Origin of the sequence: Streptosporangium canum, from assembly GCF_900113865.1 — a bacterium.
GTDB classification, from domain to species: Bacteria; Actinomycetota; Actinomycetes; order Streptosporangiales; family Streptosporangiaceae; genus Streptosporangium; species Streptosporangium canum.
Genome location: NZ_FOQY01000010.1, coordinates 194,685 through 251,387, shown reverse-complemented (window position 1 = coordinate 251,387; position 56,703 = coordinate 194,685). Strand labels below are relative to the sequence as shown.

The window sequence follows — 56,703 nt, the reverse complement described above, 5'->3', positions numbered from 1 at the left end:
TTGACATCCGCAAGCACAACCAGAGGAGTTGTGTCCCCGTTCTCCGTCATGGGGGACAACGTAATTCTGTAAAGGGCACCCGGGGCTAACCCTGCGGTACCGATCAGATCACGACCTGCCCGTTTCGGGTAAAATTTTGTCCAGCTTCTGTCAGATCGCCGCGAGAGTGGCCGGATCGAGTGTCAGTTTGCATGGTTCGGTGAGGTCTGTCGCCGCCCCGGCGGCAATCCGATGGGTGAGCTGGTAGGCGCCCTCTTCGTTGAGGCTGTACGTGAACACGACCGGAAGCCGGTCGTTGCCTTGCCCCTGGAAGGGCAGCATCTCGATCCGCCAGAAGTGCGGAATCCCCGCCTCGGCATATTTGACGGGTTTGATCCTGCGATCCGTCGCCGTGGTGGACTTGGAGACGATCTCGACCACCAGTCGCACCCACTCGGGTCTGGCGACCTTGGCGCCCTCGCGGAGAGGCTGCCGTTCCACCACGATGACGTCGGGGATGGCGCCGGGCTTGCCGTCCAGGAGCATGCCCGAGGCGGTGATGGCCGCGAGCTCTTCGGGGAGGGAGTCGTGAAGCAGCATTCGGAGGTTGTCGCCGATCCACTGATGCCGGGCCGGCGGAGGAGGAGACACGATGAGGCTCCCGTCGATGAGCTCGTAACGGCTGCCGTCGTCGCGCGAGTTGAGCTCGAACCACTCATCGACGCTGAGCTCGCCCGGGGTGGCCCAGAAGCTCGCCGGCTCCGGCGCCGCCTTCTTGTGCGGCTTCTTGGCCTTCACGGGCGCCTCCGAGGTCTGCACGAGCATCGCCATCGCGGCTCACCACTCTCAGCTGTCGGTCGGATCTCATTCTCGCACGCGGCTTTGGAGCCCCAGATTAGCGACGCCGTTAGCTAAGCGTGACGGTTTCATCACCTAGGGTAGGTCGGGCGCGGGCCGTGTCCGAAGGCCGCGCGGAGCGCCTACCCTTGTCTGTTGAGATGACTGTCACCGTGGAGAGCGCCCGCACGTACGAGGTACGTACCTACGGGTGCCAGATGAACGTGCACGACTCCGAGCGCCTGTCGGGCCTTCTCGAAGACGCGGGCTACGTCCCCGCGCCCGAGGGGGAGACGGCCGACGTGGTCGTGTTCAACACCTGCGCCGTGCGGGAGAACGCCGACAACAAGCTCTACGGCAATCTCGGGCACCTGCGCCCCTCGAAGGTGGGCAACCCCGGCATGCAGATCGCCGTGGGGGGCTGCCTGGCGCAGAAGGACCAGGGGGAGATCGTCCGCAGGGCGCCCTGGGTGGACGTGGTGTTCGGCACCCACAACATCGGCTCGCTGCCGGTGCTGCTGGAGCGGGCACGCGTCCAGCAGGAGGCCCAGGTCGAGATCAAGGAATCCCTGGAGACCTTCCCGAGCACGCTGCCGACCAAGCGCGAGTCCGCCTACGCCGCGTGGGTGTCGGTCTCCGTCGGGTGCAACAACACCTGCACGTTCTGCATCGTGCCGGCGCTGCGCGGCAAGGAGAAGGACCGCCGCCCCGGCGACATCCTGAACGAGGTGCGGACCCTGGTCGACCAGGGCGTGCTGGAGATCACCCTGCTCGGGCAGAACGTCAACACCTACGGGGTGGAGTTCGGCGACCGGCTCGCCTTCGGCAAGCTGCTGCGGGCCTGCGGCGACATCGACGGGCTGGAGCGGGTCCGCTTCACCAGCCCGCACCCGGCCGCGTTCACCGACGACGTCATCGCGGCCATGGCCGAGACGCCCAACGTGATGCACCAGCTCCACATGCCGCTGCAGTCCGGCTCCGACCGGATCCTCAAGGCGATGCGCCGCTCCTACCGGGCCGAGCGCTATCTGGGCATCATCGAGCGGGTCCGCGCGGCCATGCCCGACGCCGCCATCTCCACCGACATCATCGTGGGCTTCCCCGGCGAGACCGAGGAGGACTTCCAGGGCACGCTGGACGTGGTGCGCGAGTCGCGGTTCGCCAACGCCTTCACGTTCCAGTACTCCATCCGTCCCGGCACCCCCGCCGCCACCATGGACGACCAGATCCCCAAGGAGGTCGTGCAGGAGCGCTACGAGCGGCTCGTCGCCCTGCAGACCGAGATCTCCTGGGCGGAGAACAAGAGGCAGGTCGGGCGGACGCTCGAGGTGCTGGTGGCCGAGGGCGAGGGGCGCAAGGACGAGGCGACCCGCCGCCTGTCGGGCCGCGCCGCCGACAACCGCCTGGTCCACTTCGCTCCCGGCGAGGAGACCCCGCGCCCCGGTGACCTGGTCGCCGTCGAGGTGACCTACGCGGCCCCGCACCACCTGGTGGCCGACGGCCCGGCGCTGAAGCTCCGCCGCACCCGCGCGGGCGACGCCTGGCAGGCCCGTCAGGCCGCCCCGCCGGCCGCCGGCCCCGGAGTCATGCTCGGCATGCCCTCGATCGGCCGCCCCGCCCCGCTCCCCGAGGCCTCCGGCTGCTCCGTCCCCTCCTGAGGTCCGGCGGCGCGGGCTGAGATTGCGGGCTGCTCCGTGCTGTGAGCGGTTCGGCGGGCCATGCCGGGAGTGATTCCGGGGGTCTCCTACGAGATGGGTCCGGCCCTGTCCGCCGTTCCCCGGAACCAAGGGGCAGGGGGGCGTCGGCACGCCGAAAACCTCTGTGGGAGCGGCGATCTGGGCGCTGAGGCCGTTCCCGCCAGGGCATATGCGTACGGCGGCTGAGCAGGGTCTCTCAAGCAATGACATTTCGTGATCCGTCTGTTGTCGCTGTGCAAGCACTTCCCCGCTGTGACTACTGTGGTTTCGCACCCTCGGAAGCCGTGGAGGTTTCCCCCCGAGAACCGCAGGGAGTTTTTCTCATGCACGTCCCTCAATCTCCGGCCGGTCGCGAAGAGCCGGAAATCCTCGCGGGCCCCGCCGACGGGCCGAACCCCCGCAGGAAAAGCAGGAGAAACGGCCCGGCCATAGCCGCTTTCTCCGTCCTCGCCGCCGCCCTGCTGGGCGGAGGCGCTCTCCTCGCCGTCACGAACGGCGGTGCGGACGGCCCCGGCGCCGCGCAGGTGCCGCAGTCATCACAGGACGCCGAGAACGCCTCACAGGACCCCGGATCGGGCGAGAGTGTCAAGCAGGGCGACAAGCAGGAGTCCGGCCAGAAGCCGGACGTCGCGTCCGGTCAGCAGGACACCTCCGGCGGAGACCCCGGCACGGGCACCCGCGCCGATTCCGGCGCGGGCAAGGCGGCCGAGCGCGACGCGGGCGGCTCCGGCACCGATGAACCGACGGCCGACAAGCCGGCCAGGGAGCAGCAGAGCAGTCCGCGGCAGCCGGATGAAGGTCAGATCGACCCCCGTAGTGACGGTGCCACCGGATACGTGGCTCCCCGGGGGCCTGGAAAGTAACGATCCCCCATCGGCCGTATCTTCCGGTCCGTGCGGCGCCGGTGTCCGCCACACGGGCCACGGTGACTCCCCTCAACGGTCTATGAGGCCGGTCGGCCGAGGCCCGGACAGAGGCGCGGGGCGCGGGGTGGACTCTTACCGTGTCCCGCGTCGCCGTCCGGGCGGGCTCCTCGCCGCAGAACGGTGAGGGACCGGCGGAGTACGGCCCCGTCGGCCTGGATTAGTCTGGCGAGGTGCTTGTCGCCGCGGCCGTGTGCCCGCACCCGCCCCTGCTGGTCCCCGAGCTGGCCGGTGCCGCGGCTGCGGAGCTCGACGAGCTCCGCGCGGCATGCGCGGCGGCGGTCGGGGTGTTGCGCGATGCCGCCGCCGAGGCGATCGTCGTGGTGGGCGGCGCCGACCGGGCCGTCGCCTACGGCGCGGACGCCTCCGGAAGTCTGGCGCCCTGGGGCCCCGATGTCAGGACGGGGCCCGGAGAGCCGGTTCTGCCGCTGTCCCTGTCGATCGGCCGGTGGCTTCTCGAAAGGGAGCACCTGACCGCCTCGGGATTCCACTCGATCTCCTTCGACGCGGCTCCGGCGGAGTGCGCGGCCCTCGGCGGGCGGCTGGCGGCCACGGCCGGACGCGTGGCGATGCTCGTCATGGCCGACGGATCCGCCTGCCTCACCGAGAAGTCCCCGGGATACCTCGACCTCCGTGCGCGGCCGTACAACACCGCGATCGTCGGGGCGCTCGGCCGGGCAGAGGCTCCGGCGCTCGCGGAGCTCGACCCCGGCGAGGCCGCCGAGCTGTGGTTCGCCGGACGTGCCGCCCTGCAGGTCCTCGGCGGTGCGGCGGATTCCTTGAACGGGGAGATCCTCTACGACGAGGCCCCCTACGGCGTCGGCTACTTCGTCGCCCGCTGGACGGCGTGATTCCGTTCGGTCGCCGGCTACGCGTCCTCCCGCGGGGAGGACCGCCTCGCCGTGCCGGCCGAGCTCGACCGGTTCGGCGTGTCCGGCGTACGGCGGGCCGTGCCGGTGGTGGCCAGGGTCCCGCGGGTGTCCCGCTCGACCGTCTGCACCCTGCTGTCCGACCTCAGGAGCACGCCATGACCTTCCTGCCCGACTTCAGGCTCGAGACCTACTTCTCCCGCTGGGAGTTCACCGCCCGTCACCACCTGACCGCCTCCGACGCGGAGACCATGTCGATGGCGGAGCTGCTCGCGCTCGCCGACGACGAGGACCGCCGGGCCTGGGCGGATCTGCGGCTCGGCTACACCGAGACCTTCGGCGACCCGGGGCTGCGGGAGGCGATCGCGGCCACCTACACCGACGTGCTCCCCTCGGACGTGCTGTGCTTCGCCGGCGCGGAGGAGGGCATCTACCTGGCGATGCGCGTCCTGCTCGGCCCCGGCGACCACGCCGTCGTGGTCACGCCGAACTACCAGTCGGCCGAGACGGTCCCGCTGTCGCTGTGCGAGGTCACCGGGGTGGCGCTCGACGCCGGACGGGACTTCGCCCTGGACCTCGGGGCGATCGAGGCGGCGCTGCGGCCCGACACCCGGGTGGTCTCGGTGAACTTCCCCAACAACCCGACGGGCAAGTTGATCCCGGCGGCCGACCTGCGGCGCCTGGCCGAGCTGTGCGACGAGCGGGGGATCCACCTGTTCGGCGACGAGGTCTACCGGGGGCTGGAGCTCGACCCCGCGCGCGTCCTGCCGCAGGCCGCCGACCGCCTGGTGGCGGAGGCCGGCGTGCTGCTGCTGCCCGGGAGCCTCTACCGCTCCGAGCTCACCGGCGTCCCCGCCGACCGGTTCCGCCTGGGGGTGGGGCGGCGCGGGGCTCAGGAGGCGCTCGACGCCTTCGCCACGTGGCTGCGCGCCCGCCGGTCCGGGTGATCCCGGCGGGGGACGGGGACGCGCATCAGGTCGTGGGCGAGGACGACGTCGCCGTCGAAGGACCGGCGGGCCTCTTCGAGGAAACGGGGTCCGTCCTCGGCGTCGTAGCGTTCGGACAGGTGGGTCAGGACCAGGCCGCGGACGCCGGACTCGGCGGCGACCCGGCCCGCCTGGGCGGCGGTCAGATGGCCGTACCGCGAGGCGAGCGCCTCCTCCCCGGACAGGAACGTGGACTCGATCACCAGCAGGTCCACGCCCTCGGCGAGGGCGAACACCCCTTCGCACAGCCGGGTGTCCATGATGAACGCCGCGCTCTGGCCGGGGCGGGGCCCGCTGCAGTCCGCCAGTCGCACGACGGACCCGTCCGGGGCGGTCACCGTGCCGGTGCGCTGCAGCTCGCCGATCGACGGCCCGCCGATCCCCCGTTCGGCGAGGAGGGAGGGGATCATCCGCCGGCCGTCCGGCTCGTCGAGGCGGTAGCCGTAGGATTCGACGGGATGGGAGAGCGGGCGCGCGGTGAGGGTCACCGGACCCGCCTCGAAGGTCGTGACCGGGCCGGAGACGGGACGTTCGGTGATCACCGAGGTGTCGGCGAAGGCGCTGGCGTGGCGCAGGCGGCGCCAGTAGGTCTCACCGGTCGCGGGATAGGCCGCCTGGACCTCGTGCGCGACACCGTCCCTGGCGATGCGCTGGACGATCCCGGGGACCCCCAGGCAGTGGTCGCCGTGGAAGTGGGTCACGCAGATCCAGGTGATGTCGTGGGCGCCGACGCCCGCGTGGAGCATCTGGCGCTGGGTGCCCTCGCCGGGGTCGAAGAGGAAGCCCTGACCGTCCCATCGCAGGAGATATCCGTTGTGGTTACGGTGACGGGTGGGCACCGCGCTGGAGGTGCCGAGGACGACGAGTTCGCGAAGGGACACAGTCCACATGGTAGGAACCGTGGCGTTCGGGAGTGTCCCGACACCGCTGGGGGACATGCTCGCCGCGGTCACCGAGACCGGCGTGGCGGGGGTCGGCTGGAGCGGCAGGGAGGGGCTCAGGGCCCGCTTCCTGGAGGGGCTCGGCCTGGCGGAGGTGGACGATCCCGGCCGGACGGCCCCGGTGCTCGGCGAGCTCGCCGACTACTACGCGGGCAGGCTGCGGGTCTTCGGCGTCCCGGTGGACTGGAGACTGACCTCCCCCGTGCAGCGCAAGGTGCTCGGCACGCTGTACGAGACGGTGGCCTACGGCAAGGCCGTGACCTACGGCGAGCTGGCCGCGCGGAGCGGGACGGGCGTCCCCGCGCGGGCGATCGGTTCGATCATGGGGGCCAATCCCATCCCCATCATCGTCCCCTGCCACCGGGTGGTGGCCGGGAACGGGCTGGGCGGGTTCAGCGGGGGAGAGGGCGTGGAGTCCAAGCGGTGGCTGCTGACCATGGAGGGCTACCTGCAGCCGACGCTCGACTGGGACTGAGCGGGACGCGCGGGAACCGCCCGGGGACTTTGCCGGGCGGTCCGCGATGAAGACGACGCCGCTCTAGCCGGCGTACGGAGGCTTGTCGGTCTCGTCGGAGATCCGAGGCGCCTGTGGTTGCTGTGGCGTCGGTGTCGCACCGGAGGCCTGGGACGAGGGGCCCGTCGCGGGCCCGGTCTCGCCCGGTGTCTGGGATGTGCCGGTCTCGCCGGGGCTCTGGGGCGTGGCGGTCTCGCCAGGGACCGGGGACGTGCCGGTCTGGCCATCGATCATGTCCGCCCGCTGCCTGGCCTGTTCGGCCGCGGCGTCGATGTACTGGTCGTACTGGCCGCCTGTCTTTTCCTTGGCCATCTGTGCGGCCTTGTCGATGCCCTGGTTGGCGAGCTCCTCAGCCTTGGTGCTGTGCTCGCCGAGCATGCTCCTGATCTTGTCGATGATCGACATGGGTGAATCCCCCGATGCACGTCATGCCACCTTGTACGGGCCGTAGAAATCATTTCTATCCTTGTTTGGGAGGAATATCCGATTTTCGTGCTAGGGAAACGAAAATCTGTGTCAAAAGGATGTCTCGCCCTGCCGTCCGCCTCGGGCGTCACCTGCTTCCGGGCCCGTCTCCGGGAGACCGGGCCCCGGTGCGGGCGGGGCACCGTCACCCGGCATCCCCGCTCAGTTGACACACTTGTCCCGTGCGCCAACTACCAGTCATCGCCGTCATCGGGCCCACGGCGGCCGGAAAGTCCGATCTCGCCGTGGATCTCGCCCTCGAACTGGGGGGCGAGGTCGTCAACACCGACTCCATGCAGCTCTACCGGGGGATGGACATCGGAACGGCCAAGCTGTCCCCGGCCGAACGGCGTGGGGTCCCGCACCATCTGCTCGACATCTGGGACGTGACCAAGACCGCGAGCGCGGCCGAGTACCAGGCGCTGGTCCGGCCGCTGATCGACGACATGCGGGCGAGGGGCGTCGTGCCGATCCTGGTGGGCGGGTCCGGGCTCTACGTGCGGGCCGCCCTCGACGACCTGGAATTCCCCGGCACCGACCCGGAGATCCGCGCGCGGCTGGAGGCGGAGTTGGAGCGCACGGGCCCGGCGCCGCTGTACGAACGCCTCCGTGAGCGCGACCCCAGGGCCGCCGAGGCCATCCTGCCCGGCAATGGCCGCAGGATCGTCCGCGCGCTGGAGGTCGTCGAGTTCTCCGGACGGCCGTTCTCGGCCACGATGCCGTCCTACGACGCCGTCTACGACAGCGTGCACCTGGGCGTGGAGGTGCCGAGGGAGATCCTGGACGGGCGGGTCGCGGCCCGGGTGGCGCGGATGTGGGAGGCCGGGCTGGTGGAGGAGGTCCGGCGGCTCGCCGCGCGGGGCCTCGCCGACGGCCGTACGGCCAGCCGCGCGCTCGGCTACGCCCAGGTGCTGCGCTTCCTCGACGGCGAGTGGACCGAGGAGCAGGCGAGGGAGGAGACGATCCGCGCGACGCGCAGGTTCGTCCGCCGCCAGGAGTCGTGGTTCCGCCGCGACCCCCGGGTGGTCTGGCTCCCCCAGCAGGCTCCGGACCTTCTCGGCCGGGCGCTCGCGCGGGTGCGCGGCTGACCGCCGGACCGCCGGGAGGGGGCTCCCGACCGGCGCGGCTAGAGTCGGAACATGCGATTCGTAAAGGGACACGGCACCGAGAACGACTTCGTCATCCTTCCCGATCCCGACGGTGAGCTGGAGCTGTCCGCCGCGCTCGTCGCGGCGGTGTGCGACCGGCGTGCCGGGATCGGCGCCGACGGCGTGCTGCGCGTGATGCGGACCAAGCTCAGCCCCGAGGTCGCCGACCAGGCGGGCGAGGCCGAGTGGTTCATGGACTACCGCAACGCCGACGGCGGAGCCGCCGAGATGTGCGGCAACGGGGTGCGGGTCTTCGCCCGCTACCTGGTCGACGCGGGATTGGCGGACGCGGGCGAGTTCGGCGTGGCCACCCGGGGGGGAGTCAGGCGCGTACGGCTCGCCGAGACCGGCGACGTGACCGTGGACATGGGGGCGCCCCGGCTGCTGGGCCGCAGCCACACGACCGTGGCCGGCCAGGAATACGAAGGACTCCGCGTCGACATGGGCAACCCCCACCTGGCCTGCGTCATCGGCGACCCGGTGGCCCAGCTCGACCTGGGCTACCAGCCCGGGTTCGACGTCGAGGTGTTCCCGAGCGGGGTGAACATCGAACTGCTCAACCCGGTGGGGCCGCGCCGGATCGTGATGCGGGTCTTCGAGCGGGGTTCGGGCGAGACGCGCTCCTGCGGCACCGGCGCGGTCGCCTCGGCCGTGGCGGCCGCCCACCTGGCGGGGGAGACCACCGGCACCTGGGCGGTCGAGGTCCTGGGCGGCACCGTCACCGTCACCCTCGACGAGCGCACCAGCTACCTGGCGGGCCCCGCGGTCCTGGTCGCCTCGGGAGATCTCACCCTGTGAGGGCACTCGCGTGAGCCGAGTCGTTTGGGGCATGCTCGCCGACCTGGCAGACTGACGTCTCATGGACGTGGACATCTGGGCCTGGGTCGGCGACACCCAGCGGCAACTGCACGAAGACGGGCACACCGGTCTGGCCATGGCGATCGGAGATGTGCCCGCGCAGGCGCTGGAAGGCCGATACTCGCAGCTCGACGTGCTCGCGCCGGCCATCGCGCAGCAGGCGGAGAACCTGGAGCTGCCCTGGCTTGAGTTCTACGCCCGTTACTGGCACCTGATCGGCCGCGTCGGCGACCGCGCCCAGGGCGCGGTCGCGATGGCCGACGCGGAGACGCTCGTCGAGTTCGCCGGCCGCGAGGACGTCCGTGAGTGCCCGGCCGCCCCCGGCGCCGTGGCCGCGCTGGCCATCGCGCGGGCCAACACCGACGGCCCCGGCTACGCGGCCGAGCGGCTGGCGGCTCTGGACGCCGTCGAGGTCGAGCCCGACTCGCTGGCCTTCTCCGCCATCGCCGAGCAGTATGTCGCGGCCCTGGTGGACGCCGGCCGCGTCGAGGAGGCGATCATCCATGCCGAGTCCGCCGTGGCGAGGCTGGGCGACGCCGGCCGTGCGGCGAGCTGGGAGCTGGGGGCCGCCTCGGTCCGCGCCCTCCTCGCCGCCGGCCGCGCGCAGGACGCGCTGACCGCGCTGGACGCCGCGACCGGGTTCAAGCCCGACGACCCGGTGGCCAAGGCCCACCGCGAGGGCGTGCTGCGCGCGCTCGTGCTCGCCACCCTGGACCGGGTGCCGGAGTCCGTCGACGCCCTGCCCGACCTCGACGTGGTCGGCGAGCACCCGCGTGACTGGGTCGAGTGGGCGCACGCCATCCGCAAGCTCGCCGGATCCGCGCAGATCACCAACAGCTGGCAGCTCGGCCGGGTGCTCAAGCAGTGGATCGACTACTTCGCCATGATGGGCGGCTACCGCCCCCGGGTCGAGCTCGCGCTCATCGCCGGTGACCTGGCGGTTGCCCGCCAGGGCGGGTGGCAGGCCCGCCTGCTGGCCGACATCGCCGAATCCGCCGCGGGGGAGCTCAAGAGCCCCGGCGACGTCGCCGAGCGGATCGCCGCGCTGCGCGCCGCCGCCGACGGGATCACCCCGCAGGAGGCCCCCGGCCCCCAGGACGAGCTGGTCGGCTACTTCGACGCCGCCGACGGCTTCAACGCCGACCCGGAGCGCTGGGTGGGCTGGCTGACCCCGCTGTCCGGGCAGGACCTGGAGGCCACCCGGCGCCACACCACCACGCTGGGCTTCCTCGGCTACCCTGCCAGGGGCGCCGACATCTACTGGACCATGCTGGTCGAGTCCGGCGACATCGAGACCGCCGACCCGCAGGACGTCTCCTACCTCACCGGCCTGCTGATCGAGGCCCGCCAGGACGAGCGCCTGGAGCAGATGGCCGAGCGGCTCCCCGCCGCCCAGCGCCACCTGGCCCTGGGCCGGCTGCACCGCGCGCGGGAGCGCTGGGAGCAGGCCGCGGCCGAGGGTGAGGCGGCGGTCGCCGCCGGTGCGGGCATCGAGGCGAGCCGCCTGTGGTCGGCCGCCGTGCAGCAGACCGACGACAACGCCAAGGGCGCCGGGATCCTGCGGGACCTCCTCGACTCCGAGGAGATCGAGCCCGAGGACGTCTGGCGGATGATCACCATGGCGACGGCCGCCGAGGACTGGGACACCGTCCGCGCGGGCGCCGCCAAGATCGGCATGCCGCTGCAGTCGACCGAGGGGCCGGTCGAGGAGGAGATGGGCCTGGTGCGCATCATCCTGCCCGCCCCCGACGGCAGCCAGCGCGCGGTCATCAGCCTGCGCACCGGCCCCGCGACGGCCCGCCTGGCCATCCCGCAGCCTCCCGGCATGGACTACAACGCCGGAGACCTGGTCGTCTTCGACCCGCAGCTGCTGGAGCCGATCCCGGAGAAGGCGGAGGACCAGGAGGGTTTCATCCCGCCGTTCGCCGCGGTCAGCATGCTCCGGCCGGGTGGCTACACGAGCTGGTTCTTCGACGGCGCGGCCCCCAGCGAGGCCGACTGGACCGAGTTCAACGAGGTCATGGCCGAGCGCGGCTGGCCGATGTGGGTCTACAGCGACGAGAACTACACCGTGACCCACCCGACCTCGGGCGAGCGGCTGCCCGGCGTGTTCGGCTGGGTCGCGGTCCCGCCGGACGTCACGCCGGTCGAGGTGGACGCCCTGCTCGACGACGCCACCGAGCGCTGGGTGCACCCGCTGGCCTGGCTCGACCTGGCCAAGACCGTCGACGTCGAGGTGGAGCGGCACGAGCGCATCACCAAGGAGTACGGCCTGTAGGCACGGTCCCCGTCAGGCCCCGCGCGCCGGTAGGACCGTGGCGGGCGTCCTGACCCCCGTCCTCGGACTCGCCGCACCGCCCGTGGGGAAACCCCCTCACGGGCGGTGCGCTTTCCACCTCTAGAATCTCGTTCTGCGTCTTCGGCGGCAAAGGTTCCGCCCGGAGGGTTCCGTGCACAACAGGAGGATCCGGATGCTGGACCGATTCCGGCTGGACGGCAAGGTCGCGATCGTCACCGGAGCGTCCTCGGGGCTCGGTGTCGCCTTCGCCCGGGGTCTGGCCGAGGCGGGTGCCGACATCGTCATCGGCGCGCGCCGCAAGGACCGCCTTGAGCGGACCCGTGCCCTGGTCGAGGAGACCGGCCGGCGGTGTGTGGCCGTGGCGACCGACGTGACCAGCCCGGAGGACTGCCAGGCGCTGGTCGGGGCGGCGGTCGCCGAGCTGGGCGCGGTGGACATCCTGATCAACAACGCCGGCGTCGGTACGGCCGTGCCCGCGCTCAAGGAGACACCCGAGCAGTTCCGGCAGGTCGTGGAGATCAACCTGCACGGCACCTACTGGATGGCGCAGGCCTGCGCCCGGGTCATGAGGCCCGGCTCCTCGATCGTCAACATCGGCAGCATCCTGGGGGAGACCACCGCGGGACTGCCGCAGGCCGCCTACAGCGCCTCCAAGGCGGCCGTCGTCGGGCTCACCCGCGACCTGGCCCAGCAGTGGACCGGCCGGCGCGGCATCCGGGTCAACTGCGTCGAGCCCGGCTTCTTCGCCTCGGAGATGACCGAGCAGTACGCCGAGGGATACATGGCGTGGCAGCTCGAACACCGCGTTCTGATGAAGCGTCCGGGCGATCCGGCCGAGCTGGTCGCGGCGGCGATCTTCCTTGCCTCCGACGCCGGTTCCTACGTGACCGGGGCCGTGATCCCGGTGGACGGTGGAATCCTCATCACGTGAGGTCGCCGGTATATCGCGGGTAATCGTATTACCCCAGTTAAACGTCCGGTTTCGTGGAACACGTGTATCCGTTACGCGTGAGTGCGAGAGTTCCTGTCACTTAATGGAAGCGGGTGGAGGCATCTTGCTGGAGATCGACAGACTCGGCGCGGTTGTCCGCGACGAGCGCCCCTGGGGTGGGTTCGAGCGTTACACGCTCAACGAGCCGTCCACCGTGAAGATCATCGAGGTGGCGCCCGGCCAGCGGCTCAGCCTGCAGAGGCACGAGCATCGGGACGAGCTGTGGGTCGCCCTCGACCCCGGCGCGGTGTTCGAGATCGACGGTGAGCGGATCGAGCCCTCGGTCGGCGACCGCGTGCTCATCCGGGCGGGCCAGACCCACCGCCTCAGCTCCGCGGGGCGGGCGACCCGGATCCTGGAGATCGCCTTCGGCCACTTCGACGAGGACGACATCGAGCGTCTCGAAGACTCCTACGGGCGCGTCTGAGATCGCGGATCCCCCACCGCGCTCCGAGGTTCCCGGCGGCGCCCCGCGGGCCGGGCCGGTCGGCCGCCGCCACGGTCCGCGGGCCGGCCGTACCGCGGCAGGCCCGGCCTCGGCGTCCGGCCACCGGTTCCGCGATCTCATCGCTATATGAGGTAATTTGCCACTTCATGGGTAGTGGATGCGCGTGAGAGGTGGCATGGTGCGATCGGCACTGGGACGAGGTGCGGTCGTCGCGACGATCGCGTTCACATTGGCGGGCTGCGGCCTCGCGGGGCAGGGGACCGGAGAGCAGTCCGCCGGCGGCGGGAAGTCCTCTGCCGCGGCACTCAAGGACCTGAACAAGCTGCAGGTCAAGGGCCGTGCTCCGATGACCGGCTACGACCGGGACAAGTTCGGTCCCGCGTGGTCGGACGTCGACCACAACGGCTGCGACACCCGCAACGACATCCTCAAGCGCGACCTCAAGGACGAGACGTTCAAACAGGGCACCCATGACTGCATCGTGCTGACCGGGATCCTCGACGACCCCTACAGCGGCAAGACCATCAAGTTCGAGCGCGGCCAGAAGACCAGCATGGACGTGCAGATCGACCATGTGGTCGCCCTCGCCGACGCGTGGCAGAAGGGCGCCCAGCAGTGGCCGGTGAACAAGCGCAAGGAACTGGCCAACGACCCGCTGAACCTGCTGGCCGCCGACGGCCCGCTCAACAGCCAGAAGGGCGCCGGTGACGCGGCGACCTGGCTGCCGCCGCGCCGCGCCTACCGGTGCACCTATGTCTCCCGCCAGATCGAGGTAAAGATCAAATATGACCTGTGGGTGACGTCCGCGGAGAAGGACGCCATGAAGACCGTGCTCAACTCCTGCTGATCATCCGTCGTAGTCCCGCTTGAACTTGATGATCCTGCCGCTCTTGGCCGACACGTAGACGTCGTACTCCCAGCCGCCCTTGCGCAGCTCGACCTTCCAGACGGAGTGACCGTGCTCCCACTCGCGCTCGATCTCGGTCACGCGCCCGCCGGGGACGCGTTTCCTGGCGATCTGGACGGCCTTGCGGGAGGAGATGTCCGCCGCCGCGGCCGGTGCGGCGGCGGTCGTGGCGGCTGCTGTGGCCGAGGCGGCGGAGGCGGCCGTCTGGCCCGCGGCGAGGGCGATGCCGCCCCCGCCGGCCAGGAGGGCGGCGGTTCCGATGGTCGCGATGGTGATTGCGGTGATCTGCTTCATGGATCCAGGTTCGCCGCGATCAAGATAGGGCCGCGCTAAGCCTCCGCTAAGAACAGCGTCACGCTCGCGCCGCCCGTCCCGGAGGTCCCGAGGGACAGGGAGCCGCCCGACGACTCCGCCGTACGGCGGGCGATGTCGAGACCGAGCCCGGTCGATCCGGCGCCGCTCGCACCGCGTTCCAGGAGGGCGGGTGTGGCGAAGCCGGGCCCGGCGTCGGCGACGCTCAGCAGCGCGCCGCCCGGGGCGGGCTCCAGCCGTACGGCGAAGGGGACCCCCTCGGGGGTGTGCGCGAAGACGTTGCCGAGCAGCGCGTCCACACAGGCGGCGAGATCGTCGGCGGCGACCGCGACGTGGAGCGGGCCGGGGGCCAGGTGGAGTGTGAAATGACGCGACTGGTCCTCGGCGAGCACCGACCAGAACGCGACCCGGGCCTCGGTCACCGTCGCCGCGTCACATCGGGCCTGGTCCTGCGCCCGCCGCCGGGCCTCGACGATCACCGATGTGACGGCCCGTTCCAGGGCGTCCACCCGGGCCTCGATCCTGGCGGCCTCCCCGGGGTCGCCCAGGGACTCCGCCTCCAGTCGCAGCCCGGTCAGCGGGGTGCGCAGCCGGTGGGACAGGTCGGCCACGTTCTCCCGCTCCTCGGAGAGCAGGCCGGTGATGCGTTCGGCGAGGTGGTTCAGCGCGAGCCCGACCGCGTGGACCTCCGGTGGGCCGCCGGGCACGGTCCTCGCGGACAGGTCTCCGCCGGCGAGCCGGTGCGACACCCCGGCCAGCGAGGAGATCGGTCTGATCACCGCGCGGGCGAGCCGGTCGGCGACCAGGATGCCCACCCCGATCAGGGTCAGGCCGAGGGCCGCCAGCCCGGCCCACACCTGTGCCACGCCCTCGGACAGCTCGGCGTCGCTCAGGTATACCCGGACCACGGCCGTGCCACCGAGAACTCCCTGGACCGCGACGAGGATCTCCCGGCCGCCCGGGACCGCGGCGGTGATGCTGCGGCCCCGGGCGGAGAGTTCGACGGCGGCGGACCGGGGGGCGGGGGCGCCGATCACCTGCCTGTCCGGGAGGAAGACCGTCACCGGGTGTGCGGCCCGCTCGGTGGTGAGCCGCAAGGTGTCGGCGTCCACCGAGCCCACCGCCATCGCCACCGAATCGGCCTCGCTCCCGGCCCGGCTCACCGCTCCGCTCTCGGCCACCGTGCGGACCAGCAGCGCGAGCGGGACCAGCAGGGCGATCAGGACCAGCGAGGTGGTCGCCGCGACCAGCAGGGCCAGCCAGCGCCTCATGCCGGGGCGGCCAGTCTCACGCCCACACCGCGTACGGTCTGCAGGTAGCGGGGTTCGGAGGAGGTCTCGCCCAGCTTGCGGCGGAGCCAGGACAGATGGACGTCCACGGTCTTGTCGGCTCCGCCGTACGGGATCTGCCAGACGTGGGTCAGCAGCTCGCGCTTGGTGATCACCTCCCCCGGCCGGGCGGCCAGGTAGTGGAGCAGGTCGAACTCCTTGGGGCTGAGGTCCAGCGGCGCGCCGTCCAGGCTCGCCTCCCGGGTGCGCGGGTCCACCCGCAGGCCGCCGACGGTCACCGAGCTGTCGGTACGGCTCTCGCCGGTCCGCCGGAGCACCGCCCGGATCCGGGCGTCGAGCTGGGCGGCGCTGAACGGTTTGACCACGTAGTCGTCGGCTCCGGCGTCCAGCAACCTGACCATCTCCGCGTCGCCGTCCCTCGCGGTCGCCACGATCACCGGGATCCGGCTGACCGCGCGGAGCATGCGCAGCAGATCGAGGCCGTCGAGGTCGGGCAGGCCCAGGTCGAGCACGATGAGGTCGGGACGTTCCTCGACGGCCAGGCGGAGACCGTCGAGGGCGGCGGAGGCGGACGACACGGCGTGGCCGCGGTCGCGCAGGCCCCGGGTCAGCGAGGTGCGGATCGTGGCGTCGTCTTCGATGAGCAGCACATTGGGCATTTGCCGCTACGTTAGCCCGGTCATGACCTGCGGCATAAGTTCGTTATCGCGGCTTTAACCGCGTCTTAGTGTTCGCGGTGCGAAAGTGGACGCGTGCGCAGCCCCCTTCCTCTCGCCGTGGCCGGATGGCTGATCGCCGGATCCCTCGCGACCGCGACGGGCGTCGCGGTGATCGGCCTCCTGGGTGCGTCACTCACGTCCTCCGCGCACCGCCCGCTCTCCGCCGCCGAGATCGACGAGGCGCTCGCCGCCGCCACCCCGGCGGCCGCGATCCCCCCGACGGCGGTCACGGCCCATCCGACCCCCGACGCGACCCACCCGACGGCGGCGACCCATCCGGAGTCTGCCGCGCCGGCCGGGCCCACGGAGCGGAGCGGGCTGATCAGCACCGAGGGCGGGACCGCGATCGCCCGGTGCGGGAAGGGGCTGGTGACCCTGCGGGCCTGGAGTCCCGCGCAGGGCTTCCAGACGAAGGACGTGGACCGGGGACCGGACCGGCGGGTCCGCGTGGAGTTCGAGTCGGAGGAGACCGAGGTCAAGATCGAGGTGTGGTGCTCGCCCTCCGGCTTCCCGGTCCACACGGTCGACGACTGACCGGGGCTCCCGGCCGGAGCCGTCCCGGCCCGGGAGGACCGGTTCCGCCGGAATGGAGGACGAGCCGGGGCCGTGCTTCCCAGCCCGCCGCCGGCCGTACAGTCGGGGGGTGAGCAACCTGGAGACAGCCCCGCAGGAGATCCGGTGCGCCGCGGACACCGCGGCCGGGCCGGTCGTCGAGCGGCTGACCGGTCACGCGGTGGCGCTGGGCGGGCCGCGCGCGATGACGGTCACCCGCACGTTGCCCAGCCGGGGGCGGCGGATGGTCGGCGCGTGGTGCTTCGTCGACGACTACGGCCCCGAGGTGGCCGCCATGCGCGTGCCGCCGCATCCGCACGCCGGGCTGCAGACGGTCACCTGGCTGGTCTCGGGTGAGGTGCTGCACCGCGACAGCCTCGGCAGCCTGCAGGAGGTACGGCCGGGCCGGCTCAACCTGATGACGGCCGGGCGCGGCATCTCCCATTCGGAGGAGTCGGCCGAGGCGCCGCTGCACGGCGTGCAGCTCTGGGTGGCCCTGCCCGACGAGGCCAGACACGTGGCCCCGCACTTCGAGCACCACGCCGACCTGCCGGTCCTGACCGAGGGCGGCGCGCGGGTCACCGTGATCATGGGTTCGCTGGGCGGAGCCACCTCCCCGGCCCGCGCCTACACGCCGCTGCTCGGCGCGGAGGTCGTGATCTCCGGAAGTGGCGCCCTGCCGGTGGAGCCGGGGTTCGAGCACGCGGCCCTCCTGCTGTCCGGTGACGTCGAGGTGGCCGGCGCGCGGCTGGAGCGCGGGACGCTGCTCTACCTCGGCTGCGGCCGGCCCGATCTCCGGATGAGCGGGCAGGGCCGCTTCCTGCTGCTCGGCGGCGAACCGTTCGAGGAGGAGATCGTGATGTGGTGGAACTTCATCGGCCGCAGCCACGACGAGATCGCCGCCTTCCGGCAGGGATGGGCGGAAGGCGAGGACTTCGGCACCGTCCGGGGTTTCGACGGCGCCCCTCTTCCCGCCCCCGCCCTCCCGACGACCCGCCTGAAGCCCCGGGGCCGCGTCCGCTAGCCGTATCGACCCGCCTGAAGCCCCGGGGCCGCGTCCATAGCGCCATATGCACCCGGCTCGAAACCCGGTGAACCCGCCCGGTCATGACATCAGGGGCAGCCGGTGGTGTCGTCCTTCACCTCGGGCGGGGAGTCGGCCACGGTGACGGAGAGCTGGGCGGTCGAGGCCACCAGGCTGCCCGCCGGTGATCTGGCCGCCTTCTCGTCCACCACGACGCCCCGCTCGCCCAGGAGTTCGTAGGTCTCCGAGTCGAAGATCAGATCCGCCCGCACACCCGTCTGATCGACCCGGCCCACGCCGACTCCCCTGCGGCCCGCCGCGTCCTCGGCGTCCCGCACGACGTCGACCCCCGGGATCGTCCCCAGGGCCTCGAACAGCGCCGCCCGCTGAGCCGCAGGCATGTAGTTCTCCCGCAGCATGTCGCCGGCGGCGGTCCACGCGGCCTCGTCCTTGGACTTTCCACCGCGGTCACCGGTGTAGAGGTGAGCGCGCATCCCGTCGGCTTCGGCGGGCAGCTTCCTCAGGCTCGCGTAGTCGGTGCGCATGTAGTCGGGGGTATTCCCGCAGGCCGGCAGCCGGTGCCACGCGGTGCCACGATCCTTGTGGGCCTCCTGGGGGATGGGCCAGCCGGGATAGGCGTACGGCTCCAGATATTCGATCTTCAGCACGCCGTCCTTCTCCCCGTCGGCGGACTGCCAGATCACCCGCTTGGTCCGGTAGAGATACCGCGACTCGGACTCCGTGTCGCCCTCGGCGTCGGTGCCCATGCCGCTGAACGAGCCGTACATCGTCTGCGACTCGACCTTGACGAACTGGTCGTCGCGCGGGGCGAGGTCGCTGCGCGCGGCGGCCCGCGCGGCCCTGCCGAGCACCTCGGTCGCCGACATGGGAGCGATCTTGGGCATCGCGACCACCACCTCGGTGCCGCCCACCCCCCGCTCCGGCGCCGTCACCATGACCGTCACGGTCACCCCGGCCACCACCGCGAGCGCTCCGGCCAGCATCACCGTGTACGGCCTGCGCCACAGCGGCCTGCGGCCCGTGGCGGCCGCGGCCAGCCCCCGCCGGGCCGCGCCCTTCGCCTCGGGGGCGTACGGCGGCACGTCCGGGCGGATGCCGGCCACCATCTCGATCTCGTCGTTGTTCATGTGTGCGACTCCAGTGAGCGGCGGATCTTGGTGCGGGTGCGGGAGAGCCGGGACCGCACGGTCCCGATGGGGATGCCGAGCGCCTGCGCGGCCTCCTCGTAGGTCAGTTCGGCCCAGGCCACCAGCAGGAGCAGGTCCCGCTCGGCGGATCCGAGCCTGGCGAGCGCGGCGGCCAGCGCGGGCCGGAGCTGGTCGGCGGTGACCCGCTCCGCGCTGCGCTCCTCGAACTCGGCGGCCGGTTCCGGAGCCTGCCGGGCGAGTGCCTTGAGCCTGCGGGTCTCCGCCCTGCGGTGGCCGGAGATCAGGTTCGAGGCGATGCCGTACAGCCAGGGTCTGGCGTCGGGCCTGCCCAGGTCGTATCGGGCCCGTTTGCGGAACGCGACGAGGAAGGTCTCGGCTGTCACGTCGTCGGCTGTGGTGACGTCGTCCAGCCGCCGTGCCGCGTACCGGTGGATCTCGTCGGCGTGCCGGTCGAAGAGCCCGGCGAACCGGTCGGGGTCCGCCAGCGACTCCTCGATCAGCGCCGAGTCGTCGGAGGGCGAGGACAGCATGGACGTTCCGGCCCCTTGGGGGAGCGCCAGCGTCACCACCCGTTTCTTCCAGTCATCAGGGGAGTTCCTTCCGGGGCGCATCCGCGCCCTCATCCCCTACTCCGCCGCCCGGCGCCTCCCGGTTCCCCCTTTTTCATGATCGGTCTCCAGCCGGGGCGGGGCGGGACGTAAACCCGCTCACGCCGGTGCCGGCGGCTCGTCAGCGGCCGAACATATCTCTCCCGCGTCGATCCGTGCGGGCGGGGGTGTCCGCGCCCTTGCTCCGGCATGACGGTACTAGGATCCGCCTTCGACAAAACGGGAGCAAGGCGGAGGCAAAGGGAGATGCGATGAGTGCGCAGAAGGCGCGGCAGGCCGGCGGCAGACGGCTGCTGCTGAAGGGGTTCCTGCTGGCGGTCGCGGTGGTGGTGGTGTCCGGCTTCGTCCTCAGCGGGTGCTCCCGGGTGAGCACCCAGCCCGACGAGGTGGTCCTGCACTACGCGGGCGGCACCTTCGAGGCCATCAAGTTCGAAAGGTGCATCAACCCCTCCAGCGGCGCCACGCTGCTCGGCCCCGGCGACACGGCCTACTCCTACCCGTTCGGCCAGCGGACCTTCGACTTCTCCGGAGGAGATCGCGCCGAGTCCAAGCCGTTGTCCGTCGTCTCCAAGGACAACGTCGAGATGACCGTGTCCGGGGTGGCGACGTTCACGCTGAACACCGACTGCAAGACGCTGCAGCGCTTCCACGAGAAGATCGGGCTGAAGTTCCGCGCCTACTACGAGGACGGCGAGTCCGAGGGATGGGGGCGGATGCTCAACATCTACATGCGGGTGCCGCTGGACCGGGCGCTGGACGCCGCGTCGCAGGAGTTCGAGTGGCGGGGGCTGTTCAACGACCCGAAGGTGAAGCAGGACTGGGAGGCGCGGGTCGGGGTGCTGGCCCGGCAGTTCATCCAGGAGACGGCCGGAGCCGACTACTTCTGCCACCAGAACTACGCCGGCAGCGGTGAGTGCGCCGACATCTCCCTGACCATCCAGAAGCCCGAACCGCCGGAGGCCCTGGTGAGCGCCCTCGCCTCCGAGCAGGCGGCCAAGGCGGAGAACGTCGCCCAGGCCCAGCGCAACGCCAAGGTCCGCACCGAGATCGAATCCATCAAGGACCTCGTCAAGGTCCTCGGCCCGCAGGGCGCCGTGCTCTGGCAGGCGATCCAGAAGGGCCAGGTCTCGGTGGTCCCGGTCCCGCAGGGCAGCAACCTCAACATCACCCCGCCGAACCGTTAGCGCCGTCCCGCGCCGGCCCGCCAGTGCTCCCCGGGATCCTGGCGGGCCGCCGTCGCGGGTCCGGCGGAAGGGCGTGAACCGTTCCGGCGGGGAGCGGCTCAGGGAAAGGGGAGCGGCTCGTCCGGTGGGGAGCGGTTCAGGAAAAGAGGAGCGGCTCAGGGGAAGGGGAGCGGTTCAGGAATAGCGATGTGCCCAGGCCACGGCCCCGGAGATCACCTCCTCCAGAGGGGCGACGTGCGGGTACCATGTCCGCTCCCATTCCAGCGACACCCATCCGTCGTATCCCCGCTCGCGCAGGAGCGTCCCCGCCTCCTCCAGCGGGACCGTGCCTTCTCCCATCGGGACCGGGGTCAGGTCAGGACCGGCGTCCTTGACCTGGACGTAGGCGAGCCGGTCGCCGAGGGCCGCGAGCGTGTCCGCCGGGCTCTCACCGTGTCGCCAGGGGTGGAGCAGGTCCCACAGGGCGCCGACGGCCTCCGGCTCGCCCGCCTCGTCGAGGAGTCTCCCCACGGCCGCACCGGTGGGCATCGCGTCGTGCGTCTCCACCAGCACCCGCACCCCCAATCGCCTGGCCTCCGGCGCGATCGCCCTCAGCCGCCGCGCCCCGACCGCCGGGTCCTCCCCCCGGGGGAACACCCGCACCCCGGGCGCCCCGAGGTCGGCGGCGAGGACCAGTTCGGCCGTCAGCGCCTCGATCACCGGCCCGTCCTCTCCGGGAGCGCAGATCCCGGTGTATCCGGCCAGGGCTGAGATCTCCAGCCCGGCGGCGGCCACCGCCGCCCGGACCCCGGCCCGGTCGGCGGACGGCGCCGTACGGCGGGCGCCCACCCCCGGCAGGCCGACGTGGACGCCGGTGTCGGGGTGGAGACGCAGCTCCAGCCCGTCGCACCCGTACGCCGTCGCGATCCCGATCGCCTCGGACAACCCCGCGCCGGGCAGGCCCAGCGTGCTGAAGGACGGTCTCATTCCGGCTCCCCATGCTCTCTCAAAAGACGGCAGAAGGGCGGTTCGCCCCGTGCGGACTCGATCTCTACCTCCCCGGCCAGGTCAGGGACCGGCTCCGGCACGCGTGCGCCGTCTCCGCCGGCCGTACGGCGGGCGGGACGGGACACCGTGCCGGGTCCGGCGGTCATCCGTACCGGGGGACCGTCGGGAAGGGCGCGGCCTCGAAGGCGCCGAGTCCGGAGCCCGGCCGTAGCGGAGCGGTCTGGCCGGACCCGCTGACGGGCAACCCCCTGCCGTCCGCCGCCGGGTCGACGTACCGGGCGAACCAGGCGTCCAGCTCTGCGGCCAGGCCGGCACGCGCGGACGCCGCCTCGGGGGCGTCGGCCAGGTTGCGCCTCTCACCCGGATCGGCCACCAGGTCGTAGAGTTCGTGCGGGCCGTACGGATGCCGGTGCACGTATTTCCAGGCTTCGGTCCGGATCATGCGGACCGGCCCGTACTCGTCGAACACCACCACCCTCGCACGGTCCTCGCCCGGCGAGCCGCCGAGGACGTCGGCGAACGACCGGCCGGGCCGCGCTCCGGCGGTGGCGGCGGGAAGCCCGAGATGTTCCAGCAGTGTGGGCCGTAGATCATAGGCCGACAGCAGGGCCTCGCACACCCGGCCCCCGGGGACGCGCCCCGGCTGGCTCACGATCGCCGGGACCATGACCGAGCTGTCGTAGACGTTCTGCGGGAAGGTGCCGTTGCCCTTGCCCCAGATCCCGTGGTGGCCGCAGTTGAAGCCGTTGTCGCTGGTGAAGACCACCAGCGTCGACTCCGTGAGCCCCAGCTCCGCCAGCCGGGACAGCACCCGGCCGATCCCGGCGTCCATCGCCGACACCGCCGCGAAGTAACCGGTCAGCGCGGCGCGCACGTCGGGCTCGCCGCCGACCGGGGCCCCGTCCGGGCCCACCGGCTGCCAGGGGTGCGGCGGCTCCTGCGGGCAGGAGTCGAACGCGCAGCCGTCGTAGAGCGCCTCGAACGCCTCCGGGTGCTGCCCCTTCCACGGCGTGTGCGGCGCGGTGTAGTGCAGCGACAGGTAGAACGGCTCCTCGCGCTCCGCCTCGCCCGACAGGAACGCGCACGCCTCGTCGGTCAGCACGTCGGTGAGGTATCCGGGAGCCTCGACCCGCTCGCCCCCGTCGTAGAGGACCGTGTCCAGATACGGCCCGCCGCCGCTCTCGTGCGCCAGCCAGCGCACGAACCCCGGCCGGGGCCGGTCGTTGGCGCCCAGATGCCACTTGCCGACCAGGCCGAGCCGGTACCCCGCGTCGTGCAGGTCGTCGGTGAAGAGCCTGCGCCCGGCCAGGAAGTCCGTCCCGTCGTCGCCCACGTGCCCCCGGCTGATCCAGTCGTGCACGCCGTGCTGGGACGGGATCTCCCCGGTGAACAGCGACGCGCGGGCCGGGGAGCACACCGGGGAGGCGCAGAAGAACCGTGACAGCCGCACGCCCGAAGCCGCCAGGGCGTCGAGGGCGGGGGTGCGGATGTCGTCGTTGCCCGCGCAGCCCAGGGCCCACGGGCCCTGGTCGTCGCTCAGGATGAGCAGGACGTTGGGCCGGCCGGGATCATGACTGGCCAACGAGGTGCTCCGTCCGCACCGGGGTCCCGCTCGCCGCCGAGGCGTAGGCGGCCAGCACGACCTCCAGCACGTGCCGCCCGTGCGCGCCGCCCACCGCCGGCGCCCGGCCGTCCCGTACGGCATCCGCGAAGTCGGCGAGCTGGGCGGCGAAGGCCGCCGGGATGTCGTCGGGGTCCGGCCGGTGCAGCCAGGTCGTCACGCCGTCCTTGTGCAGCGCCGTACCGAGGTGGGGGGAGACCGACAGCGTGCCGCTCTCCCCGACGACGGTGATCTCGTCGTGCGGGGCGGGCGGGCCGGTGCTGGTCACCGCGACCTGCGCGGCCAGGCCGCCGGACAGAGCCAGCCTGACCAGGGCGTCGGTCTCGATCGGCGAGCCGTTCACCGCGGCGTCCACCTGTTCGACCCGGCGGCCGGACAGCCACAGCAGCCGGTCCACGCAGTGCGCGCCGATGTTGATGAACACGCCGCCGCCGGAGAGCTCCGGGTCCAGGAACCAGCCGGGCCGCGAACCCGGCCGGTAGTCGGAGCCGCGCCGGTCGGACATCAGCAGCGGCTCGCCGATCTCCCCGGCCGCCAGCGCGGCCATCGCCGCGACCTTGTCGGGCAGGAAGCGCTGGATGTGCCCGACGGCCAGCCGCACCCCGGCGGCGGCGCAGGCGTCGATCATCAGGTCGCAGTCGGCCAGCGAGGTGGCCATGGGCTTCTCGACCAGGACGTGCAGCCCGGCCGCCGCCGCGTCGCACACGATCGCGGTGTGCAGCGCGTGCGGGGTGTTGACCACGACCGCGTCCACCTCGCCCGAGGCGATCAGGGCGCGGTGGTCGGCGTGCGCCGGCGCGCCGTGGGGCGCGGCGACCCGGCGCGCGGTCTCCAGGTTCAGGTCGCAGACCGCGCCCACCCGGAGGCCGCGCACCCGCAGCGACGCCTCGGCGTGCAGCACGCCGACGGCGCCCGCGCCGATCAGGCCCAGACGGAGTTCAGTCACTTGTCATCTCTTCCGAGGAGGCGCCGCATGATCGGCGCACGACGATGCCGGGGCGCAGCCGTACCCGGTGCATGGGCAGGTCCGGCTCGCGCAGGCGGCGGAGCAGGAGCTCGGCCGCGTGGCGGCCGAGGTGGCGCTTGGGCGGGGACACGGCGGTGAGCGGCACCTCCGCCAGGTCGGCGATCTCGTCGTCGTAGGCGACGATCGCCAGATCGCCCGGTACGGCCAGGCCGGCCCGCCGGGCGGCGGAGACCATCAAGGTGGCCTCGCGGTCGCCGAAGCAGACGACGGCCGTGGAGCCCCCGGCGATGACGCGGCGCACCTGCTCGTCGGCGACCCTGGGGTTCCACTCGCGCTGCGGCGCGGAGAACGGCTCCGGGGCCCGCAGTCCCAGGTCGGTCACGGCAGCGGTGAAGCCCTGGCCGACCGGCGCGCTGGTGGGGTTGCCGGAGCGGGTGAGCAGGGCCAGCCGGGTGTGGCCGAGGGCGGCCAGGTGGCGCACGGCCGCGTAGCCTCCGGCCTCGTGGTCGGTGCGGACGTGCTCGCTGGGGTCGTCGGCGCCGTCCAGGCCACGCTCGATCAGCACGACGGGCACCGGCAGGCCGGTGAGGCGGTCGACGACGGCCGCCGGATCCACCCGGCCGATGAGCGTGGGGACGACGAGCAGGCCGTCCACGCCGGAGTCGAGCATGCGCTTCAGCGCGGCCTCCTCCTCCGCCGGCTGGTAGTGGGAGCAGGCCAGCATCAGCCGTGCCCCGGCGGCGGCCAGCGCCTCCTCTATGCCCTCCAGGACCTTCGGGTAGTAGAGCGTGGTGTCCGGCACGACCACGCCGACCAGCGCGGCCCCGCCCCGGACGGCCGGGGCGTGCTCGGCCACGAAGGTGCCCGCCCCCTGACGCCGGATCACGAGCCCCTCCTCGACCAGCTCGTCCACCGCGCGGCGGACCGTGGTGAGGCTGACCTCACGGGTGTGGGAAAGCTCCTGCTCGGTGGGGAGCTTCGCGCCGGACGCCCAGACGCCCGAGCGGATCTCCGCGCGGAGCTGGGTGGCGAGCCTGCGGAACTTCAACTCCCGTGAATCCGGCATGGCGTCAGCCCTCATTTCACTGAACCGAGGGTCATGCCCTCGATGATCCGTCGGCCGAGCCAGATATAGCAGGCGAGGACGGGCAGCACGACCGTGCAGACCCCGGCGAACAGGCCGCCCCAGTCGGCGCCGTTGTACTGCATCCGCTGCAGGAAGCCCAGCAGCGCGAGGGAGAGCGTGGCCTTCTCCTCGCTCTGCAGGAAGACCAGGCCGAACAGCGTCTCGCCCCAGTGCTGGATGATGTTGAGGATCATCGCGGTGATGATGCCGCTGCGCGCGAGCGGTAGCATGATCTGCCAGAAGGTGCGGTTGGCGGAGGCCCCGTCGAGCGCCGCGGCCTCCTCCAGCTCCTTGGGCAGCGAGCCGAAGAAGCCGGTCAGGAAGAAGACCGTGAACGGCATCGAGGTCGCGACGTAGAGGATCCACAGGCCGGTCAGGCTGTCGACGAGGTAGAGCTCGTTCATCATCACGTACAGCGGCAGGATGATGACCTGCGAGGGGATGCCGAGGCCGAGCGCGAAGAACGCGGTGATGCCGCTGTTCCAGCGGGTCAGGATGCGGCTCAGCGCGTAGGCCGCGGGAGCGGACAGCGCGATCGTGGCGACGGCCGTGCCGAAGACCAGGATCACCGTGTTGAGGGTGGCCCCGGCGAAGTCGCTGGCGGTCCACGCGCGGGCGTAGTTGTCCCACTGCGGGGTGGTCGGCAGCGACCAGGGCTCGGCGAAGATCGCGCGGGTGGACTTGAGCGAGGTCAGCAGCATCCACACCGCGACGGCCACGCTGAACAGGGCGAACAGCCACGCGAACGGCGAACCGAGCAGTTTGGACGGGCCGGGGAACTTACGGGTCATTGCCATGGGAGCCCCCTTTCAGAACTGGACCGTGTCACGGCGGAACAGCCGGCGCAGCAGCACGACCAGCACGCCGACCAGGGCGAGCATGACCATGCCGGTCGCGGCGGCGGAGCCGTACTTGGGCACGCCGCTGGCGAAGGCCTCGGCGTAGGCGTACAGGGCGGTGTTCCACACCTTGGTCGGCGGAAGCTGGCCCGCCGCGCCCGCGAAGGCGTAGATGAACTCGAAGATCTTGATCGCGCTGATGCTCCAGAGCACCGCGCAGACCCCGACGACGTCCCACATCAGGGGGAGCGTCACGTGCCGGAACCGCTGCCAGGCGTTGGCGCCCTCCAGGTCGCACACCTCGTAGAGGTCCTTCGGGATGCGGTCCACGGCGGCCATCAGGATCGTGGTGAAGAAGCCGGTCTGCACCCAGACCAGGCCGATCATGATGACGGAGAAGAGGTTCTCGGTGCCCAGCCAGTTCGGCGGGTCGTCCATGCCGAAGGCCCGCAGCGCCTGGTTGACGACGCCTTCGGCCTGGAAGAGGAACCCCCACAGGATCGACAGCACGATGCCGGAGATGATGTTGGGGAAGAAGATGATCGCCCGGACCGCCTTACGCCCGGCCATGTCGCGCAGGATCATCGTCAGCAGGAAGCTGAGGGCGAAGGTCGCGCCGCCGACGGCGAAGAGGATCGTCAGCGTGTTGGCGAAGGAGCCCTGGAAGACCGGGTCGAGCAGCAGCCGCCGGTAGTTGTCGAGCCCGGCGAACTCCATCGGCCCGGCCCCGGCCCACTTGTTGAGGCTGATCCAGGCGGTGGCGAGCGTCGGCAGGATGTAGAAGACGACGTAGAGGACGAGCGCGGGGGCGATGAACGGCCAGAACAGCCGCTTCCTCCCCCGGGCGAGCGGGCTGCTCTGCGCCGCGGGGGCGGCCGGCTGCCGCTGGGCGGGCTCCGTCTCGCGGACGGCGGTCGCGGTCATCAGCCGTTGAGCTTCCAGAAGTCGACCGAGGTGCTCTTGAGCTTGGCCACGAAGTCGGCAGCGGAGACCTTACCGGTGATCAGCTCGGTGTTCACCGGCTGGAAGACCTTGGTGTACCAGTCGGTGTGGTCCATCTTCACGCCGTCGAGGGCCGGATGGGTCCGCGCGGTGTCCAGCGTCTTCTTCACGTCGGCCAGTACGGCGGGCACCTCGATGTCCGCGCGCGGCGTGATGTTGTCCGTCTCGGAGGCGATCTTCGACAGCCGCTCCTTGTTCATGAAGTACGCGACGAACCGCTTGGCCGCCTCGGCGTTGCGGGCCTTGGCCGGGATCGCGAACCCGATCAGCGAGATCTCCTGGGTCTGCTCGCCCTTGGCGCCCTCGGGGAAGGGGAAGGAACGGTAGGCGAAGCCCTCCTTGGCAGACGGCTTGGTCTCGCTCGGCGCGAAGGTGCCCAGCAGCAGGAAGTCGGCCCCGCCGCCGGCCCACTTCTGCTGGACGGCCGGGAACTTGCTGCCGTCGTATCCCTTGACGAAGTAGCCGCCCTTGACGAGCTGCTCGATCTTCTGGACCGCGGTCACGAAGGCCGGGTCGTCGAATTTGGCGCCGGTCGCGTCCGTCGCGGCGGCGCCGAACGCGCCGGGCCCGAGGTCGCGCAGGATCGCGTGGTAGGTCCAGAAGGCCGAGTAGTCGGCGATGTCGGCGTCCAGCGCCAGCGGCCCGTCGCCCCGCGCGCTCTTGCGCCTGTCCAGCAGGGAGACGAAGTCGTCCCAGGTCTTCGGGGGCGCGGCGGCCACGTCCTTGAGCGCGTTGCCGTCGTACCAGATCTGCTCGGCCAGCACCTCGTACGGCACCAGCCAGGCCTTGCCCTCCGAGGTCGCGTACTCGCGGTACTTGGGATCGATCACGTCGCCGACCTTCTTGCCGGTCTCGCCCGGGATCTCCATGTCGTAGACCGGGGAGAGGTCCAGGCCCTGTCCGGTGGCGACGAAGGTCGACTTCACGAAGCGGTCGGCGGAGTCGACCAGGTCGGCGGGGACGTTCCTGGTGTTGAGCGTGGGCGCGAGCTGCTTGGAGACGTCGCGCCCCTTCCACTCGACCTTGACCTTGACGCCGGTCTCCTTGGTGAAGGAGGCGATGGCGGACTCCAGCACCTTGGCCTGGGGCTCGCCCGCCTTCCACATCGACCAGTAGACGAGCTCATTGGAGGTCTCGCCGGCCGAGCCGCCGCCGCAGGCGGCGGCGCCGAGGCCGAGCGCGCCCGCCACGGTCACGGCGGCGACGGTCCTGAGCACCTGGCGGCGGGGGAGGAATCCGTTCATCGAACACTCCTGGGGGAGGGGGTGGTTGTCGGAATCCTGGACGTGAAGTCATCTCTAAGTCAACATAATGAATTAGGGATGAATTTTGCGGTCCGTGCTGCTTTCCCGTGTCCGCAGGGGGTTGGCCGCGACAGTCGGTCCTAAAAATCTTGAAATACTTCTTTATTCATCACTTTTCTCTCCCGTTGGATACGGCTCATCCGATCCGAAGGAGGGGCCGTGCTGGAGATCACTCGTAGGACCGCGCTCAAGGCCGGAGCGGCGGGTGTGGCGGGAGCCGTCTTCCTGCGGCCCGGCACGGCGTCCGCCGCCGTGAGCGGCGACCTGGAACAGCGGGCCCTGGCCATGAACCCGCCGGTCTTCCTGCTGGAGACCGCCGTCCCGCCGCAGATGACCGCCGGGCAGGGCTCGACGCTGAGCATCACCGACCGGGCCGCGATCTGCGGGAGCCACTCGCTCCGCTGGGAGCACGGCCGCCGATCCACGATCACGGTCAGCGCCCCCATCGGCTTCGCCCCCGACCCCTACCGGCCGATGGACGACCAGGCCTGGCAGGGGACTGTGGACACCTTCTCGGTCTGGATCTTCAACGAGACGCCGGTGGACGACGCGGTCCGCTTCGAGTTCGGCCGGGGGGACCGGACCGACGCCTGGTTCGAGTTCCGGCTCGACTTCACCGGCTGGCGGACGGCCTGGGTCCGCTACGACTACGACATGCACGGCCGGCCGCATCCCGGCATGGACACCCTGCGGATCATCGCGCCCCGCCGCAGCGGGACGCTCCACCTCGACCAGCTCATGCTCAACGTGGCGCTGCGGCCGGACGCCCCCACCCGCGACGCCCAGGTGCCGGACGTCGCCAGGGAGGGCGAGGACTACGACAACCAGCACTGGCAGGCGCTCTACCTCTACGACACCCTGCTGACCAAGGCCCGGCCGGACACGGCCGCGCCGTCGGCGGAGGAGACGGCCTCGCTGCGCGCGCTGGTCACCCGCTACCGGGACGAATACCTCGTCTCACCGGTGAAGGTGGACGACGCGTCGGTGGCCGCGCTCGCCGGCCAGGTCGCCGCGCTCGGCGTCCCCGAGGCGTCCTCCAGCGGGGTGGGCCGCCCGGTCTTCTCCTACCAGTCGCAGATCTACCCGCCGGAGATCGCCGCCGAGCTCAAGACGTTCGTCAACGCGGTCACGCTGCGCGCCTACACCGACCTGATGAGGACCGTGGCGCTGGCCTTCACCTCGGCCGGCGCGGCGCACCGACCGGCACTCGCCGGCCTCTACACCCGGCTGGTCGTCCACCTGCGCGACCAGGGCTGGACCCGGGGAAGCTGCCAGGGCACCATCCACCACCTGGGCTACGACGCGCGCGGCTACTACGACTCGGTCTACCTGATGAAGGACGCGCTGCGCGAGGCCGGACTGTTCGAGCAGGTCCGCGCCGACCTGGCCTGGCTGACCGGGCTCGGCCGGATCTTCCGGAGCTGGGAGCACCGCAGGTCCTACGGCAGCGTCATCGACATCCTCAACACCACCTTCCGCGGGATGCTCGCGGCCGTGCTGCTCCGCGACACCGAGGCCGAGCAGGTCGCCTACCTGCGGTCGCTGCGGGACTGGCTGAACCGGGCGCTGCTGCCCAGCGCGGGCATCCAGGACGGGCTCAAGGTGGACGGGGCCACCTTCCACCACGTCGGGTTCTTCCCCGACTACGCCCGCGACGGCTTCGTCGGACTGGCCCCGCTGGTCTACGTGCTCAGCGGCGGAGCCTTCCGTCTCGCCGCCGAGTCGCACGCCTCGCTCAAACGGGCCGTGCTCGCCATGCGCGTCTACGCCAACAAGAACCACTGGCCCATCTCGATCAGCGGCCGCAACCCCAACGGGCTGACCGCCCTGTCACCGGTGCCCTACCAGTGGCTGGCGATCTCCGGCACCCCCGACGGCTCGAGCGACGTGGACCCCGAGCTCGCCGCCGCGTTCCTGCGCCTGCTGCCCGCCGCGCCGAACACCCAGCAGAAGCAGCTCGCCGTACGGCTGGCGGCACGCGGCATCGTCGCCGAACCTGACCCCAACGGCAACTGGACGATCAACTACGCCGCCCTGGCCGTGCACCGGCGGGAGAACTGGCAGGTCACGGTACGCGGGCACAACCGCTACCTGTGGAGCACCGAGGTCTACCACGGCGCGAACTGGTACGGCCGCTACAACACCTACGGTCAGATCCAGGTGCTGCACCGGGGCAACCCGGTCAACAACGCCGACAGCGGCTACGCCCAGGCGGGCTGGGACTGGAACCGCAGGCCGGGCACCACCGTCGTCCACCGGCCGCTGGACGAGCTGCGGGCCGACCTGACCGGGGCGATCGAGGAGATGCTGCTCACCGACTCGCGGTTCGGCGGGGCGAACACCATCGACGGCCGCAACGGCATGTTCGCCATGGAGCTGCGCGAGCACCCGAAGTACGAGGGCTCACACCGCGCGCTGAAGTCGGTCTTCCTGTTCGACGACCGCATCGTGGCCGTCGGCACCGGGATCGAGAACGACTCCCGGCAGGAGACCGAGACCACGCTCTTCCAGACCCGCCTGCCCGGCCGGGCGGCTCCCACCTACGTCGACGGGACCGAGCCGGTCGTGGCCTTCCCGCACGCCGCGCCGGACCTCACGCCGCGCTGGCTGCTGGACGACAAGGGCATCGGCTACCACCTGGCGGCCGGGCAGAGAGTCGGCCTGACGCGCTCCACCCAGACCTCGCGCGACAACGCGACCGAGGCCCCGACCAGCGGCGACTTCGCGACCGCCTGGATCAGGCACGGCACCGCCCCACGGGACGGGAGCTACCGGTACGCCATGGTCGTCAACACCACCCCCGAGCGGATGGCCGCGTTCGCCGACGCGATGGACGACCCGGCGAGCGCGCCGTACGCCGTGCTGCGCGCCGACACCTCCGCACACGTGGTGAGCGACCGGGCGACCGGGATCACCGGTTACGCGGTCTTCAAGCCCCTGGAACTGGCCGAGGGGCCGGTGCGCAAGGTGGACACGCCGTCCACGGTGCTGGTCAGGGGTGACGGGGACGACGGCCTGGTGCTGGCGGTGTGCGACCCCGACCTGCGGCTCTACAACGGCGTCGACCACGACCAGTACGAGCGCGGCCGGTACGTCGGCCACTACAGCCCCTGGTCGCGGCCGTGGCTGACCAGCCCGAGCCACCCCCACCGGATGCGGGTGACCCTCGACGGACGCTGGCGCGCGGACGGCGACCAGCCGTGCGAGGTGCGGGCACAGCGCGACCGGACCGTGGTCGAGTTCGAGACGGTGGACGGGCGGCCGATCCAGGTACGCCTGATCAGGGGATGACGGGCGCCCGGCACGGTCACACCCGGCCCAGGGGGTGACCGGCCGCCGGTGCGGTCCGCTCAGGGGACGACGGGAAGCCGGCACGGCCCCTGAGCAGGGGGCGGCCGGTGCGGGCGGGACCCGCTCAGGGGGCGACCTGCGGCGTCCGCGCCGGTCCGGCCGGGCTGGGCCCCAGCTCGGCGCCGAAGTCGTTCGCGATCCTCCGCATGCCCTCGGCGAGGTCGTCCCTGTCGAGCGCGTCGATCCGCTCGGCCGGGCCCGACACCGACATCGCGGCGACCATCCGCGAGCCGTCGTGCACCCCCACGGCCAGGCAGTGCACGCCGAGCTCCTCCTCGCCCAGGTCCATCGCGTATCCCCGGTCGCGCACCCGCTCCAGCTCGGCGAGCATGCCGGGCAGGTCGGTGATCGTGTTGGCGGTCCGCCTGGGCATGCCGGTCCGCTCGACGAGCGAGGCCACCTCGGCGTCCGGCCGTCCGGCCATCAGGACCTTCCCCACCGCGGTGCTGTGCGGCAGCACCCGCCTGCCGACCTCGGCGAACATCCGCAGCCGCCGGGGAGAGGGCACCTGGGCGACGTAGACGATGAAGTCGCCCTCCAGCACCGCCAGGTTGGCCGTCTCACCGGACAGCTCGACCATCTTCGCCAGGTACGGCTGCGCCCAGGTGCCGACCATGCGCTCGGCTACCCCGCCGAGCCGTACCAGGGCGCCGCCCAGCGCGTAACGGCGGTCGGACTCCTGGCGCACGTAGCCCCGGACGAGCAGCGTGCGCAGCAGCCGATGGATCGTCCCGTACGGCAGGCCGGTCCTGGCCGCGATCTCCGAGAGCCCCGCCTCCCCGCCCCGCTCGGCGAGCGCCTCCAGCACCTCCAGCGCCCGGTCGACCGACTGCACCCCACTCATACGATCTCCTCGCCTGGCGGCTCGGAGTCCGCATTCGCGGACACCCTGTGCTTGTTGACTCGCTCGCTGCGCTCGCTCATGCGATCTCCTCGCCTGGCGGCTCCGCATTCGCGGACATCCTGTGCTCGCTCATGGGACCCCCGGCAGGCCGCGCAGGGACGCGTCCAGGACCTGGGCGATGTGCGCGACGGGGAGCGCTCCGGCTCCCCGGCGGCGGATGGCCGAGGTGATCTGCATGGTGCAGCCGGGGTTGGCCGAGACCAGCAGGTCGGCTCCGGTGGCCAGCACCCGCTCCGCCTTGCGGTCCCCGAGCTCGCGGGCGGCCTCGGGCTGGAACAGGTTGTAGGTCCCGGCGGAACCGCAGCAGATGGATGACTCCGAGATCTCCCTCAACTCCAGATCGGGGATGGCGGTGAGCAGTTGACGCGGTTGGGATCGTATCCCCTGCGCGTGAGCCAGGTGACAGGCGTCGTGGTAGGCCACCGTGAGGGGCAGCGGATGCCGCTCGGCGGCCGGGCCGAGTTCGGCGAGATACTCCGTCAGGTCGACGGTCCGGATGGCCCGCGCCCGGTCCGCCCACTCGCCTTCGAGGATCTCGGCGTACTCCTTCATCGTCGATCCGCACCCCGCCGCGTTGACCACGACCGTGTCCACGCCCGCCCGTTCGAAGGCGGCGATCGTCCGCCTGGCGAACCGCTCCGCCTGCCCCTGAAGCCCGGAGTGCAGCGACAGCGCCCCGCAGCAGCCCTGCGAGGGCGGGATCACCACCTCGCATCCCTCCAGTGCGAGCACCCGGGCCGTGGCCGCGTTGACCTGCGGGAAGAACTCGCCCTGCACGCACCCGGTGAGCATCCCGACCGTGGCCCGGCGCCTGCCCCGCGCCTCGACCCTGCGCGGCAGCCGTACCCTCGCCGGGACCGCGGGAGCGAGCTCGGCCATCGCGGCCATCGACGGGTTGATCCGCTCCAGCCTCGGCGCGATCCTCCGGCGCAGCCCCGCGCTGAGCCGGAGCGGCAGCCGCATCGCCCGCAGACGCCGGGGGTAGGGGAAGAGCTGGAAGACCACGGCCCGCAACGCCCGGTCGTCCGGCCGCCGGACGTGCGTCCGCTCCACCTCGGCCCGCGTCTGCTCGATCAGCCGGTCGTAGCGGACCCCGGAGGGGCAGGCCGTCACGCACGCCATGCACCCCAGGCAGGCGTCGAAGTGCCCGGCCATCTCCGGCGTCAGCGGCGTGCCCTCGACGTGCTGTCTCATCAGATGGATCCGGCCGCGCGGCGAGTCCATCTCCTCGCCCCACAGGACGTACGTCGGGCACGTGGGCAGGCAGAACCCGCAGTGCACGCAGTCGTTGATCAGCTCGGGGTCCATTCAGATCCCTCCCACGGAGCGGCCGGGAGACATCCTCCGGCCGGGGTCGAACCGCTCCTTGACCCGCCGCAGCAGCGGCAGCGCGCCGACCGGGCCCCAGCGGTCGACCCGGTCGGCGAGCTCCTGCGGCGCGGTGAGCACGGTCAGCCCGCCGCCGAGGCGGCCGAGATCGTCACGCACGCGTGACACGAACTCCGCGAACGCCGATCCGCCGACGTCCGGGGGCAGGGTGACCTGCAGGGCCGCCGTCGCCAGCGATCCGCGCACGTGCGCGGGCAGTCCCCGGGCCATGATCGCCCGCAGCGCGCCGCCCGCGCGGGAGGGCGGGACCCGCACTTCCAGCAGCACGTCCTCGCCGGGCAGCGTCCCCCACCAGCCGGGCGGCCCGGCGGTGATCCGCGCCGTCCCGTGCCCGGCCATCAGGTCCCGTACGGCCCGCGCCCGCGCGTCGGCCGCCGTCCCCTCGACCAGCACGGCCACGACGGGCCCGCCCCGGGCGTCCGGCCAGTCCACCTCGATCGCGCTCGGCTCGGCCTGGGACGCCGCGAGCTCGGCGGCGAGCACGTCCAGGCCGGGCGGCGAACCGGGCCGCTCGGGCGCGTCCGGCCGGCCGTCGCCCCGCACGGCCCCGGTGCCCGGGGTTCCGGGCGCGGGCAGTTCGGCGATGATCCAGCGGCGGTCGTCCGGGATGGGATGGAGGCGGAAGGCGGCCTCGGTGATGACGCCGAGCGTGCCGTAGGAGCCGGTGAACAGCTTGCCCAGGTCGTAGCCCGCGACGTTCTTGACCACCTTGCCGCCGGACTTGGCGGTCGTGCCGTCCGCCAGCACGACCGTGACACCGATCAGCAGGTCGCGGGCCGTGCCGTGCCGGAACCTGCGGGGGCCCGCGACGGCGGTGGCGAGCACGCCGCCGACCGTGGCGCCGTCGAGGGGGACGTCGAGGGAGAGCTCCTGGCCCTCGGCGGCGAGGGTCTCGGCCAGCGAGTCCATGGTCAGGCCCGCCTGGACGCGGACGACGAGGTCGCCGGAGGCGTGTTCGAGCACCTGGTTCAGGCAGCAGGTGTCGATCAGCAGGTCGCAGCGCTCGGGCGGGGGACCCCAGTGCAGCCGGGTGCCGCCGCCGACCGGGGTCACGGCGAGGTCGTGCTCGGCCGAGACGCGCATCAGCGCCGCGACCTCCCCGGTGTTCTCGGGCAGCGCCACCCAGCGCGGCGAGACCCCGGCCACGGCGTCGTCGGGGCCGGCCTCCCGGATCGTCACGCCTGTCCTGTGCAGCGCGCCCGCCAGGGGCGCCCCGCCCGTCTCGTGCGGCGCGTCCATCAGAACTGTTCCGCCTGTCCTGACTCGACCAGCGGGTGCACGCCCTTGCGGACCCCGGGGACCTCGCCGCACAGGCGCGGGGTGGGGAAGACCTTGCCCGGGTTCGAGAGGCCGCGGGGGTCGAAGGCGCAGCGCACCAGTTGCATGGTGTCGAGGTCGTTGTCGGAGAACATTTTCGGCATATATCGGGACTTGTCTACACCCACCCCGTGCTCGCCGGTGATGGACCCGCCGTGCTCGACACAGAGATCGAGGATCTTGCCCGAGACCAGCTCGGCCCGCTCGCCCGCGCCGGCCTCCGCGTCGTCGAACAGCACCAGCGGATGCAGGTTGCCGTCCCCGGCGTGGAAGACGTTGGCCACCCGGATGCCGTACTCCCGCGACAACCGGTCGATGCTCGCCAGCACCTCGGGCAGCGCGGTCCTGGGGACGACCCCGTCCTGCACGATGTAGGCGGGGCTGATCCGGCCCACCGCGGCGAAGGCCGACTTGCGGCCCTTCCAGATCGCCGCGCGCTCGGCCGGGTCGGCGGCGACCCGCAGCTCGAACGCGCCGTTCTCCCGGCAGATCCGTGTCACCTCGTCGAACTGGTGCGTGACCTCCGGGACCGGACCGTCCAGCTCCACGATGAGCACCGCCCCGGCGCCCTCGGGATAGGCGCAGGCCACGGCCGCCTCGGCCGCCTCGATCGCCAGGGCGTCCATCATCTCGATCGCGGCGGGCACGATACCGCCGCCGATGATCGCCGATACCGCCTGCCCGCCCTGCTCGATGCCGTCGAAGGCCGCGAGCAGGGTCGTCACGGTCTCCGGCGCCCGCGTCAGCCGTACGGTGATCTTGGTGGCGATGCCGAGCGTGCCCTCCGAGCCGACGAACGCGCCCAGCAGGTCGTATCCGGGATCGGTGTTCGACAGTTCGACGATGTCGCCGTCGGGCGTCACGATCTCCAGGGCGAGCACGTGATTGACCGTGAAGCCGTACTTCAGGCAGTGCGCGCCGCCCGAGTTCTCCGCGACGTTGCCGCCGATCGTGCAGACCTGCTGGCTGGACGGGTCGGGAGCGTAGTAGTAGCCCAGGTCGCGGACCGCCTCGGTGATCGCCAGGTTGGTGACCCCGGGCTCCACCACGGCACGCCGGTCCGCCACGTCGACGGAGAGGATCCGCCGCATCCTGGAGGTGACGATCAGCACCCCGTCGGTCCGCGGCAGCGCCCCGCCGGACAGCCCCGTCCCTGCCCCCCGGGCCACGAACGGCACGCCGTACTCGTTGCAGACCCGAACCACGGCCGCGATCTGCTCGGCGGTCTCCGGCAGCACGACCACGCCGGGGGTGGCCCGGTGATGGGTCAGCCCGTCGCACTCGTAGGTGCGCAGCCGTACCGGGTCGGTGATCACCGCTCTGTGGTCGAGCGACTCCAGCAGGCGCCGGACCAGTCCGTCGGGTGTCTTCGTGCCCATCGTTCCTCCTCCCGCGTGCGCGGGAGCTCGGCAGTGCCCCTGCTCTCGTGATCACTCGGTCGATCGTGGACGACATCCCTCTATGTCGCATTCTCGCTCAGCATCGGGGCGATGGCGTCCGGCAGCGCTCCCGATTCCGGACGGCCCGCCCCGCATCGGGCCGGACGGGAGCGGGGACGGGCGGACCCGCCGGTGCGAGGACCGCCCGCCGCGCGCCCGCCGGCCTCAGGGCGTGCGCGACGTCACGGCATGCGCGCGTAGGCGGGAAGGGTGAGGAACTCCGCGAAGTCGTCGTCGAGGGCGACCTCCTTGAACAGGGCGGTGGCCTGGGCGTAGCGGGCATCGTCGTAGCCGGGCTCCGCCTTGATCTTGGCGAGCTCCTCGTCGATGATCCGCTCGACGAGCTCCTTCGTGACCACGGTCCCGGTGTCGGCGAGCTCGATGTCGTTGTGGATCCACTGCCAGATCTGGGAGCGGGAGATCTCGGCGGTGGCGGCGTCCTCCATCAGGTTGTGGATCGCCACCGCGCCCAGCCCGCCCATCCAGGCGGCCAGGTAGCGCAGGGCCACGTCCACGTTGTTGCGCAGGCCCGCCTCGGTGATGTCGCCCGGGGTCTCGGAGACCGACAGCAGGTCGGCGGCGGAGACCGAGACATCCTCGCGCAGGCGGTCGAGCTGGTTCGGCCGGTCGCCGAGGACGCCGTCGAAGACGTCGCGGCAGATCGGGACCAGATCGGGGTGGGCCACCCAGGAGCCGTCGAAGCCGTCGCCGGACTCGCGGGTCTTGTCGGCGGTGACCTTCTCCAGGGCGACCTTGTTGACCTCCGGGTCGCGGCGGGAGGGGATGAAGGCGGCCATGCCGCCGATGGCGTGGGCGCCGCGCTTGTGGCAGGTACGGACCAGCAGCTCGGTGTAGGCGCGCATGAAGGGGGCGGTCATGGTGACCGCGTTCCGCTCGGGCAGCAGGAACTCCCGGCCCCGGGTGCGGAACTTCTTGATCACGCTGAACAGGTAGTCCCAGCGTCCGGCGTTGAGACCCGCGGAGTGCTCGCGGAGCTCGTAGAGGATCTCCTCCATCTCGAACGCCGCGGGGTAGGTCTCGATCAGGACGGTCGCGCGGATCGTGCCCCGCGGGATGCCGAGCAGGTCCTGGGCCCTGACGAAGACGTCGTTCCAGAGGCGGGCCTCCAGGTGCGACTCCATCTTCGGCAGGTAGAAGTAGGGGCCCTTGCCCTTGGCGATCTGCCGCCCCGCGGAGTGGAAGAAGTAGAGGCCGAAGTCGACGAGCGAGGCGGAGAACGGGGCACCGTCGAGGGTGAGGTGCTTCTCCTCCAGATGCCAGCCGCGCGGGCGGACCACGATGGTGGCGAGCTCCTCGTCGGGCTTGAGCGCGTAGTGCTTCTCCCCGGCGGAGAAGTCGATGGTCCGCTCCAGCGCGTCCCGCAGGTTGAGCTGGCCGCTGATGGTGTTTTCCCAGGTGGGTGCGTTGGCGTCCTCGAAGTCGGCCAGCCAGACCTTGGCGCCGGAGTTCAGCGCGTTGATCGTCATCTTCCGGTCCACCGGGCCGGTGATCTCCACGCGGCGGTCCTCCAGACCGGGCGCGGGCGGGGCGACCCGCCACTCGGACTCGCGCACGTGCTTGGTCTCGGGCAGGAAGTCGAGGGTGCCGCCCGCCGACAGCTCCGCCTGGCGTTCCCGCCGCGCCTCCAGCAGCTCAAGGCGCCGGGCGCCGAACTCGCGCTGGAGGGCGGCCACGAAGGCCAGGGCCTCCGGCGTGAGGATCTCCTCGGACCGGTCCTGCGGGGGGCCGGTGATCTCAACGCCGTCCATGAGCTTCCTTTCCATATCATGGAAAATAACTTCTGAATTGTGGAATTGACGCTACTGGATGGCCCTGGCCGGGTCAAAGACAGGGTTGTCCTAAGGGCTGAGTGGGGGGAGTCCCCGATAGAACGGGCCTCCGTGCTGCGGCACAGTTGAGCCGGCTCCCTCCGCAGAGGGAGCCGGAAACCGGTCGTGAGAGGGAAGCGGGAAGCTTCTCCGGAAGTCGAGGATTGAGCGCATGAAGAAGAAGATGATGGTCGCGGGGGCGCTTCTGGGCTCGGCGCTCGTGCTGACCGGTTGCCGGGTCGACTTCGGGAACCGGAACCAGGAGGTCGTCTCCTACGACGTCGCCGGCAAGCTGACGCTCCTGGACGTCCGCGGCGAATCCGGAGACGTCGAGGTCAACGAGTCGGACCGGTCGCAGGTCCGGGTGACCGAGACGCTCCACTGGGGCGGCGAGAAGGGCAGCAAGGATGGCAGGCCCAAGACCGAGCATCCCGTGGCCGGTGGCACGCTCACACTGCGTTATGACTGCTCCGACTGCTCCGTCGACTACAGGATCGAGATCCCCAAGGGCCTCAAGGTCACGATGGACGTCGACTCGGGTGACATCACGCTGCGCTCGCTGACCGGGGAGGTGAACGCCACCACCGGCTCCGGCGACATCGAGGCCGGCACCCTGGGCGCCAAGCGGTTCGTTGCCGACTCCGGCTCCGGGACCATCGAGGCGAAGTTCGCCGCCGTGCCGGACCATGTCGAGATCGAGACCGGCTCGGGCGGCGCCACGGTGCGGCTGCCGAAGGGGGGCTACAACGTGACGGCCGAGACCGGCTCGGGCGACAGGACCGTCAAAGTCACCCACGACCCGTCCTCCTCCAGCGTCATCTCGGCGCGGACCGGCTCCGGCGACGTCAACGTCCTGCCCTCCTGAGCGGGGGCGACGGGAGGTCCCGGCGTTTCCTTTCTCCGCGAAACGGCCGATAACCAGATGAGACCCGGACGTTCACGTGGCACCATCGGAGGGAAGAGACCCGAGGGGTTCAGGTGTTCCACTCTGTGGAGAGGACGCACATGAACCACGCACCTGAATGGAGCAACGACATAGACACTCGTGAGCCGCTGGACATTGACCAGTTCGACGACCTGCCCGGCATCGGTGAGATGGACCTGGCCGAACGCCAGGCGCTACGCCGGGTCGCGGGGCTCTCCACGGAGCTTGAGGACGTCACCGAGGTCGAATACCGCCAGCTGCGACTTGAGCGGGTCGTTCTGGTCGGCGTCTGGACCTCGGGCACGGCGACCGACGCCGAGAACTCACTCCTCGAACTGAAACTGCTCGCCGAGACCGCGGGCTCGGAGGTGCTGGAAGGTGTGATCCAGCGCCGCCAGAAGCCCGACACGGCCACCTACATCGGCTCGGGCAAGGCGCAGGAGCTCGCCGACATCGTCTCCGCCACCGGCGCCGACACCGTCGTCTGCGACGGTGAGCTGAGCCCCGGCCAGCTCCGCCAGCTCGAGGAGGTCGTCAAGGTCAAGGTCATCGACCGGACCATGCTGATCCTCGACATCTTCGCCCAGCACGCCAAGAGCCGCGAGGGCAAGGCCCAGGTGGAGCTCGCACAGCTCAACTACCTGCTGCCGCGACTGCGCGGCTGGGGTGGCAACCTGTCCCGCCAGGTCGGCGGTCGCGCCGCGGGCGGCGTCGGCATGGGTGGCCGCGGTCCCGGTGAGACGAAGATCGAGCTGGACCGCCGCCGGATCCGCGAGCGGATGGCCAAGCTGCGCCGCCAGATCATCGAGATGACCACCTCGCGCGTGACCAAGCGGGCGCGGCGGCAGGAGCGCGAGGTTCCGGCCGTGGCCATCGCCGGCTACACCAACGCGGGCAAGTCCTCGCTGCTGAACCGGCTGACCGGGGCAGGAGTGCTGGTCGAGGACTCCCTGTTCGCCACGCTGGACCCGACCGTCCGCCGGGCCCACACGCCCGAAGGCCGTCTGTTCACGCTGGCCGACACCGTCGGATTCGTCCGGCACCTGCCCCACCAGCTCGTCGAGGCCTTCCGCTCCACGCTGGAGGAGGTCGGCGACGCCGACCTGATCCTGCACGTGGTCGACGGCTCGCACCCCGACCCGGAGTCACAGCTCGCCGCCGTGCGAGAGGTGGTCGCCGACATCGAGGGAGCCCGGGACATCCCGGAGATCGTGGTCATCAACAAGGCCGACGTCGCCGACCCGGTGGTGCTGGCCCAGCTGACCGCGCGCGAGAAGCACACCGTCGTGGTCTCGGCCCGCACCGGCGCCGGGATCGACGAGCTGCTGGCCGTCATCGAGCGCGAGCTGCCCCGCTTCGACCAGGAGGTCAGGCTGCTGGTGCCCTACCAGCGCGGTGACCTGATCTCCCGGGCGCACAAGGAGGGCGAGGTCCTCGGGGTCGAGCACACCGAGGACGGCACGATCCTGCACGCCAGGGTCCTGCCCGGCCTCTTCGCCGAACTGGAGAAGACCGCCAAGCCGGTCGAGACCGTCTGAGAGCGGTCGCCCCGCCACGCCTCGCCGTACCACGTTCCCGCTCAGGGACCGGCACGGTGGGGCGTGGCCTCGTTACGGGTCCGGTGGATACAGGGTCGGTGGATCGGGGCCCCGGCGGCGCGGGGACGCGCGGCGCGCGGGAGCATGGGGCCGCGCGGATCAGACCTTGCGCGGATCAGGCCTCGGACAGGGCACGCGGATCAGGTCCCGCGCGGGGACGTGCGGCGCGGAATCAGGAAGAGCCCGTCCCGGGCGCCTCGCGGCGGAACGCCACGAGCGCCACGTCGTCCTCCCGGGCGCCGAACTGCTTGATGAGCCGGTCGCAGAAGAGCTCCAGATCGCCTTCCACGACCTCCGCCAGCTGCCGGACGATCTCCAGGCTCTCGTCGAGCAGCTTGTCGCGGTCCTCGATGAGCCCGTCGGTGAACAGCAGCACCGTCCCTCTCTCCGGCAGGGTCAGCCGGTCGACCCGGTAGGTCTCCTCGGCCACGCCCAGCAGCAGGTTGCCCAGGTCGTGGTAGTGGACCGTACCGTCGCCGATGATCAGAGGCGGGATGTGGCCCGCGTTGGCCACCTCCATCTCCCCTGTCGCCGGGGAGATGAGTGTCAGGCACACGGTGGCGGTCATGCCGGGGTGGTAGCGCCGCAGCACGTTGTTGAGCAGGGCCATGGACACGCCCAGGTCCACCGTGCCGATGAGGGAGGCGCGCAGCGCGTGACGGAGCTCGGCCATGACCGTCGCGGCGAGCAGAGAGTGCCCCTGGACGTCGCCGATGGCGATGAGCACCTGATCGCCCAGCCGCAGGACCTCGTAGAAGTCACCGCCGACCTCGATGTTGTCGACGGCCGGCTGGTATCGCCAGCTGATCGACAGCCCGGGCGTCTCCGGGATCCGCGCGGGAAGAAGGCTGCGCTGCAGGGTGAGGGCGATCGCGTGCTCCTCGGCGTAGGCGCGCAGGGCGTCCACCGAGAGGGCCAGGGCCTGGCCGAGCTGGCGCAGGACGTTGAACTCGTCCGCGTCGAGGGGCGGGACCGCGTCCACCCCGAGGTAGACGGGCGGCCTGCCGATCTTGGTGCGGCAGATCACCGCTGAGGCGTCGCCGAGGGTCTCCGCGTCCGGCATCAGCTCCGCCCAGTCGCTGCCCGGGACCGTGAAGACCTCCGTTCCGGCCGTGTTGCCCAGGGACATCGCGCTCAGCCTGAGCAGGGTGTCCGGCGCCGCGGACTTGGAGACGGCGATGCCCTCCGGGGGGAGGGCGGCGAACCTGCGGGTCCGGCCGTCCGGCGGCAGGGCGAGCACGCCCGCGCGCCTGCCGAGGATCCGGGAGGCGCCTTCGACGGCCGTGGCGAGGAGTCCCTCGAAGGTGTCGCAGGAGTTCATCGCCAGGCTGACCTGGGTGAGGGCCGCCAGCCGCTCGGCCATCCGCTCGGCCCGCTGCCGCGCCCGGTAGTAGCGCAGCGTGGCCTCGACCGTCGCGGCGAACTCGTCGGGCTCGACCGGCTCCGCCAGGTAGGCGTCGGCGCCGCGTTCGAGCCCCTGGGCCCGGTCGGCGGGGGTGATCGCCGCCCCGGAGATCTGGATGACCGGTATCGAGGAGGTCGCCGCATCCGCCTTGATCCGCTCGCAGACCTCGTAGCCGCTCATGTCGGGCAGCCGTACGTCGAGGACGACCAGGTCCGGCCGGAGCTCCCTGACCTTGGCGAGCGCCTCCAGGCCGCCGGTGGCCTGCACGACCTCGTGTCCCGAGCGCCGCAGCCAGCTGGACAGGATGTAGAGCTTGGTCGGCGTGTCGTCCACGACCAGTACGGTGGCCGATCCCTCATTCATCGTGGTGCTCCAGCACGTTCCGTACCGCCTCCAGCAGGGTCTCCCTGCGCAGCCCGTGTTTGGAGATCACCGTACTGGCCTCCCGCGGGTAGTGGCTGGAGGTGGCGACGGTCACCACGAGCACCGGCACTTCACGTAGCCGCTGGTCGTCGGCCATCCGCTGGATCAGCGCCGCGCCGTCGAGCCGGGGCATCAGCAGGTCCACCAGCGCGACATCCGGCGGGTTCGCCGTCATCGCCTCCAGCGCGACCAGCCCGTCGGGAGCCTCGTCGATGTGGGCGGCGAAGCCGGTGAGCATCTGCCGGATCGTGTGGCGGAACTCCTCGTCGTCGTCGGCGATGAGCACCCGGCCGATCACCGGGGCCCCGTCGTACCGGTGGGGCAGCCGCAGGACGGCCGTGGTGCCCGCACCGGAGGCGCTGGACAGCTGGAGCGAGCCGCCCATCGCCTGGGCCAGGCGCCGGGCGTACGGCAGGCCGAGCCCGGTGCCCTTCGTCCGGACCTGGATGGGCCCCGGCACCTGGAAGAACTCCTCGAAGACGCGCTCCAGGTGCTCCTCCGGGACGCCGATCCCGGTGTCGGTCACCGTGAAGACCACCTCGTGGGTGCCGGCGTCGAGGTCGACATCCAGGCGGACCTCGCCCTCCTCGGTGAACTTCAGTCCGTTGGACAGCAGGTTGCGCAGGATCCGGGTGAGCATCACCTCGTCCACGAACAGTTCGGCCGCCTGCTCGGAGACCTTCACCGAGAGCGTGACGTCGGTGCCGCCGGTGGGACGGAGCGTCATGCGCATCCGCTCGGCCAGCGCCACCAGGTCCACCACGGCCGGCTGCGGGGCGAGCCGCCCTGCCTCGGCCTTGGCCATGTCGAGCAGCTCGCTCACCAGTGACAGCAGGGTCTCCGCCGAGGAGCCGATGAGCTGGATCTGGTGGAGCTGCTCCTCCGCCAGCGGATCCCCGCCGGGCCCCACCAGGAGGCGGACCAGGCCGATGATCGAGTTGAGCGGGGTGCGCAGCTCATGGCTGACCGTGGCCCAGAACCGGTTCTTGGCGTCGCTCGCCTCCCGTAGCTGCGCGGACTTCCCGTCCAGCTCCGCGTACAGTGCCACGACTCCGCGGTTGGTCTCCTCCAGCTCCTCCGAAAGCTGGTTGTACAGGGCGAGCACGCCCTGGTTGGTCTCCTGCAGCTCGGTGTTGAGCTGCAGGACCTCCTCCAGGGTGGCGGCGAGCTCGCGGTTCTGCTGGCGCAGCTCGTCGAGGGCGGTGGCGGGGGTCAGCTTGGTCAGCCTGGCGCGGATCTCCTCCGCCGAGGGCCTGGGGCGGCCCGCCGGGAGCCGTTTGAGCATGGTTATCCGTCCCGTGACGGGATCCAGCTCGATCACGTCGACGAGACGCCCCGCCAGCGTCACGCCGTCCGTCGGACGGAGGTCGGCCGTCGCCGACAGGTCGAGCGTGACGATCAGGCTGTCGTGTCCGAGCAGGAAGGCGGCGGACGCGCCGGCGCCCTCGCTCAGAACCTCCCGCCCGATCTCGCTCAGCGCCGTGGCCACCCGGATCTGGTCCTGGGCGTCCAGACCGACGGCCTCCGCCGCCTCGCGGCCCAGCTTGCGCATGGCGAACACGTCCTGGTCGTTCAGGACCCGGATCCGGATCAGCTCGTCGCCGGTCATCTCGCCCGTCATGACGTCCACGGCCTCATCGCGACCACGCAGGCGTCGTCCCTGCGGGTCCCCGCGTCGCGCAGCAGCGTGGCGGCGACGACGGAGGGGGGACGTGCGACGAGCCCGGGGTAGGAGGTGATGTCCCAGCGCTCGGAGAGCCCGTCGGAATGGAGCACGATCATGCTGTGCTGGGGCACCGCGTATTCGTACTGGCGCAGCGTGCGCGCCTTGTGGCCGGCGATGCCCGGCACCGAGATCATTCCCTGGCGGCCCTCCTGGTGCGCGATCCACGCCGAGACGTTGCCGAGTCCGGCGAAGCTCACCGTGCCCGCCGCCCGGTCGACCCGGGCCACGGCGACCGCGCCGCCCCTGGTCGAGCCGAGCCCGAGGTGGATCCGTTCCAGGACGGTGACCGGGGGGAGGTCGGTGTGCTGGAGGAACAGCCGCACGGCCTCCTGGGAGGCGTGGGCGGCCAGGCTGCCGTGGCCGAGCCCGTCACAGAGCATCACGGTCGTCGTGGCGTCGTGCTCGGCGACCACGAACGCGTCGCCGCAGACGATCTCCTCGCCGATCGGCCGGGTCAGGCCGCTCACGCGCGACGCGGGGCGCGGGGCGTCACGGGCGGTGAAGTACATGCCGAGCACAGTGCCCCGGCCGGGCATGGAATGAACCTCGTAACCGCTCGTCATCCGCGCGATGCCGCCCAGGCCGATGCCGAGGGTGCCCGCCGTGGAGTAGCCGTCGCGCAGGGCGCGGGAGACGTCGCGCATGCCGGGCCCCCGGTCGATCGCGATGACCTCTATCGCCGAGTCCAGTTCGGGATGGGGACGGATCAGCATGACCCCTTCGACGGCGTGTTTGACCAGGTTCGAGGCGGCCTCGCTCACCGCGACGGCCACCCGGCCGGCGTCCTCCTCGTCGAACCCCCGGTCCTCGGCGAGCATGACGGCGCTACGGCGGAGGGCGCCGATCGCGCTCGCGTCCTCGGCCCTCGTCCAGGTGTCGTTCTGGGAACGGATCACCTTGCCCATTTCGTCACCGTGATCAGCGTGCCCTCACCGGGAGCCGACTGCAGGTCGAACTCGTCGACCAGGCGGCGGGAGCCGCTGAGCCCGAGTCCGAGACCGCCGCCGGTGGTCCACCCGTCGGTGAGCGCCTGCGGGATGTCGGGGATGCCGGGCCCGGTGTCGCTGAAGGCCAGCCGCAGGCCCTTCCGTATGCCGTTGTTCACGATCTCGATCCGCACCTGCCCTCCTCCCGCGTAGACGAGGGCGTTGCGGGCCAGCTCGCTGGCCGCGGTCACCACCTTCGTCTGGTCGACGAGGGAGAGCCCAACGTCCACGGCGGCGGTCCTGACATGCTGGCGCACCAGGACGACGTCGCTGTTGCTCTTGATGGGCAGCTCGTCGAAGGTCGTCACTGGGCGGCCGTGACGATCTGCGCGCCATCGAGGTGGTTCAGCAGCGCGACGCCCTTCTCCAGGTTGAGGGCGGTGCGCACGCCGCCGAGGGAGAGGCCCAGCTCCACAAGGGTGATCGCCACCGCGGGCCGCATCCCGACGACGACCGTCTCGGCGTCGAGCATCCGGGAGATCGCGGCGATGGTGGCCAGCATGCGTCCGATGAACGAGTCGACGATCTCCACGGCGGTGATGTCGATGATCACCCCTCGGGCGCCGGTCGCGACCACCCGGTCCGCCAGGTCCTCCTGGAGCGCGAGCACGCTCTGGTCCTGGAGGTCGATCTGGATGGAGACGATGAGGATGTCCCCGAGTTTGAGGACGGGCACGCGGTCCATCATTCCTCCACGGTCCGTACGGCGATGCGGGTCCCCCTGTGCTTGACGAACTCGATGCCGCTCTGCCGCAGCGCGTGCGCGAGCGCGTCGGCCAGTGAGGCCTTCGTCACGATGTCGCCGAACTCGATGCCGAGGGTGACGATGGTGTGGGCGATCTGCGGGCGGATGCCGGAGATCACGCACTCCGCGCCCATCAGCCGCGCCGCCACTACGGTCTTGAGCAGGTGCTGGGCGACCTGGGTGTCGACCGCGGGCACGCCGGTGATGTCGATGACCGCGTGCTCGGAGCCGGTGTCCACCAGCGTCTGCAGCAGTTTCTCCATCACCACCTGGGTCCTGGCCGAGTCGAGCGTGCCGACGAGCGGCACCGCGACGATGCCCTCCCAGAGCTTGACCACCGGGGTGGAGAGCTCCAGGAGCTGTTCGGCTTGGTCGATGATGATCCTCTCCCTGGCCGCGGCGTAGCTCTCCATCGTGAAGAGCCCAAGCTCGTCAATGACCCGGGAGAACCAGACGAAACCTCGCAGGGCCTCGGGAGAGCCGTCGTTCTCGACGATCTCGTAGAGCGCCTCCTTGAGCCCGAACACCACTATGGCGGTCTCGGTGGGCGTGAAGCCCTGGCGGGCCCGGGACCGGGAGAGCTCGGCGAGCAGTCCGCGCAGGTCGCTGGAGTCGGAGGACTCGCCGAACGACTGGCGCAGGGCCTGGTAGAGCTCGCGGAGCTGGCCGACCAGGCTGCCGCGGTCCACATGGCCGTTGGAGGAGGAACCGGCGATCTCCAGCCAGCGCTTGAAGACGGGTTCCTCGTTCTCCTGAAGCAGTTCTTCGATGCGACGCCGACCGGCGTCCGCGTGGACGGACAAGGTAACTCCCATGCGTGCGGCCTGTAGATAGCTCGCACGAAAGATTACACTGAACGTCCTGCTTAGGGCCTATTTCGGGTGGGCTGCGGGGTGGTTTCGCTCACAGGTCCGGCGGCCCCGGATCGGGGCTCGGCCGACCGGCGCCGCCGCCCACGCCGAGGGTCTTCCCGGTGCTGGGGCCGCCCGCGGGAGGGGCCGGAACAGCACGGCCGCGCCCGCCGTCCCCCTTCGTCGCCGGGGAGACGTTCGCCACTGATCGCGGGTCGTGTACGGCGCCGCGGCGGCGCCCGGCCCCTGCGGGCCGGCGGGGAGGGCCGGGGCGCCGCGACCCCCTACGGCCTCTTGTCAGGCTAGGTGGATCGGGAGCCGTATTTCAATGAGCGAGCTTGCCGGAGAGGGGCTTCGTGGGCTGGACTGGTGAAGCGCGAAACCCGTACAAAGGCCCCAAAAGTGACAGTGGTCGGCCGAGGTTTGGATTGCTACCATAAGGCAAATCTACCGAGATTTTAGGGTGCAAGTTGTCTCGGAGACTGCTGTTGCAGGCGTGAAATAAGTGGTCCGAGCTGCGAAAACACACTTGAGGCCGGATATGGCCGTGGAACCGGTACGTCGGATGTGGTTACGGCGAAGCGGCGTTCTTCCCAATTAGCCTGTACAGCGAGCTCACTTGTGAAATAACGTAACTGAACTGAAATCGCCTGATCATGATCCCGGCGATACTGTCGCCGCACCACGATATGCGGATGAGAGCAGGAGACCCCCCAATGTCGTCCGGACTCACAGCGGACCCGGTGGGCACGGAGCCCGGCAACGGCTGGGTCCGCCCTTCGCGCCCGGAAGCGGTCTCCCTCCCGATGTCCTCCCCTGCGTACAAGGCGGTGATGCGATGACGGTCCGCCTTCTGACCAACATCGGCCGGCTCTGGACCGGCAATGACGTGTGCAGCAACGCCGCGATCCTGGTCCACAACGACCGGATCGCCTGGGTCGGCCGTGCGGCCGACCTGCCGCAGAGCGTTCCCGGCGTGGTGGACGACATCGTCGATGTCGATCACGTCGAGAACCTGGGCGGCGCGCTGGTCACGCCTGGTCTGATCGACGCCCACACCCACCCGGTCTACGCGGGCAACCGCTACGCCGAGATGGCGATGCGCTCCAGCGGCTCCACGCCGTCCGCGATCACCGCCGCCGGCGGTGGCATCGGCTCCACCGTCACGGTGACCCGGGGAACCGACCCGTGGACCCTGTGCAACGGTGTCCGCGAGCGTCTGCGCGACTGGCTGCTCAGCGGCACCACCACCGTGGAGGCCAAGACCGGTTACCACCTCACCCGCGACGGCGAGCTGGCCGACGTGCGACTCCTGCGCGAGCTCGAAAAAGAGCCGATGATGCCGCGCGTGCACGTCACCTTCATGGCCGCGCACGTCGTCCCGCCGGAATACTTCGGCCGTCAGCGCGACTACGTCGAAGCCGTGGGCGCATGGTGCGCCGACGCGGCCGCGGCGGGAGCCGACAGCGTCGACGTCTACTGCGACGAGGGGCACTTCACCACCGAGGAGGCCCGCTGGGTCCTCGCCTCCGGCCGCAACGTCGGCCTGCTGCCCCGCGTGCACGCCGGCGCCTACAGCCGTCGCGGCGCCGTGCAGCTCGCGGCCGAGCTCGGCTGCGCCTCCGCCGACCTGCTCCACCACACCTCCGACGAGGACATCTCGATCCTGGCCCGCTACGGCGTCCCCGCCGTGGTCTGCCCGGGAACCGCCCTCCAGCGTGGCAGCCTGCCGCCGGTCCGCCGCATGCTCGCCCAGGGCGTCACGGTGGCGCTCGGCAGCGACCACAACCCCGGTCACTGCGGAATCACCTCGATGTCCCTGGTCATCAGCCTCGCCGTGGCCGCCTTCGGCATGAGCGTCGGCGACGCGCTCCGTGCCGCGACCCTCGGCGGAGCCACCGTCCTCGGCGTTCCCGACCGGGGCGTCCTCGCTCCCGGCCGGCTGGCCGACATCGTCCAGTGGGACGCCGACCACGAAGGCGCCTTCGCCTGGGCCTTCGGTCTCAAGCCCCGCCGGGTCTGGCGCGGCGGCAACCCCGTCCAGTAGGGGCCGCCGCCCGGTCGCCCGTCAGGGACGCGCGGCCGTCCGGCGTGGACATGGCACGGAGAGCGACCCGATGATCACGCCAGTCCCGGTTGGGCGATCGCTTCTGGGTAATCTCTGCATATGTCGCCATCGGTCGCTGTTGTCACGGACTCCACCGCGTATCTGCCGCGGGAGGAGACCTCTCGTCTGGGGATCGCCACAGTGCCTCTCCAGGTCGTGGTGGGTGGCCGGCCGCTCGACGACGTGGCGCAGATCGACGGCGCGACGATGAACGACGCACTCAGGGAATGGGCCCCGGTGACGACCTCGCGGCCCGCCCCGCAGCGCTTCGCCGACGTCTACGACGAGGCGGCGGCCCGGGGCGCGGTCGCCGTCGTCTCCATCCACCTGTCGGGGGAGATGTCAGGCACGGTCGAGGCGGCCCGTGCGGGAGCCGAGGACGCGCTGATCCCGGTCGAGGTCGTCGACAGCAGGTCGATCGCCATGGGCCTGGGGTTCCCCGTCCTCGCCGCGGCCGAAGCCGCGGCCCGGGGCGCGACCATGACCGAAACGGCGGACGCCGCCCGCCGGTGCATGGACTCCACCCGTAGCTTCTTCTACGTCGACACTCTGGAGTACCTGCGCAGGGGAGGCCGTATCGGCGCGGCGGCGACCCTGCTCGGATCCGCTTTGATGATCAAACCGCTGTTGCACATCACCGACGGCGTGATCGTCCCCCTGGAGAAGGTCCGCACCGCCGCCCGGGCCATCGCCCGCCTCGAAGACCTCGCCGTTCAGGCCGCCGGGACCGGTCCGGTGAACGTCGCCGTCCAGCATCTCGCCGCCTCGTCCCGTGCCGAGTCCCTGGCCGCACGCCTGCCCCAGCGCATCCCCGGGCTCGTCAAGGTCACCGTGGTCGAGGTCGGCGCGGTCATCGGCGCCCACGCGGGCCCCGGCATGCTCGGCCTGACCGTCTCACCCGCCTCCTGACGCGCTGACCTTCCCCGCCTCCCTCCGGCGCGCCTTGTCCACAGGTCCGCCGCAGGCTCGGAGAGATTGTCCACAGAGCCGCGTTCGGCCAAGGACGGCCCGGTGACGTCGCCGTAGCGTCCTGGTCGTGCGGACCACAGATCAGGCCACCGAGCGGTTCCGGGCCGAGTCACGGCTGCGGGTGCTGACGGCCTTCGACACCCCCGATCCCGCGCCGCCGCCCCTGCCGCCCCCACTCCCACTACGCCCGGCCCACCAAGCCCTTCCCGCCCACCCCGGTAGTTCGGCCCGCCCGGATGGCTTCGCCCGTCTGGACGGTTCCACTCGCCTGGATGGTCCGGTCAATCCGGATGGTTCAGCGCGCTTCGACGGTCCCGCCGCCCGGATGCGCTCCACGCCGGTTCCGCCCTCCTTCGAGGCCCTCCGTACGGCTGTCGCCGCCCAGGCCCCCATGCTCGCCCCGGGGCGTCCAGGACTGCGCCTGCTCCTCCTCATCGCCCTGATCGCGGTCGTGATCGGCGGCGTCTATGCCTGGCGATCCCAACCGGAGCCCGAACCTCTGCCCCCGCCCCCGCCCGTCTCGGGCCCCTCCCTTCTGACGCCGGCCTCCATCCTTTCCCCGCAGTCCGGTTCCCTGCAATCCGGTTCCGCGCAGTCCGGTTCCTCGCGGTCCGGCACCCTCATCGAGGTCACCGTGCACGTCACCGGCAAGGTCCGCCGGCCCGGAGTGATCACTCTGCCTGCCGGCTCCCGGATCACCGACGCGGTCCAAGCAGCCGGGGGCGTCCGCAAGGGGGCCGCCACCGGCCCCCTCAACCTCGCCCGCAAGCTCGTCGACGGCGAACAGATCATCGTGGGCGCAGCCGGTCCCGCCGCTGCGGCTCCTCCCATGGCTGATCCTGCCCCGGTCGTCCTCGACCTCAACACCGCGACCCCCGAACAGCTTGAACAGCTGCCCGGCGTCGGTGAGGTGCTCGCCCGGCGCATCGTCGAATACCGCGACGGCCATGGCGGCTTCCGCACAGTCGAGCAGCTCCGCGAGGTCAGTGGCATCGGCGATCGAAAGTACGCCGAGATCAGAGAGAAGGTCCACGTTTGACTCCGCACCTCCCGGAGGCGGAGCGATGAGCCGGTTCGGCGCCTCCTCCTCGCTCCGCGACGACGGCGTGACCGAGCGAGGCCTGCGTGCACACACGCTCCATCTGGTTCCGCCCGCCCTCGTCGCCTGGGCGACAGCGCTCATCCTGCTGGGCTGCCCGCCCTCGGTGGGTGCCCTGGTGGCTGCGGTCGCAGCCGCGGGCGCGCTCTCCGCGGCCGTGCTGGTCCCCGTCGGCGGGATCGCCGGCTGGCGCAACGTGTTGATCGCGGTGCTGGGGTGCGCGGCGGCCGTGGCCGGGACGGTGGCCTTCCGGGTGCATGCGGTCAGTACGGGGCCGGTGGCCGAGCTGGTGGAGAAACGCGCCTCGTCGGTGATGGAGGCGGTGGTGACGGACGATCCCCGGGAGCCGACGCAGCGCGGAGGGCCGTTCCGGAGGGAGAGTTTCGTGGTGCCCGCGCGGATCGAGGCGATCGGGACAGGGGCGGGCAGGGTGACGTTGCAGGCTCCGGTGGTGATGCTCGCTTCGGGAGGGGAGTGGCGGTCTTTGCTGCCGAGCCAGCGGATCGCCGTCCAGGGCCGGTTCGGCCCGGCCGACTCCGGCGAGCTGCTCGCGGCGGTGGTGCTGGTACGGGGGCCGCCGCGAATCATGGGCGGGCCCTCATGGGCGCAGCGTATGGCCGGGACGCTCCGGTCGGGGCTGCGGGAGGCCGCCGGCGTGCTGCCACCGCTCCAGCGAGGCCTGTTGCCGGGGCTCGTCGTCGGCGACGTCTCCCGCATGGACGGACAGGTCAGAGCCGACTTCAAGGAGGCCGGGCTCAGCCATCTCACCGCGGTCTCCGGAGCCAACCTGGCGATCGTGGCAGGGGCGGCGGTCGCGTTGGGCCGGACCGCGGGGCTGCCGCTCGCAGCCCGGGCGGTGCTGGCGGTGTCCGCCATGCTCGCCTTCGCGCTCGTCGCCCGCCCGTCGCCCAGTGTGCTCCGTGCCCTTCTGATGGGCACCGTCGCCGCCGTGGCGCTCGGTACGGGCCGTTCGCGTGACGGTGTCGCCGCTCTGTCGGCGACCGTTCTGGGGCTGATCCTTTTCGACCCCGCTCTCGCCCGGTCCTACGGCTTCGCCCTGTCGGTCTGCGCCACGGGCGGCATCCTGCTCCTCGCTCCCCGCTGGCGGGACCGGCTCGCGACACGGATGCCCCGCTGGGCCGCCGAAGCGACCGCCGTGCCCGCGGCGGCCCAGGTCGCCGTCACCCCGGTGCTGGTCCTGATGGCCGGGCAGCTCGCACCGGTGGCGATCCCCGCCAACCTGCTGGCGGGGCCTGCGGTCGCACCCGCCACCCTGCTCGGATCCATCGCTGCGCTGGTCGCCCCCCTGCATATGGGGCTCGCCCAGCTGCTGGTCCGCCCGGCGGGTCTCGCCGCCGGATGGATCATCGAGGTGGCGGAGCACGCCGCCGGGACGCCTCTGGGGGTGATCCCGTGGCCGGGTGGCGTCGCCGGGCTGATCGCGCTGGCCGTCGCGGCCCCGGTCGCCATCCTGGTACTGCGCCGCCGGTGGTCACGGCGGATCGCGCTGGCCGTGACGGCCGGAGCGATCGTCGCCGTCACCATGGCGGAGCCGATCGTGGCCCGCTGGCCGCCCGATGACTGGCTGCTGGTCGCCTGTGACGTCGGCCAGGGAGACGCGTTGCTGGTCGCCGCCGGGCAGGGAAAGGCGGTGGTGGTGGACGCGGGGCCTGACCCGGTGCTGATGGACCGGTGTCTGCGGTCCATGGGGATCCGGGAGGTGCCGCTGGTCATCCTCACCCATCCGCACTTCGACCATGTCGGCGGACTGGAGGGGATCTTCCGGGGGCGCGGCGTGGGAGCGGTGGTGGTGACCCCGCACAGCGTCGCGGAGCGGGAGAACGTCAGGCTGAGCGGCGACCTCGCCCGTCGCCGGGTCGTCGAGTGGGTGGCGCGGCCAGGTGCGAGCTGGCGGTTCGGCCCCTCCGAGCTCACGATCATCGCTCCGCAGGCCGAGGCGTCTCCGGAGGGGCGGGGAGAGGGAGCGGTCGTCAACAACGCCAGCGTCGTGGTGCACGTGCGCTGGACGGCAGGGACGGCGTTGCTCAGCGGAGACATCGAGACCGAGGCCCAGGCGGAGCTGCTCCGGCGAGGTTTCCCGCCGGCTGACATCCTCAAGGTCCCTCATCACGGATCAGCTGGACACGACCCCGGCTTCTTCGCCGCTACCGGCGCCCGCGCTGCTTTGATCAGCGTCGGAGCGGACAACGACTACGGCCATCCCGCCCCGTCGACCCTGGCCCGGCTGAACAGGCTCGGCGTGCGGGTCTACCGGACGGACCTGTCGGGAGCCCTCGCCGTGGTGGCCCGTGAGGGGGGCCTGGCCGTCATCCCCCGAGGTCGTTCCGGCCGGACGGGGGGTCGTTCGGGGCCCTGACGGCGGATGACGCCGGCGGAGCTGAGTCCCGTTGACTCCCTCCCCACGGTTGAAGCCCGAGGTCTTCACACTCAAGGAGATTCGATGAAGTGACCACAGGGCGGATGCCCGTATCGGGACCGTTTGAGGTGCGTAACAGCTATCTTCCCGGCTCCGTGGGCGCTGGACATCCGGTTCTCCATCCACTCGGAGATGGGACGGGCGTTTGACAAGTTTTCCGTACGGCGTACGGTATGGCGTACGGTTCACGTCGGCCGAGATGCAGAGGGCTCTGGTCCGCCTCCGCGCGGGATGGGAGACCGGCGACCGGCGTACCGGGTAGAGCGTGTCGACGAAAAGGAGCGAGCAGTGACGGAAACCCAGGGATCCCCGTTCGGCGGTGGCGCCTTCACTCCGGCGGCCGAGGATCTGCAGAGCGTCGAGGCGTGGTTCGCCGAGTACGACGCCCACAGCGCGAAGGTCGATGTCGAACGCATGGCGGACATGGCGATGTTCCCCCTCAACGTGGTGACCGACAGTGCCGACGGTGAAGGGTTGGCGGCCCAGTGGACCCGCGAGCGGTTCACCCGCACGATGGCCGAGGTGATGGGAGGCGGCGAGCCGGGTGACATCGCGATGGAGTCGACCCGTACGCCGCACTTCCTGACCAGGAACCTGGTCGTCGTGGTCACCGACGCGACGGTGACCGCGAACGGAGAGTCGTACGGCATGCGCTACGCGGACCTGCTGGTGAGGGCCGGCGGCCGATGGGTCTTCCAGACCATGGTGCAGGGAGGATGGGCCGAAGCCTGGGAGACCCCGCAGGACGCCTGACCCCTACGTCCCCTCGCCGTCACGGCCTCCCCGTGCGTGCTTCCCCGGGTTTCCCCGTAGTCGACCTCCCCGGGAACGTTCTGCCATCGGCGGACCGTTTCCCCGTCCCCTGTCCCCCCTGGGGCAGGCCGGGTGTCCCCCCGTGGAGTCAGCGCGCGGCCTTGAGCGGCCGGTGGAACTCGGTGTTCACGTCGGCGGCGTAGACCGAGCGGCTGCAGCGTGCGCAGCGATACATGATGGGGCCCTCGTCGAGGGTCGTCCCGCAGTGCGGGCAGGCGTGGCGGCAGGTAGTGGAGTTCATATGGGTTTCACCTCCCTTGCTTGCTCCGAGCCTGCCCCATGACGCCTGCATTCGGATTGCGAACGGCTTGCTGATTGCGATTCGGCCACCGGCACGTGGCATGCTGCTGGACATGGCGGCAACCGATCCAGCACCCGTGATCCTGATACTCGGCGACGAGGAGTTGCTGGCCGACCGCGCGGTGGGCGAGGCGATCGCGGCGGCCAGGGCGACGGACCCGGGCACCGAGGTGTACGACCTGATCGGCGGGAAGGTGGAGCCGGGGGAGCTGACCCGGCTGTCCTCGCCGTCGCTGTTCGGCGACAGGTCGGTGGTGGCGATCCGCTCGGCCCAGGACCTGTCCAAGGAGGTCGTCACCGAGATCGTCTCCTATGCCGCCCATCCGGCCGACGACACCGTGCTGGTCCTCGTCCATCCCGGCGGGGTCAAGGGGAAGGCCCTGGTGGACGGGGTCAAGAAGGCCGGTGCCCACGTGGTCGCCGTGACCAAGCTGACCAAGCCGGCCGAACGGCTCGCGTTCGTCAAGGCCGAGCTGAAGCGGGCGGGGCGGAGCATCGGCGCCGACGCGGCCGCCGCCCTGCTCGACGCGGTGGGCAACGACCTGCGGGAGCTGGCCGCCGCCTGCAGCCAGCTGGCCTTCGACACCCCGGGCAAGGCCATCGACGAGGCGGCCGTCGCCCGTTACCACCGGGGGCGGGCCGAGGTCAGCGGGTTCACCGTGGCCGACTCCGCTGTCGAAGGACGGCTGGGCGACGCTCTTGAGCAGCTCCGCTGGGCGCTCGCCACCGGAACGGCCCCCGTCCTGCTGGTGAGCGCGCTCGCCGGAGGGCTGCGCTCGCTCGCCAAGGTGGGCGGTGCCCCGCGCAACCTGCGCGGCGGGCAGCTCGCCAGCCATCTCGGCATGCCGCCCTGGAAGATCGACCGGGTCCAGCGGCAGCTGAACGGCTGGGGCCCCGACGGCATCGCCCGTGCGCTCCAGGCGGCCGCCACCGCCGACGAGCAGGTCAAGGGCGGCGGCGCCGACCCCGCCTACGCGCTGGAGCACATGATCCAGACCGTCGTGGCCAGCCGTACCGGCCGTTAGCTCCGTCTCCCCGATCACGATCAGGCAGCTGCCCCTCCGATGCGGTCAGCGCGGCCCTGTGATGGGGGCTCAACAGGGGGCTGACCCCCATGCGGTCGGCGTGGCCCTGTGATCCACCCGGTCCGATGGCGGGTCACCTCGCCTTCAGGGCGCAGGCGCTCCCCGGACAGCCCGGCGCCTCCCGGGCGGAGGCTCTACGGGCGCGAGGGGGTGGGCTGCGGGTCCGGGGCGACGCGGGTGCGCCGGGGTGCGGGGAGCTGGCCGAGGACGGTCGCGCTGAGGGCCAGCGCGAAGCCGGTGAGCTGAAGCGGGCTCAGGGACTGGCCGAGGGCGATCCAGCCGAGAAGCGCAGCGGTGAGCGGGCTGAGGGTGCCGAGCAGGGACACCTGGGCGGCCGGCAGCCGGGCGATGCCGCGGAACCACAGGGTGTAGGCGGCGGCCGTGCCGACGAGGCCCAGCCAGAGGTAGCCGCCGACGGAGGCTCCGTCCAGGGCGGGCGG

Annotated in this window: 53 protein-coding genes (2 of these 53 running past the window's edge); 24 read left to right on the top strand and 29 right to left on the bottom strand. The window is 71.5% G+C overall.

The features are described from left to right. Both BM085_RS17685 and BM085_RS17680 read right to left on the bottom strand, forming a co-directional pair. Positions 1-17, bottom strand: the start of a protein-coding gene (locus BM085_RS17685) for an amino acid ABC transporter ATP-binding protein (protein WP_093888056.1). It extends 706 nt beyond the left edge of the window; the window shows 17 of its 723 coding nt (coding positions 1-17); the start codon lies at positions 15-17; its stop codon lies off the left edge, out of view. Positions 18-150: 133 nt separating this feature from the next. Then, positions 151-810, bottom strand: a complete 660-nt coding sequence (locus BM085_RS17680) for a Uma2 family endonuclease (protein ID WP_093888055.1) — start codon at positions 808-810, stop codon at positions 151-153. Between the two features lie 167 nt (positions 811-977). On the opposite strand from BM085_RS17680, the gene miaB reads away from it, so the two are divergent. The 5 genes from miaB (at position 978) to BM085_RS17660 (ending at position 5,252) form a co-directional block, all read left to right on the top strand. Then, entirely contained in the window at positions 978-2,474 is a 1,497-nt protein-coding gene (gene miaB / locus BM085_RS17675) for a tRNA (N6-isopentenyl adenosine(37)-C2)-methylthiotransferase MiaB (protein ID WP_093888054.1), read from the top strand. Between the two features lie 362 nt (positions 2,475-2,836). After that, positions 2,837-3,376: a hypothetical protein gene (locus tag BM085_RS17670; RefSeq protein WP_093888053.1), complete on the top strand. Its 540-nt coding sequence runs from the start codon at positions 2,837-2,839 to the stop codon at positions 3,374-3,376. Between the two features lie 233 nt (positions 3,377-3,609). Next, a complete protein-coding gene (locus BM085_RS17665; RefSeq protein WP_093888052.1) occupies positions 3,610-4,287 on the top strand; it encodes a class III extradiol dioxygenase subunit B-like domain-containing protein in 678 nt (225 codons plus the stop codon). A 51-nt stretch (positions 4,288-4,338) separates the two neighbouring features. Beyond that, entirely contained in the window at positions 4,339-4,467 is a 129-nt protein-coding gene (locus BM085_RS46825) for a hypothetical protein (protein WP_281249851.1), read from the top strand. Next, entirely contained in the window at positions 4,464-5,252 is a 789-nt protein-coding gene (locus tag BM085_RS17660; RefSeq protein WP_093888051.1) for an aminotransferase class I/II-fold pyridoxal phosphate-dependent enzyme, read from the top strand. Before BM085_RS46825 ends, BM085_RS17660 begins: the two co-directional genes overlap by 4 nt. On the opposite strand, the gene BM085_RS17655 is transcribed toward BM085_RS17660, so the two are convergent. Continuing rightward, a complete protein-coding gene (locus tag BM085_RS17655; protein ID WP_093888050.1) occupies positions 5,198-6,172 on the bottom strand; it encodes a ribonuclease Z in 975 nt (324 codons plus the stop codon). The genes BM085_RS17660 and BM085_RS17655 overlap by 55 nt on opposite strands. A gap of 19 nt (positions 6,173-6,191) precedes the next feature. Between BM085_RS17655 and BM085_RS17650 the strand changes: the two genes are divergently transcribed. After that, complete coding sequence (locus BM085_RS17650; protein WP_245789372.1) at positions 6,192-6,707, top strand: methylated-DNA--[protein]-cysteine S-methyltransferase; 516 nt, start codon at positions 6,192-6,194, stop codon at positions 6,705-6,707. Positions 6,708-6,770: 63 nt separating this feature from the next. Here BM085_RS17650 and BM085_RS17645 read toward each other — a convergent pair whose 3' ends face one another. Further along, positions 6,771-7,151, bottom strand: coding sequence for an antitoxin (locus BM085_RS17645; RefSeq protein WP_093888048.1), 381 nt, complete (start codon positions 7,149-7,151; stop codon positions 6,771-6,773). A gap of 242 nt (positions 7,152-7,393) precedes the next feature. On the opposite strand from BM085_RS17645, the gene miaA reads away from it, so the two are divergent. The 6 genes from miaA to BM085_RS17615 all read left to right on the top strand — a co-directional run bounded on the left by miaA (position 7,394) and on the right by BM085_RS17615 (position 13,802). Beyond that, entirely contained in the window at positions 7,394-8,299 is a 906-nt protein-coding gene (gene miaA / locus BM085_RS17640) for a tRNA (adenosine(37)-N6)-dimethylallyltransferase MiaA (protein ID WP_093888047.1), read from the top strand. 51 nt (positions 8,300-8,350) lie between these two features. Continuing rightward, positions 8,351-9,157, top strand: a complete 807-nt coding sequence (gene dapF, locus BM085_RS17635; RefSeq protein ID WP_093888046.1) for a diaminopimelate epimerase — start codon at positions 8,351-8,353, stop codon at positions 9,155-9,157. A gap of 61 nt (positions 9,158-9,218) precedes the next feature. Then, positions 9,219-11,495 carry a hypothetical protein gene (locus BM085_RS17630; protein ID WP_093888045.1) on the top strand — a complete coding sequence of 759 codons (2,277 nt, stop codon included), beginning with the start codon at positions 9,219-9,221 and terminating at the stop codon, positions 11,493-11,495. Positions 11,496-11,688: 193 nt separating this feature from the next. Beyond that, positions 11,689-12,447 (top strand): SDR family NAD(P)-dependent oxidoreductase, encoded by a 759-nt coding sequence (locus BM085_RS17625; protein ID WP_177245147.1) that lies wholly within the window; start codon positions 11,689-11,691, stop codon positions 12,445-12,447. 124 nt (positions 12,448-12,571) lie between these two features. After that, entirely contained in the window at positions 12,572-12,934 is a 363-nt protein-coding gene (locus tag BM085_RS17620; protein ID WP_037934365.1) for a phosphomannose isomerase type II C-terminal cupin domain, read from the top strand. A gap of 196 nt (positions 12,935-13,130) precedes the next feature. Beyond that, positions 13,131-13,802, top strand: a complete 672-nt coding sequence (locus BM085_RS17615; protein ID WP_093888044.1) for an HNH endonuclease family protein — start codon at positions 13,131-13,133, stop codon at positions 13,800-13,802. Here the strand turns inward: BM085_RS17615 and BM085_RS17610 are convergent, their stop codons facing one another. From BM085_RS17610 to BM085_RS17600, 3 genes are read right to left on the bottom strand one after another with little or no spacing between them, the layout of a single operon-like run. Next, positions 13,803-14,156: a PepSY domain-containing protein gene (locus BM085_RS17610; protein ID WP_093888043.1), complete on the bottom strand. Its 354-nt coding sequence runs from the start codon at positions 14,154-14,156 to the stop codon at positions 13,803-13,805. 35 nt (positions 14,157-14,191) lie between these two features. Then, the gene (locus tag BM085_RS17605; RefSeq protein WP_093888042.1) at positions 14,192-15,445 is read right to left on the bottom strand and encodes a sensor histidine kinase; all 1,254 of its coding nucleotides are present in this window, start codon (positions 15,443-15,445) and stop codon (positions 14,192-14,194) included. Next, positions 15,442-16,122 carry a response regulator transcription factor gene (locus BM085_RS17600; protein ID WP_093888041.1) on the bottom strand — a complete coding sequence of 227 codons (681 nt, stop codon included), beginning with the start codon at positions 16,120-16,122 and terminating at the stop codon, positions 15,442-15,444. The genes BM085_RS17605 and BM085_RS17600 overlap by 4 nt, the downstream gene beginning before the upstream one ends. Positions 16,123-16,215: 93 nt before the next feature. Between BM085_RS17600 and BM085_RS44480 the strand changes: the two genes are divergently transcribed. Both BM085_RS44480 and BM085_RS17590 read left to right on the top strand, forming a co-directional pair. Continuing rightward, a complete protein-coding gene (locus tag BM085_RS44480; protein WP_177245146.1) occupies positions 16,216-16,716 on the top strand; it encodes a septum formation initiator in 501 nt (166 codons plus the stop codon). Between the two features lie 109 nt (positions 16,717-16,825). Then, entirely contained in the window at positions 16,826-17,758 is a 933-nt protein-coding gene (locus BM085_RS17590) for a pirin family protein (protein ID WP_093888088.1), read from the top strand. A gap of 89 nt (positions 17,759-17,847) precedes the next feature. Here BM085_RS17590 and BM085_RS17585 read toward each other — a convergent pair whose 3' ends face one another. Together BM085_RS17585 and BM085_RS17580 are read right to left on the bottom strand one after the other, a co-directional pair. Beyond that, positions 17,848-18,906 carry a CU044_5270 family protein gene (locus BM085_RS17585; RefSeq protein WP_093888039.1) on the bottom strand — a complete coding sequence of 353 codons (1,059 nt, stop codon included), beginning with the start codon at positions 18,904-18,906 and terminating at the stop codon, positions 17,848-17,850. Continuing rightward, entirely contained in the window at positions 18,903-19,538 is a 636-nt protein-coding gene (locus tag BM085_RS17580; RefSeq protein ID WP_177245144.1) for an RNA polymerase sigma factor, read from the bottom strand. The genes BM085_RS17585 and BM085_RS17580 overlap by 4 nt, the downstream gene beginning before the upstream one ends. Positions 19,539-19,786: 248 nt before the next feature. Here BM085_RS17580 and BM085_RS17575 point away from each other — a divergent pair, with 248 nt between their 5' ends. Next, the gene (locus BM085_RS17575) at positions 19,787-20,719 is read left to right on the top strand and encodes an SPFH domain-containing protein (RefSeq protein WP_093888038.1); all 933 of its coding nucleotides are present in this window, start codon (positions 19,787-19,789) and stop codon (positions 20,717-20,719) included. A gap of 174 nt (positions 20,720-20,893) precedes the next feature. Here the strand turns inward: BM085_RS17575 and BM085_RS17570 are convergent, their stop codons facing one another. From BM085_RS17570 to BM085_RS17540, 7 genes are all read right to left on the bottom strand, one after another. Continuing rightward, positions 20,894-21,685, bottom strand: coding sequence for a sugar phosphate isomerase/epimerase family protein (locus BM085_RS17570; protein ID WP_093888037.1), 792 nt, complete (start codon positions 21,683-21,685; stop codon positions 20,894-20,896). Positions 21,686-21,848: 163 nt separating this feature from the next. Next, the gene (locus BM085_RS17565; protein ID WP_093888036.1) at positions 21,849-23,288 is read right to left on the bottom strand and encodes a sulfatase family protein; all 1,440 of its coding nucleotides are present in this window, start codon (positions 23,286-23,288) and stop codon (positions 21,849-21,851) included. Beyond that, on the bottom strand, positions 23,275-24,273 hold the full coding sequence (locus tag BM085_RS17560; RefSeq protein WP_093888035.1) for a Gfo/Idh/MocA family protein: 999 nt from the start codon (positions 24,271-24,273) through the stop codon (positions 23,275-23,277). Before BM085_RS17560 ends, BM085_RS17565 begins: the two co-directional genes overlap by 14 nt. Continuing rightward, positions 24,266-25,360, bottom strand: coding sequence for a GntR family transcriptional regulator (locus BM085_RS17555; protein ID WP_093888034.1), 1,095 nt, complete (start codon positions 25,358-25,360; stop codon positions 24,266-24,268). Before BM085_RS17555 ends, BM085_RS17560 begins: the two co-directional genes overlap by 8 nt. 11 nt (positions 25,361-25,371) lie before the next feature. Further along, complete coding sequence (locus BM085_RS17550; RefSeq protein WP_086577651.1) at positions 25,372-26,217, bottom strand: carbohydrate ABC transporter permease; 846 nt, start codon at positions 26,215-26,217, stop codon at positions 25,372-25,374. Between the two features lie 12 nt (positions 26,218-26,229). Continuing rightward, on the bottom strand, positions 26,230-27,183 hold the full coding sequence (locus BM085_RS17545; RefSeq protein WP_093888033.1) for a carbohydrate ABC transporter permease: 954 nt from the start codon (positions 27,181-27,183) through the stop codon (positions 26,230-26,232). Further along, positions 27,183-28,505 carry an extracellular solute-binding protein gene (locus BM085_RS17540; protein ID WP_093888032.1) on the bottom strand — a complete coding sequence of 441 codons (1,323 nt, stop codon included), beginning with the start codon at positions 28,503-28,505 and terminating at the stop codon, positions 27,183-27,185. Before BM085_RS17540 ends, BM085_RS17545 begins: the two co-directional genes overlap by 1 nt. A 219-nt stretch (positions 28,506-28,724) precedes the next feature. Here BM085_RS17540 and BM085_RS17535 point away from each other — a divergent pair, with 219 nt between their 5' ends. Next, a complete protein-coding gene (locus BM085_RS17535; RefSeq protein ID WP_093888031.1) occupies positions 28,725-31,856 on the top strand; it encodes a chondroitinase family polysaccharide lyase in 3,132 nt (1,043 codons plus the stop codon). A gap of 124 nt (positions 31,857-31,980) precedes the next feature. Here the strand turns inward: BM085_RS17535 and BM085_RS17530 are convergent, their stop codons facing one another. From BM085_RS17530 to aceB, 5 genes are all read right to left on the bottom strand, one after another. After that, the gene (locus BM085_RS17530; RefSeq protein WP_093888030.1) at positions 31,981-32,760 is read right to left on the bottom strand and encodes an IclR family transcriptional regulator; all 780 of its coding nucleotides are present in this window, start codon (positions 32,758-32,760) and stop codon (positions 31,981-31,983) included. A gap of 129 nt (positions 32,761-32,889) precedes the next feature. Continuing rightward, positions 32,890-34,128, bottom strand: coding sequence for a (Fe-S)-binding protein (locus BM085_RS17525; protein WP_093888029.1), 1,239 nt, complete (start codon positions 34,126-34,128; stop codon positions 32,890-32,892). Further along, on the bottom strand, positions 34,129-35,448 hold the full coding sequence (locus BM085_RS17520) for an FAD-binding oxidoreductase (protein WP_093888028.1): 1,320 nt from the start codon (positions 35,446-35,448) through the stop codon (positions 34,129-34,131). After that, complete coding sequence (locus tag BM085_RS17515; protein ID WP_093888027.1) at positions 35,448-36,905, bottom strand: FAD-binding oxidoreductase; 1,458 nt, start codon at positions 36,903-36,905, stop codon at positions 35,448-35,450. The genes BM085_RS17520 and BM085_RS17515 overlap by 1 nt, the downstream gene beginning before the upstream one ends. Positions 36,906-37,147: 242 nt before the next feature. Beyond that, complete coding sequence (aceB, locus tag BM085_RS17510; RefSeq protein WP_245789371.1) at positions 37,148-38,749, bottom strand: malate synthase A; 1,602 nt, start codon at positions 38,747-38,749, stop codon at positions 37,148-37,150. A gap of 217 nt (positions 38,750-38,966) precedes the next feature. Here aceB and BM085_RS17505 point away from each other — a divergent pair, with 217 nt between their 5' ends. Further along, positions 38,967-39,659 carry a DUF4097 family beta strand repeat-containing protein gene (locus tag BM085_RS17505; RefSeq protein WP_093888025.1) on the top strand — a complete coding sequence of 231 codons (693 nt, stop codon included), beginning with the start codon at positions 38,967-38,969 and terminating at the stop codon, positions 39,657-39,659. Positions 39,660-39,799: 140 nt separating this feature from the next. After that, positions 39,800-41,257, top strand: a complete 1,458-nt coding sequence (gene hflX / locus BM085_RS17500) for a GTPase HflX (protein ID WP_425443266.1) — start codon at positions 39,800-39,802, stop codon at positions 41,255-41,257. A gap of 232 nt (positions 41,258-41,489) precedes the next feature. On the opposite strand, the gene BM085_RS17495 is transcribed toward hflX, so the two are convergent. The 6 genes from BM085_RS17495 to BM085_RS17470 are packed head-to-tail and all read right to left on the bottom strand — an operon-like array spanning position 41,490 to position 47,405. Then, positions 41,490-43,085, bottom strand: coding sequence for a fused response regulator/phosphatase (locus BM085_RS17495; RefSeq protein WP_093888023.1), 1,596 nt, complete (start codon positions 43,083-43,085; stop codon positions 41,490-41,492). Beyond that, on the bottom strand, positions 43,078-44,766 hold the full coding sequence (locus BM085_RS17490) for an ATP-binding response regulator (protein WP_093888086.1): 1,689 nt from the start codon (positions 44,764-44,766) through the stop codon (positions 43,078-43,080). The genes BM085_RS17495 and BM085_RS17490 overlap by 8 nt, the downstream gene beginning before the upstream one ends. Next, the gene (locus BM085_RS17485; RefSeq protein ID WP_093888022.1) at positions 44,763-45,776 is read right to left on the bottom strand and encodes an ATP-binding protein; all 1,014 of its coding nucleotides are present in this window, start codon (positions 45,774-45,776) and stop codon (positions 44,763-44,765) included. The genes BM085_RS17490 and BM085_RS17485 overlap by 4 nt, the downstream gene beginning before the upstream one ends. Continuing rightward, positions 45,764-46,165: an anti-sigma regulatory factor gene (locus BM085_RS17480; RefSeq protein WP_093888021.1), complete on the bottom strand. Its 402-nt coding sequence runs from the start codon at positions 46,163-46,165 to the stop codon at positions 45,764-45,766. Before BM085_RS17480 ends, BM085_RS17485 begins: the two co-directional genes overlap by 13 nt. Then, entirely contained in the window at positions 46,162-46,542 is a 381-nt protein-coding gene (locus BM085_RS17475; protein WP_218158739.1) for an STAS domain-containing protein, read from the bottom strand. Before BM085_RS17475 ends, BM085_RS17480 begins: the two co-directional genes overlap by 4 nt. Further along, positions 46,542-47,405: an STAS domain-containing protein gene (locus BM085_RS17470; RefSeq protein WP_399507574.1), complete on the bottom strand. Its 864-nt coding sequence runs from the start codon at positions 47,403-47,405 to the stop codon at positions 46,542-46,544. The genes BM085_RS17475 and BM085_RS17470 overlap by 1 nt, the downstream gene beginning before the upstream one ends. Positions 47,406-48,291: 886 nt before the next feature. On the opposite strand from BM085_RS17470, the gene hutI reads away from it, so the two are divergent. The 5 genes from hutI to BM085_RS17445 all read left to right on the top strand — a co-directional run bounded on the left by hutI (position 48,292) and on the right by BM085_RS17445 (position 54,818). Then, the gene (gene hutI / locus BM085_RS17465) at positions 48,292-49,500 is read left to right on the top strand and encodes an imidazolonepropionase (protein WP_093888018.1); all 1,209 of its coding nucleotides are present in this window, start codon (positions 48,292-48,294) and stop codon (positions 49,498-49,500) included. Positions 49,501-49,620: 120 nt separating this feature from the next. Next, positions 49,621-50,469 (top strand): DegV family protein, encoded by an 849-nt coding sequence (locus tag BM085_RS17460; RefSeq protein WP_093888017.1) that lies wholly within the window; start codon positions 49,621-49,623, stop codon positions 50,467-50,469. A 127-nt stretch (positions 50,470-50,596) separates the two neighbouring features. Further along, the gene (locus tag BM085_RS17455) at positions 50,597-51,568 is read left to right on the top strand and encodes a ComEA family DNA-binding protein (protein ID WP_143120973.1); all 972 of its coding nucleotides are present in this window, start codon (positions 50,597-50,599) and stop codon (positions 51,566-51,568) included. A 25-nt stretch (positions 51,569-51,593) separates the two neighbouring features. After that, a complete protein-coding gene (locus BM085_RS17450; RefSeq protein WP_093888015.1) occupies positions 51,594-54,005 on the top strand; it encodes a ComEC/Rec2 family competence protein in 2,412 nt (803 codons plus the stop codon). A 348-nt stretch (positions 54,006-54,353) separates the two neighbouring features. Continuing rightward, a complete protein-coding gene (locus BM085_RS17445; RefSeq protein WP_093888014.1) occupies positions 54,354-54,818 on the top strand; it encodes a hypothetical protein in 465 nt (154 codons plus the stop codon). Between the two features lie 148 nt (positions 54,819-54,966). Here the strand turns inward: BM085_RS17445 and BM085_RS44475 are convergent, their stop codons facing one another. Further along, entirely contained in the window at positions 54,967-55,119 is a 153-nt protein-coding gene (locus BM085_RS44475) for a hypothetical protein (RefSeq protein ID WP_177245143.1), read from the bottom strand. Positions 55,120-55,231: 112 nt separating this feature from the next. Here BM085_RS44475 and holA point away from each other — a divergent pair, with 112 nt between their 5' ends. Continuing rightward, the gene (gene holA / locus BM085_RS17440) at positions 55,232-56,203 is read left to right on the top strand and encodes a DNA polymerase III subunit delta (protein ID WP_245789370.1); all 972 of its coding nucleotides are present in this window, start codon (positions 55,232-55,234) and stop codon (positions 56,201-56,203) included. A 194-nt stretch (positions 56,204-56,397) separates the two neighbouring features. On the opposite strand, the gene BM085_RS17435 is transcribed toward holA, so the two are convergent. Then, positions 56,398-56,703, bottom strand: the 3' portion of a protein-coding gene (locus BM085_RS17435) for an EamA family transporter (protein WP_093888012.1). 600 nt of this gene lie beyond the right edge of the window; 306 of the gene's 906 nt are visible here — the last part of the coding sequence; its start codon lies off the right edge, out of view — the gene reads right to left on this strand; it ends in the stop codon at positions 56,398-56,400.

Excerpts from the sequence above, each read along its gene's own strand:
- holA (WP_245789370.1), top strand. The coding sequence starts at position 55,232 with ATGGCGGCAACCGATCCAGCACCCGTGATCCTGATACTCGGCGACGAG.
- BM085_RS17545 (WP_093888033.1), bottom strand. The coding sequence starts at position 27,183 with ATGACCGCGACCGCCGTCCGCGAGACGGAGCCCGCCCAGCGGCAGCCG.
- BM085_RS17475 (WP_218158739.1), bottom strand. The coding sequence starts at position 46,542 with ATGGACCGCGTGCCCGTCCTCAAACTCGGGGACATCCTCATCGTCTCC.
- BM085_RS17530 (WP_093888030.1), bottom strand. The coding sequence starts at position 32,760 with ATGAGTGGGGTGCAGTCGGTCGACCGGGCGCTGGAGGTGCTGGAGGCG.
- BM085_RS17645 (WP_093888048.1), bottom strand. The coding sequence starts at position 7,151 with ATGTCGATCATCGACAAGATCAGGAGCATGCTCGGCGAGCACAGCACC.
- BM085_RS17495 (WP_093888023.1), bottom strand. The coding sequence starts at position 43,085 with ATGAATGAGGGATCGGCCACCGTACTGGTCGTGGACGACACGCCGACC.
- hflX (WP_425443266.1), top strand. The coding sequence starts at position 39,800 with ATGAACCACGCACCTGAATGGAGCAACGACATAGACACTCGTGAGCCG.
- BM085_RS17630 (WP_093888045.1), top strand. The coding sequence starts at position 9,219 with ATGGACGTGGACATCTGGGCCTGGGTCGGCGACACCCAGCGGCAACTG.
- BM085_RS17610 (WP_093888043.1), bottom strand. The coding sequence starts at position 14,156 with ATGAAGCAGATCACCGCAATCACCATCGCGACCATCGGAACCGCCGCC.
- dapF (WP_093888046.1), top strand. The coding sequence starts at position 8,351 with ATGCGATTCGTAAAGGGACACGGCACCGAGAACGACTTCGTCATCCTT.
- BM085_RS17555 (WP_093888034.1), bottom strand. The coding sequence starts at position 25,360 with ATGCCGGATTCACGGGAGTTGAAGTTCCGCAGGCTCGCCACCCAGCTC.
- BM085_RS17585 (WP_093888039.1), bottom strand. The coding sequence starts at position 18,906 with ATGAACAACGACGAGATCGAGATGGTGGCCGGCATCCGCCCGGACGTG.
- BM085_RS17580 (WP_177245144.1), bottom strand. The coding sequence starts at position 19,538 with ATGCGCCCCGGAAGGAACTCCCCTGATGACTGGAAGAAACGGGTGGTG.
- BM085_RS17460 (WP_093888017.1), top strand. The coding sequence starts at position 49,621 with ATGTCGCCATCGGTCGCTGTTGTCACGGACTCCACCGCGTATCTGCCG.
- BM085_RS17450 (WP_093888015.1), top strand. The coding sequence starts at position 51,594 with ATGAGCCGGTTCGGCGCCTCCTCCTCGCTCCGCGACGACGGCGTGACC.
- BM085_RS17570 (WP_093888037.1), bottom strand. The coding sequence starts at position 21,685 with ATGAGACCGTCCTTCAGCACGCTGGGCCTGCCCGGCGCGGGGTTGTCC.
- BM085_RS17550 (WP_086577651.1), bottom strand. The coding sequence starts at position 26,217 with ATGGCAATGACCCGTAAGTTCCCCGGCCCGTCCAAACTGCTCGGTTCG.
- BM085_RS44475 (WP_177245143.1), bottom strand. The coding sequence starts at position 55,119 with ATGAACTCCACTACCTGCCGCCACGCCTGCCCGCACTGCGGGACGACC.
- BM085_RS17605 (WP_093888042.1), bottom strand. The coding sequence starts at position 15,445 with ATGAGGCGCTGGCTGGCCCTGCTGGTCGCGGCGACCACCTCGCTGGTC.
- BM085_RS17615 (WP_093888044.1), top strand. The coding sequence starts at position 13,131 with ATGGTGCGATCGGCACTGGGACGAGGTGCGGTCGTCGCGACGATCGCG.
- BM085_RS17625 (WP_177245147.1), top strand. The coding sequence starts at position 11,689 with ATGCTGGACCGATTCCGGCTGGACGGCAAGGTCGCGATCGTCACCGGA.
- hutI (WP_093888018.1), top strand. The coding sequence starts at position 48,292 with ATGACGGTCCGCCTTCTGACCAACATCGGCCGGCTCTGGACCGGCAAT.
- BM085_RS17575 (WP_093888038.1), top strand. The coding sequence starts at position 19,787 with ATGAGTGCGCAGAAGGCGCGGCAGGCCGGCGGCAGACGGCTGCTGCTG.
- BM085_RS17525 (WP_093888029.1), bottom strand. The coding sequence starts at position 34,128 with ATGGACCCCGAGCTGATCAACGACTGCGTGCACTGCGGGTTCTGCCTG.
- BM085_RS17520 (WP_093888028.1), bottom strand. The coding sequence starts at position 35,448 with ATGGACGCGCCGCACGAGACGGGCGGGGCGCCCCTGGCGGGCGCGCTG.
- BM085_RS17485 (WP_093888022.1), bottom strand. The coding sequence starts at position 45,776 with ATGGGCAAGGTGATCCGTTCCCAGAACGACACCTGGACGAGGGCCGAG.
- BM085_RS17515 (WP_093888027.1), bottom strand. The coding sequence starts at position 36,905 with ATGGGCACGAAGACACCCGACGGACTGGTCCGGCGCCTGCTGGAGTCG.
- BM085_RS17670 (WP_093888053.1), top strand. The coding sequence starts at position 2,837 with ATGCACGTCCCTCAATCTCCGGCCGGTCGCGAAGAGCCGGAAATCCTC.
- miaB (WP_093888054.1), top strand. The coding sequence starts at position 978 with ATGACTGTCACCGTGGAGAGCGCCCGCACGTACGAGGTACGTACCTAC.
- BM085_RS17490 (WP_093888086.1), bottom strand. The coding sequence starts at position 44,766 with ATGACGGGCGAGATGACCGGCGACGAGCTGATCCGGATCCGGGTCCTG.
- BM085_RS17505 (WP_093888025.1), top strand. The coding sequence starts at position 38,967 with ATGAAGAAGAAGATGATGGTCGCGGGGGCGCTTCTGGGCTCGGCGCTC.
- BM085_RS17540 (WP_093888032.1), bottom strand. The coding sequence starts at position 28,505 with ATGAACGGATTCCTCCCCCGCCGCCAGGTGCTCAGGACCGTCGCCGCC.
- BM085_RS17680 (WP_093888055.1), bottom strand. The coding sequence starts at position 810 with ATGGCGATGCTCGTGCAGACCTCGGAGGCGCCCGTGAAGGCCAAGAAG.
- BM085_RS17600 (WP_093888041.1), bottom strand. The coding sequence starts at position 16,122 with ATGCCCAATGTGCTGCTCATCGAAGACGACGCCACGATCCGCACCTCG.
- BM085_RS17660 (WP_093888051.1), top strand. The coding sequence starts at position 4,464 with ATGACCTTCCTGCCCGACTTCAGGCTCGAGACCTACTTCTCCCGCTGG.
- aceB (WP_245789371.1), bottom strand. The coding sequence starts at position 38,749 with ATGGAAAGGAAGCTCATGGACGGCGTTGAGATCACCGGCCCCCCGCAG.